This window comes from Flavobacterium sp. ABG, assembly GCF_001027725.1.
GTDB lineage: Bacteria > Bacteroidota > Bacteroidia > Flavobacteriales > Flavobacteriaceae > Flavobacterium > Flavobacterium cupriresistens.
Window position 1 is genome coordinate 57,672 of record NZ_LEKS01000010.1, and the last position, 57,671, is coordinate 115,342.

The following is a 57,671-nucleotide window of genomic DNA, read 5'->3' on the forward strand; positions in this document are numbered from 1 at the left end:
AGAAACGCCTTGGTATTTTTTGTAATTTACTAAATCCTTTTCGGACAGCTTTTTAAGCATATCTGTAACCGATGAAGCTTTGGTCTCCATCATTTCGGCAATAGCATTTGTGCTCACTTCTGTTTCTAAAGAAGCAGTAAGGTGGTATATCGCTTTTAAGTAGTTTTCTTCTGAGAAAGTCATTCTTTTTTAAGGTTCTAAGCGGCTGAGATGCTGAGGTTCTGAGTGTAAAGATTCAAAATCTTAGCCACTTAGTAACTCAGGATCTTAGCCACTATTTTTTAACAATCAACAAAGGTATTGAAATTTTATGACGCAGTTTGTCTACTGTTGTGCCAAAAAGAAGATCCTTTAGCCCCGTATGGCCATGGGTTCCCATTACCAAAATATCAAAATCACCTTCATTTATAATTTTTGCGATAATCGTATTGGGTTTTCCAAAGCCGAGCTCGGTTTTGATTTTAAATCCTTTTTTGGAAAGCATTTCTTTGTATTCCAATAATAATTTTTCATCAATAGTAGTCTCATGATCTTGTATTTCGACGCCGTACATTAAAGCACCAACCGTTTCTACTATGTGAATTAAGGTGTATTGCGTGTCAATGCCCCCCAATTCAAAGGCTTTGTTTAATGCGGGCTCGTCAGCATTTGAAAAATCGACCGAAATGGCTATGTTCTTAATCGTTTGGTTTTCTTTTGGCGAAAACTGTAATTTTAAATGATGAGGGGAGTGGTTCACAATCTTGTTTTTTACCTTAGCGATAAAAGGTCCAACCACGATATAAAGCAGTAAAGCAAGGAATGCGAAAGCCAATGGAACAACGGTAAGCCACAGCACTATTGGATTGCTGGAGCTCTCAAGCCAGGAAGTGATTTCATCGTAGACTAATTTTGCATTCAATGAAACTATAATTGCCGCAATAATCCACGAAACTACCTGTGTCGTTTTGGAAATATGAAAACCGTTCATTTTTGATTTATCGCTCACAAAATGAATCAACGGAATAATCGCAAAGCCCAATTGCAAACTTAGAATGACCTGACTTAGAATCAATAGTTTTCCGGTGACGCTTTCACCATAAATTAAAATAACGATAACGGCAGGAATAATGGCAATTAAACGCGTAAGAATACGACGAACCCAAGGCTGAATACGCAAATGGAGATAGCCTTCCATTACAATCTGTCCGGCCAGCGTTCCGGTAACCGTAGAACTTTGTCCTGCTGCAATCAATGCAACAGCAAATAAAATGGGAGCCCACTTGGTTCCCAACAGCGGTTCCAGAAATTGATGCGCATCCTGAATTTCGGCTACTTCAAACATACCGTTTTTATGAAAAGTCGCCGCCGCAAGAATCAAAATGGCCGCATTTACAAAAAAGGCCAGATTTAAAGCGATGGTCGAATCGATGAAATTGTATTTCAAAGCTTGTTTGATACCCGCCGGTGTTCGGTCAAATTTTCTGGTTTGCACCAAAGACGAGTGTAGGTATAAATTGTGAGGCATCACAGTTGCCCCAATAATTCCGATGGCAATATACAAAGCAGCAGAATTTGGAATAGAAGGGATGAGGCCTTCTAGCACCTTATGCATTTCCGGTTCTGCAAAAATCATTTCAAAAATAAAAGAGAAGCCGATAATGGCAACCAAAGCAATAATGAAGGCTTCCATCTTGCGAATTCCTTTATTGATCAGGAAAAGCAGTAAAAAGGTATCTAAAACGGTAATTAAAACCGCTTCGAGAAGTGGAATGCCAAATAACAGATTAATTCCGATCGCCATTCCGAGAACTTCTGCCAGATCACAAGCTGCAATAGCAATTTCTGCCAGAAAGTATAAAATGTAATTGATATATTTAGAGTACGTTTCTCTCGAAGCTTGCGCCAGATCGCGCTGTGTCACAATTCCAAGTCGGGCACTTAGGCTTTGAAGTAGTAAAGCCATCAAATTACTCATAAGCAAAACCCAAACCAAGGTGTAGCCAAACTGACTCCCTCCCGCAATATCGGTAGCCCAGTTTCCGGGGTCCATATAACCTACACTTACTAAGTATGCCGGACCGAAGAAGGCTAATATTTTTCTGAATCCTGTTTTTTTATTCTCGGTGGGAACCGATTGGTTTACTTCTTCTAAAGATTTGGTCATTGTCAAAATATTGATTTTCCAAATATATAGAAAAATTGTATTCGCTCAACAATATTTTTAGACAAGTCTAAAAGTTAAATGTTAGAATTTAAACAATTGGGACACAAACCTGATAACGTAAAGTTAATATCATTTACTTTATAGTTGTGCGGAATGATGTAACTTGGTTTTACATTTTCAAGGCAAGTTATTTCGTGGCAATTTTCGCAGCTGAAATGAGCGTGATTATGAATGTGTACAGGATGTGCATGATGGCATTTGGCATATTTTACCGTACCGTCAAGATCTACAATTTTATGAACGATATCGTCATTTACAAGACGATCCAATATTCTGTAAATAGTAACACGATCACACAAATCTGCTGTTAATTTGTGAATTTCTGTATGTGACAATGCCGTTTTCGATTCGGTGAGAATCTGTGTAACGGCCGTCTTTGCGGTGGTATTTCGAGTGTTTTTCATTCTAAATCAATTAAATATATTAACGCAACAATGTTGCGATTGAAATAATTTTATATATTTGCAACAGAATTGCATTAAGCAAAAGTACGAGAAATGAAGAAAACGACCATGGCCCTTTACGATATTTTAGGAATTTCGAGCGCTACCATTTGTTTGGTGCATTGCTTGCTCTTTCCGTTGTTAACCATTCTGCCATTAGGATTAACTCACAATCCTTTTATCGATTTAGTTTTTGCTTCAATTGGACTTTTTGCGATTTTAAAAATAATTAAAAAATCGAACCTTTTGGTCTCCAGCATTTTTATTATTTCTATGGCCATGATTTGGATCAGTGTTTTGGTCGATATTTTTTTGGAAATTCATCTTGATTGGATCTTTTTTGGAGGAATAGGGATGATTGTGGGACATTTTTTGAATTATAAATCACATAAAAGATAACAATTATGGCACAGCAAAATCATTTTGAAGTTATTGTTGTAGGAGGAAGTTACAGCGGACTAGCTGCCGCCATGAGTCTGGGGCGCTCTTTGCGTGAGGTTTTGGTGATAGATAGTGGCCTGCCATGCAACAGACAAACACCCTATTCGCATAATTTTATTACACAGGATGGAGAGAAGCCGGCAACTATTTCGAAGAAAGCCAAAGAAGAGATTGGCTCTTATGATACGGTTCAATTTCATAACGAATTAGCGGTTAGCGCTGTTAGAATAGAAAATGGTTTTGAACTAAAAACAGAATCAGGAAAAACGTTTACGACGAAGAAAATTCTTTTCGCAACCGGAATAAAAGATTTGATTCCGAATATTAATGGCTTTGGTACCTGTTGGGGAATCTCCGTTTTGCATTGCCCGTATTGTCATGGTTATGAAGTGAAAGGTGAGAAAACGGCGGTTATTGCCAACGGTGATCTGGGTTTTGAATATGTGAAGATGATTTCAAACTGGACAAAAGAGCTTAGTTTGCTAACAAACGGAAAAGCAAATTTTAGTACAGCGCAAATGGAGTTGCTTCAAAAACATGAAATTAAGATCATTGAAGAGGAGATTGATTCATTTCTTCATGAAAACGGAAGCATTCGTGAGGTAGTTTTCAAAAACAAATCAAAAATTAAAGTAAAGGCGGTTTATGCCAAAGTTCCTTTTGTACAGCACTGTCCTTTACCCGAAATTTTAGGATGTGAATTGACCGAGCAAGGTTTGCTAAAAGTAGATCTGTTGCAGCGGACCAATATCCCCGGAATTTATGCCAGTGGGGATAGTACCATTCAGGCACGATCTGTTGCAATGGCAGTTTCTTCAGGCTCTTTTGCAGGAGCTTCAATTAATAGAGAACTTATCGATGAAAGTTTCGTTTAAGGATCTCCTTATTCTTTTATAACACATGGAATCATAATTTCCTTTACTTAATTAAAAGGGGTTTTGTTTTTTAAAGGTTACAGAGTTAAATAGGTTTTTGGTTAGGTTTAGCTCGGTTTTTCTTATGATTCTGTGTGTCTTTTCTTTTATCCAAACCCACTAAATGATTTCATTTTTAAGTTTTTAGCCTTGTAAACATTATTTGTCAAATTTAATTTTTAGATTTGCCTAAAAATTAATTTATACAAAATGAAATATTTATTTTTAGCCTTGTTTTTATTTTCTGCGAAAATGGTTCATTCGCAAACTATTTCGGGAAAGGTAAACAGGGATAATGACGCTCAATTGATTAAAATTACATTGTTAAATACCGTATTTAAAACAGAAGCAGATAGTTTAGGGTATTATAAATTAGAGGGCATTCCACAGGGAGAATATAAAATTCAGGTTACCTCTATGGGATTTAAACCCGTAACTCAAAGGATTTTGGTTGCAGAGAACGAAAAACTGAATCTTGATTTTGAATTAAAAGACAACGATAACGAACTGAATGAAGTGGTGGTTTCCGGAACTCTAAAAGCCGTAAAGCGATTAGAAAGTGCCGTTCCGGTTGAGGTTTATTCTACGGTTTTCTTCAAGAAAAACCCAACGCCCAGTATTTATGAGGCACTTCAGAATATAAACGGTGTTCGGCCTCAGTTGAATTGTGGGGTTTGCAATACGGGAGACATTCATATTAATGGTCTTGAAGGACCATATACTTTGATTTTGATTGATGGGATGCCAATTGTGAGTAGTCTATCAACGGTTTATGGACTATCCGGAATTCCAAATTCGCTTGTAGAGCGCATTGAAATCGTAAAAGGTCCGGCTTCCTCCTTGTACGGAAGTGAGGCTGTGGGAGGCTTGATCAATATCATCACCAAAAATCCGATTAATGCGCCGTTGTTTTCTGCGGATGTTTTTACGACTTCTTATTTAGAAACCAATGTCGATTTAGGAATGAAATTCAATCCGTCAAAAAAAGCAACAACGCTTTTAGGGGTTAATTACTTCAATTACAACCAGATTATCGATAAGGATCGTGATAATTTTACCGATGTAACATTGTCAGAACGAATTTCAGTTTTTAATAAGTGGAGTTTTTTGAGAGACAATAACCGTTTGTTTACCATTGCTGCAAGAGGAATGTATGAAGATCGCTGGGGTGGAGATGTACGTTGGGAGAAGAAATTTCGCGGTGGGGATGAAATTTATGGAGAAAGCATTTACACCAAAAGAGGAGAATTAATAGGAAGTTATCAATTGCCTTTTGAAGAAAAACTGATGGTGTCTTTCTCCGGAAATGTACATTATCAGGACAGTCGCTACGGAACGACCTCTTATATCGCCAATCAGAAAATTGGATTTTTGCAATTGACCTGGGATAAAAAAATGGGTCGAAACGATTTTCTGGCCGGAATTGCCAATCGTTATTCCTACTATGATGACAATACGACGGCAACTAAAGAAGCCGAAAGTACCTGGTTACCCGGAATTTTTGTTCAGGATGAAATTACGATTTCTCCAAAAAGTCAGGTTTTATTAGGAATGCGATACGATTACAATTCGATTCACGGTTCTATTTATACTCCCAGAGTGGCCTATCGATGGAAGAAAAATCCAAACACTATTTTCAGATTGAACGCGGGAACCGGATTTCGGGTAGTGAATCTATTTACCGAAGACCACGCAGCACTTACAGGTTCCAGAGATGTGGTGATCAAAAGTGATTTAAAACCGGAGCAATCCGTCAATGTGAATCTGAATTACATACAGAAAATCAATTTTGGAAACGGAACTTTTATGGGGATCGAAACAACGGCTTTTTATACCCGATTCAGCAATAAAATTATTTCAGATTACGAAACCGATCCGAATAAAATCATTTACGATAATATCAATGGTTATGCCTTAAGTCAGGGAATCAGTACGAATGTGGATCTTAATTTTCCGTCAGGACTAAAGTTTATTGTTGGTGCAACGCTACTGGATAATAAAAATGTGGAAAATGGAGTTTCGGCAACACCTTTTTTAACCGAGAAATTCACAGCAACCTGGAGTGTTTCATATAAAATAGATTCACTAAATTTATTGTTGGATTATACGGGGAATGTGTACAGCCCGATGAAGTTACCTTTGTTAAGTGATTTAGACCCGAGAAGTCCGAAATCGCCGTGGTATAGTATTCAGAACATTCAGTTTACGTATTTCGGATGGAAGAATTTTGAAGTGTACGGGGGAATTAAAAACCTGTTGAATTTTACACCAAAACGCAATAATCCCTTTTTGATTTCAAGAACAAATGATCCTTTCGATAAAAATGTGCAAACATCAGATGGAACAAATGTTGGCTTAAATGGACAAGTAGTTCCAAAAGGGCAAATTGTGACTACTTCAGATAATCCGTACGGTTTGACTTTTGACACAACTTATGTTTATGGACAAAACCAAACCATTAGAGGTTTCTTTGGTTTGAGATATAATTTAAAGTAGGGATTTAAGTTGCCATTTAAAAATAATTTTGAACACGAATTACACGAATTACACGAATTGTTTTTTTATGCAGTAGGATGAGATTAGTGTAAATTAGTGTAATTCGTGGCAACCTTTAAACGATGTATTGAAAAGAACGGGAAAATCAAAACATTCGGGGGTTTTAGGATTGCGATATACTTTGAGATAGAAATTAGTTATGCCACAGATTTGAGGGATTAAAAATGATTTTGAACACGAATTACACGAATTTTCACGAATTGTTTTTTTATTCATCATGCTGAGATTAGTGTAAATTAGTGTAATTCGTGGCAACCTTTAAACGATGTATTGAAAAGAACATGAAAATCAAAACATTCGCGGTTTCTTTGGTTTGAGATATAATTTAAACTAAGGATTTAAGTTGCCATAGATTTGAAAGATTAAAAATGATTTTGAACACGAATTACACGAATTCTCACGAATTATTTTTATTTATTATGCTTTGAGATAAGAATAAGTTACACCACAGACCTCACAGATTTAGAAAAGAATATTCAGAACAAGTTTAATCCTTTTAATCTGTGAAATCAGTGGCAAAAAAACAACACCAAAATGGGAAAGCTAACCCTTATTATCTTCTTCCTCGGGATTACTTCCACAGGATTCTGCCAGCTCAAAAGCACTCCGTTTGAGGCGATTGACAGCTTGCAGCAAATTCAAAAGAAAAATGTGATTGTTTTTATCCATACCGATTGGTGTCAGTTTTGTCAGCGAATGAAAAGTACGACCTTCAACAATCACGAAATCATTGATAAGTTGAATTCAGATTTTTATTTTATTGATTTGAATGCAGAAGAAAAAAGAGATATTTCGTTTAATAATCAGATTTTCAAATACCGGCCTTCGGGTAATAATGTGGGTATAAATGAGCTGGCCGTTCAGTTAGGAACGATTAATAAACAAATTGCGTATCCGGTTTTATGTGTTTTGAATGCGAATAGTGAAATCATTCTCCAGTATAACAGCTACTTAAATGAGGCGGATTTTAAACTGTTTTTAGAAATAGCAAAAGAATAAAATTTCTTATTTTTGAACATGCATTCCTCACAAATCAAACATTTCGACTACATTTTCACCGGAACAGGTCTCTCGGCTTTAATGACGGTTTATAAAATGGTTTTGTCCGATAAATTCAGCACCAAATCGATTTTGTTGTTAGATGCAAGTTCAAAACAATCCAATGACAGAACCTGGTGTTTTTGGTCGGAGAAGGAAACGATTTGGGATTCGGTTATTTCAAAAAAGTGGGATGCTGCTTTGTTTGCCAATCAGGATTTTAAACGCGATTTAGACCTTCGTCCTTATCAGTACAATCAGATTAGAGGATTGGATTTTTATAGCTTTGTTTTGAAAGCTCTTTTAAAAGAATCAAACATTACTTTTTTAACAGATAAAGTAACCGATATCAACGAACTCGATACCCATGTTTATGTTGGTACAGAGGATAAAAGCTACACTTGCAGTCACTTATTCAATAGCATTTACACTAAAGCTTTTGCTGAAAACCAATCCCAATATCCCGTTTTGCAACAGCATTTTATAGGTTGGTTGGTTAAGAGTGAATCGGAGATCTTCAATCCGGAGCAAGTTACTTTTATGGATTTCTCGGTAGAACAAAAAGAGAATACCCGTTTTATGTATCTTTTGCCAATATCAAAAACAGAGGCTTTGGTTGAGTATACACTATTTTCGGAGAAATTACTTCCGGAAGAAGAGTATGAAAAGGAGATTCAAAACTATTTAAAGAATTTAGGTGCAACTGCGTATGAAATTCTGGAAAAGGAGCAGGGAAGTATTCCAATGACCTGTTTTCCTTTTTGGGAGCGAAATACCAAACGGGTGCTTAATATTGGTACTGCCGGCGGATGGACAAAGGCGAGTACAGGTTATACATTTAAAAATTCGGATAAAAAATCAACAGAGCTGGTGGCGTTTTTGTTAGATAATCCTTCGACGTCACTGAAAATGAAAGATTTTCATAAAAAGAGCCGATTTTGGTTTTACGATCTATTGTTACTGGATATTCTCTATCGCCATAATGAATTAGGGAATCGTATTTTTTCAGCCTTATTCAAAAAAGGAAATCCGGTTTTTATTTTTAAATTTTTGGATGAAGAAACGACATTAATTCAAGATGTTAAAGTTATTTTAAAGTGCCCGAAAACACCATTTATTAAAGCGTTATTTGGGTTGATTTTTCTTTCAAATAAATACAACCAAAACCAATAAACTTTGAAAAATACCTTTTTAGGATTAAGTTTCCTTGTTACCCTTTTCTCTTTTGGACAAGTTTCTGTAAACAAAGCACATGATGCTATTATAGAAGAATTTTTGACGAATGGAGCCGAAAAACACAACTACATTTTTGAAATGACCGAATGGCAAAATTGCCTCGATGAAGGTCTGAAAAAAGACAGCACAGTTGCTCAATTATGGCAGCAAAAGGCGATGCCCTATTTTAAATGCAGAAAGTATGAAGTAGGAATGGCATTTTTAGACAAGGCCGTTTTGTATGATAAACAAGAGTGGTTGCCCTATCGTGGTTTTATGAAATGCATCTTTTCAAAGAATTACAAAGAAGCAATCGCCGATTTTGAGGAATGTATCAAACTGTATGGTAACGGGTACAGAATGGACCATTCGTATCGTTTTTATATTGGACTTTGTTACTTGCAGTTGAATGAATATGAAAAAGCCGAAAAAATTATAGGTGACTATGTAGATGATATTTATACTAACAGGCTGCAATTAGAACATCCGACAGCCTATTTTTACCAAGGAATTGCCAAATATGAATTGAAGAAGTGGGACGAAGCAATTGCCGTTTTTGATAAAGCGCTGAAGATTTACCCTGAATTTTCGGATGTAAAGTATTATAAAGCCATTTGTTGGCTGAAACAGGGGAAATCCAGAGCAGAGGTCGTGGCATTAATTGATAGCGCAAAAGAAGATGCTGCTAAAGGATTTACGATAAATGAAGACAATACCGTTTATGAAACCTATCCGTACCAAGTGAAGTTTAGGAAATAACAATCGAACTATAACAAAACTTTATACCTCAAATTAAGTAGTTGCCGCTAAACTTTGTAACTTTGCAGTTCAAAAGTAAAATTTAAAAAAATAAAAATATGTATCCAGAAGAAATGGTAAAACCAATGCAGGCTGAACTTACTGCTGCAGGTTTTCAAGATTTACATAGTGCTGACGCTGTTGATAATGCTATTAAAGCTGAAGGTACCACTTTGGTTGTTGTAAACTCTGTTTGTGGTTGTGCTGCAAGAAATGCACGTCCGGGAGCAAAAATGAGTTTAGAGGGAGCTAAAAAACCGGATCATTTGATCACCGTTTTTGCTGGTGTTGACAAAGAAGCAGTTGATGCTGCAAGACAACATATGTTTCCTTTTCCTCCATCATCGCCAAGTATGGCTTTGTTCAAAAACGGAGAATTGGTTCACATGTTAGAGCGTCACCATATTGAAGGTCGTCCAGCTGAATTAATTGCGGAAAACTTACAAGATGCTTTTAATGAGTATTGCTAAAATAAATTGGTTACAACATTATTTTAAATCCTGCAAAATGCAGGATTTTTTTGTTTATAGAATAAGTGTTTTCTGTAAAATTTACTTCTTAAAACTAAAGTCAACAGAAATCGATTGTTGCTAATTCCCGTTTTTTGACGGAATTTCTTGTGAGAATATCGCTCGAGTTCGAAAATTTAACATAAAAAAATTAATGTGCTGGTATTTAGTTGTTTATAATGCTGTATTTCGTTAAAATCTGATTATCTTTAAGAAAGAATAGTACTGGTCGTTAGGTTTTTAGTGAAGTTAGGTCTAAATTGCATTTTTAATAATTCGGTAACGTAAATTGTTTCTACTTATGAAAATCATAAAATTTATTGCTCAAAAAAGAATAATAACGGCTTTGTTTTTTGCTGCTTTTTTGTTTTTGCCTCAGCATATTCTGGCAGCAGAAGAAAACGGAAGTTTTGAAGATTCTATGGCCGATGTGGTGAGTTGGATTGCCTTAATCTTAGCTCCTCTTATTGGAATTGGAGTTTTTTTGATGGTTCATATTTTGCCTGAGAAAATTGCAGAGAAAAAAAATCATCCCCAAGCGCAGGCGATAAAGATGCTTTGTTTGCTTTCTCTTTTTTTTGGTGGATTATTGTGGCCGCTTGCCTGGCTTTGGGCATACAGCAAACCGGTTTTTTACAAAATGGCGTATGGCACCGATCAAGGTGACTATCACGAGGAATCGATAAAGGAGTTCAATGAAAAAAAGAGAAACAAAGAAGAGGAAGAGTTAGATTCTGATTCAAACGCTATCTTATAACACTTAATTTAGAGATATTTATGGAAATTCTTTTACTGGCAATCTATGGTTTTATTGTATGGCTCGTTTTCTTTAAGTTTAAATGGCTGCCATGGAATACCGTTACACAGGTGGTAACGTTTACCATTCCGGTTGTATTAATTACATTATTGATTTTGTTTCTTAACATTTATGCTCCTTCCTCTCACGACGTAAGGGTGATCAACTATACCGTTGAGGTAGTTCCCGCTGTAAGTGGTCAGGTGACGGAGGTCCCGGTTCAGCCAAACGCACATGTAAAAAAAGGAGATGTTTTATTCCGAATCGATCCCACTCCATTTGAAAATGAACTTAAAAATCTGGAAGCGAACCTTCCTAATCTCGAAGCAAAAATTACGAGTGCCCAAGCTTATAACAGGGAACTGGATTCGCAATTAAAATCAGCTGCAGATCAGATAAATGTGGTAAATGCAAAATACGAATTGGCAAAAAAGAGGTATGCACAAACCAAAGCACTTGCCGAATCAGGAGCAGGAACTAAATTTGATTTCGAACAAGCTAGCGCCAATCTTAAAGATTTAGAGTCACAATTAGGCGTTTCCCGGGCGCAGAAAGAACAGATTGTCGAACGTATGTCGGCAAAATCTAAAACAGGTGAACTTTCCGAAGTCGCACAAGCCCGCGCAAATTTGGCACAAGCAAAAGCTCAGATCGAACAAGCAAAATGGAGACTTAAACAAACTGTTTATCGTGCTCCGGCAGATGGGCGAGTTATAAATTTACAATTAAGAGAAGGTGCTATGGCCGTGCAATTGCCATTAAAACCCGTGATGAGTTTTGTAGAAGATGAACAATACATTGTGGCTTTGTACGAACAAAACGAATTGCGAATGGTAGAAAAAGGAAATGAAGCTGAGATCGCATTACGCACACATCCCAATCAGATTATAAAATGTGAAGTCGAAAAAATTGTTTGGGCAACAGCTGAAGGGCAATTGAGAATAAGTGGTGTATTACCCGAAACAGGTGATCATCCGTCTGGCGCTGAAAGTCGTTTTGCCGTAAGACTAAAAGTTTCTGACAAAGACAAAGAGATGTTTTTAGCTCCGGGTGCCGTAGGAATTGGAGCAATCTACACAGAGCATGGAAAAATTATACATTTAGTTCGTAAAGTGATCTTACGGGTTTCTACAAAAATGGACTGGCTTATACTTAAATTACATTAATGGTTATACTAAAAGAAAATACATTTGTTGAATTCGGAAAGAAAATAGTTTCTGTTTCGTCAGTAGTACTGTTTTTTTCGGTTCTGGGTTGTAAAGTAAAAACGCCACCTGCCAATGAGGATCTCCAAAAGGAAGCCTTTACGCACTTTGTTTTGCCATCTGAATGGAAAGGTGCAAAAGGAGACGGATCGGTAGATACCAGTCAGATTGCTCAGAATTGGGTAGGGAATTTTAATGATCCGGTTCTGGATTCTTTGGTTTCCGAAGGACTTCGATACAATTCAGATTTACTCGTTAGCAGTACACGCATCGAGCAGGCGGCAGGTTATGTAAACATGTCTAAAGCAGCACTGCGACCGACCCTAAATGTGCTGGGAAGAGGCGGAACCAAAATGGGAGAAGATTTTAGTCTTGGGCTTAGCGGAGGTTTAATTAGTGCTTCGTGGGAAATTGACCTGTGGGGAAAACTAAGAAATGCCAGAAGTGCCAGTATTGCAGGATATCAAGCGGTACAGGAGGATTATAAAGCAGCGCAATTTTCAATTGCAGGATCAATAGTCCGAAGTTGGTACGATGCTACTGAAATTTATCTCGAAGAGCAATTGGTTAAAGAAATGATTGCTACCAATACCAAACTGGCCAATTTAGCGAAGAAAAGATTTGATATAGGTATTGGTAATCAAATTGATTATGAATTAGCCATCGCGAATCTGAATAGTACAAACGATGCACAGAAAAAATTACAACAGGCTTACAACAATCAGTTAAGAGCATTAGAAGTATTAGTAGGACGCTATCCTTCGGCCGAGATAGAGGTGAACAAAACTCTTGTTTCGATAAACGGGAAAGTCCCTGCCGGAATCCCAATGCAAATTCTGGAGAGAAGGCCGGATTTAAGAGCAGCCGAGAAAAGATTTGCAGTTGCCTTCCATGGAGTCGAAGCGGCAAAAGCTTCTCGTTTACCGAATGTCAAGCTAACAGGTAGTTTTGGGGTTATTACCAGTACCGTTCTGCAACTTAGACCTGATTTTCAGAACCCAACCGGAGGGGTGTCGGCTGTAGGTGCTATGCCAATATATCAGGGAGGAGCAATTAAGGCCTCAATAGAGATTAAGACAGCTGAACAAAAGCAAGCAGTCGCTGAATACGGGAGAGCTGTTCTGAATGCTATTTCAGACGTAGAAAATTCTTTAGAAGCCATACAAACGCTGGATGACAGGGAGAACTATTTAAATTTAGCAGTAAAAAGTAATGAAAAAGCATTCGTCTTAGAACAGCAATTGTATGATGTAGGTAAAACAGATATGCGATCGGTTTCACAGCAGCAATTAGGATTGTATGCCAGTAAGATCACTTTACTGCGATTGCAAAGTGAAAAAATCAGTCAGCGTGTTAGTTTGTATCTTGCATTGGGAGGTACTTTGTAAGTTTGATATTTAGTGTTAATAATGAAGGTTTTGGTTTGATTGGATGGCATTTTTTGTTTAATTCCTAAAAAACATGTACTTTTGCACTCGGATTTCTTCAAAAAACAAAGAATCCACCAACATATATAATTCTCAACTTAAATCTGTTTATAGCATGCAACTGTATAACACTTTGAGCGCAGAAGAAAGAGCCATCATGATTGATGATGCAGGTAAACAACGTCTTACTCTGTCTTTCTATGCTTATGCGCAAATTTCAAATCCAACTCAATTTCGTAATGATTTATTTTTAGCTTGGAATCCGCTTGGGGTTTTGGGTCGAATTTATGTAGCTAATGAAGGAATTAATGCCCAATTGTCTCTTCCGGCGGATCATTTCTATGAATTTAAAGATACCATAGAGCAATATGACTTTATGAAAGGGATTCGTTTGAATATTGCGGTAGAGCATGATGATCATTCCTTTTTGAAATTGACGATAAAAGTGCGTGATAAAATTGTTGCCGATGGTTTGGAAGATGAAAGTTTTGATGCCACAAACATCGGAATTCACCTGAAAGCCAAAGAATTCAACGATTTATTAGAAGATCCAAATGTAATTGTGGTCGATATGCGTAATCATTACGAAAGCGAAATCGGTCATTTTACTCAAGCAATACGACCAGATGTAGATACTTTTAGAGAAAGTCTGCCTATTATCGAAGAGCAACTAGCAGAACATAAACAAGATAAAAAATTGTTGATGTATTGCACAGGGGGAATTCGTTGTGAAAAAGCGAGTGCTTACTTTAAACACAAAGGTTTTGAAAATGTGTACCAGCTTGAAGGAGGGATTATAGAATATACCCGTCAGGTAAAAGCAGAAGGATTAGAAAGTAAATTCATAGGTAAAAACTTTGTATTTGATCATCGCTTAGGCGAAAGAATTACTGACGATATCGTTTCGCAATGCCATCAATGTGGGAAACCTTGTGATGTACATACGAATTGTGTGAATGAAGGTTGTCATTTGCTTTTTATTCAATGTGAAGAATGTGCACAGGCAATGGAAGGCTGTTGTTCTACCGACTGTATTTCTGTAATTCACTTACCGGAAGAAGAGCAAAAAGCAATCCGAAGAGGGATTAAAAACGGAAATATGATTTTCAAAAAAGGAAAATCAGATGTTTTGACTTTCAAAAACAATTTAGACCCATTAGCAGCTGTTCCGACTCTTTCTGATTTAGTGAAAACGAAAGCGGTTGCTAAAAAACAGCCAAAAATAAAAAAACAATACATCGGAAAAGGAACCCACTTTTTTCCGAAACCTTCTATTGGTCAGTTTTTAATTGAAGAAAACGAAATCAAAATTGGGGACACTGTTTTAATCAAAGGATCAACAACCGGAGAGCAAAAATTGATAATTGAAAAGATGTTTGTCAATGATATTGAATCAGAAACAGCCGTTTCCGGTGATACCTGTACATTTCAATTACCATTCAGAATACGATTATCGGATAAAATCTATAAAGTTCTAGACTAGGAAATTCTAGCAAAAAAATAAAATAAACAACTCATGGCTCTCGTTGGGAGCTATGAGTTTTTTTTATGCATTGTAGTGGTTGTAAAATCCTGTCCGGTTAAAATTAGAACCTATTTTTTTTGCGGTTTTTTGAACTGTACAACTCTTGTCAGTACTGCTGCTTATCTTTAGCGATATAAAGTAAAATGTCCAATAAAATCGCTGTCGTGCTTAGGTTCATTGAGGTTCAATGTATACCAATAATCACCCGTAGGCAATTCTTTTCCTTTATATTTCCCGTCCCATCTTTTGTTGTAGCTACAATTTGCTAGTGGTCGGCCGTAGCGGTCAAAAATTGTAAAGGTTAAATTTTTGTAGTTTAATTCACATTCTGGACCCCATTCATCATTTTGTCCATCTCCATTAGGTGTGAAATAGTTGGGAATGCACAAATCAATTTTAGTGTATTCGAAATATTTTGAAACCGATGCAGTACATCCATTTTCATCAGTAGTGTTAACCGTATACGTACCTGATTCATAAACGGCGAATTTGTTAGTCTGGCTGCCAGGCCCGTCGTTTATGGAATACTGATATCCTGGTTTTCCGCCACTTGCAGTTGCTACAATCTCATTTTGTCCATCGTCTGTTAAAGTTAAAGTAAGCGGACTAGCTAGATTATTTATTTTGATCTCGACATCCAGAAAGTTGCTTTCACAATTTGAACTGTTTATTTGCTTAACCTTGTAAGTGGTGTCAGATGAAAGGATAGGAGTTGTAAATGTGGCACCTTGATAAAGTAAGTTTGTTCCTCTTGTATCGTACCAGTAAAAAGAGGCACCGGGAACTCCGGTGGCTGTAAGTGTGGCAGGTGAGTTATAACAGATTGTTTTATCGGTTACCACAGGGAGACCAAGATGGGCTGCGCTGATTATAACATCCAGAAAGTTACTTTCGCAATTCGAACTGTTTATTTGTTTAACCTTGTAAGTGGTGTCAGATGTGAGAACTGGAGTTGTAAACGTAGCACCTTGATAAAGTAAGTTTGTCCCTGTTGCATCGTACCAATAAAAAGAGGCATTAGGGACTCCGGTGGCTGTAAGCGTAGCGGATGAATTACTACAGATTATTTTGTGGGCTACCATAGGGAGACTAATATTAGCTGTGCTGACTTTAACATCCAGAAAACTACTTTCACAATTCGAACTGTTTATTTGTTTAACCTTATATCTAGTATCAGATGATAGAATAGGAGTTGTAAATGTGGCACCTTGATAAAGTAAGTTGGTTCCTGTTGCATCATACCAATAAAAAGAGGCACCAGTAATTCCGGTGGCTGTAAGTGTGGTAGATGAGTTAGAGCAGATTGTTTTGTCGGCTGCCAAAGGGGGATCAATATTAGCTGCGCTGACTTTAACATCGAGAAAGTTACTTTCACAATTCGAGCTGTTTATTTGTTTGACCTTGTAAGTGGTGTCAGATGTGAGAACAGGAGTTGTAAATGTGGCACCTTGATGAAGTAAGTTGGTTCCTGTTGCATCGTACCAGTAAAAAGAGGCGTTAGGGACTCCGGTGGCTGTAAGCGTGGTAGATGAGTTATAACAGATTGTTTTGTCAGCTACCACAGGAGAGTTAATAGAGGCTGTAAAACTTATGGCGTCCAGAAAATTACCTGCAGTTGGGTTTCCCGTTGCAGTTGCAGAAGATTCAAAGATAAATCGTGTTCTGGTTTGACCTGCCGGGACAGTGTAAGTTCCGGAGTATACTTTCCATTCTTTGGCTGTTGCGGCAGTTTTAATAGTGGTGTAAGGGCCTCCCGGGGGACCCACTTTTAATATCATGGTATCAACTCCAAATCTTCCCATGTGACTAAACGAATAATTGAAATGAGGCGTCGTAGAAGTGTCGTAATCCTGAAATAGACCTGAAGATTGATAGGCATTAAGTTCGATAAATTGATTTCCGGAATAGGCATTTCGACCATCGTAACCATTACTCCAAAACTCCATTATGTTATCTGTAGCAGTCGTTCTCCAGCCAAGTAAAGCTGCAGGATGCTGAGTTTGATTTATAAAAGCAATACTACCAGAAGCTATAACTGGGTATTCAAAATCTGAATTTGTAGTTTGAATCGTACACTGACTATGTGTTAAAGAAGAGAAAAGAAAAAGAGAGAGAATTCCGGCTGATTTGATAGCGCTCATTATTGCCGAAATATTTTTTTTTCTCTTAAATAAGCGTTGGATTAAAGAAGATTTGTAAATTGACAGACTGTGATAGGTCAGTAGGTGAAGTTTTTTGAAGATCATATGGGAATACTTTGCAAATGGAACCTGATCTTAAAATTGAATTATTATAAAAACAGATTTGTATGGAATATTTTCTTGCAAAGAAAAATCCGATGACAATATTAAATCGTCCTTTTAAGCCAAAAAACTGGTGTAATACGGTAAAACATAAAGTTTTAACAATTAACAAGCCATTAGATTTAATCTATAAAAAGACAACTAAAAAAAATACTATCTTTACCGATCGAATGTTTATGAACTTAAGTTGCTTTTATGCAACACTACATATATAATTATGGCATGTACAAGTTGTTCAACCTCAGATGGCGGTGCGCCAAAAGGTTGTAAAAATAATGGGACTTGCGGCACCGATAGCTGCAATAAATTGACGGTTTTTGATTGGCTCGCGAATATGAGTCCGTCTAATGGAGAAGCAATTTTTGATTGTGTTGAGGTTCGTTTTAAAAACGGACGTAAGGAATTTTTTAGAAATTCGGAGAAATTAACATTAAGCATGGGCGATATTGTAGCAACTGTTGCATCGCCGGGACACGATATTGGAATTGTTACTTTGACAGGAGAATTGGTAAAAATTCAAATGAAGAAAAAAGGAGTTAATCCCGAGAGTAACGAAGTACCGAAAATCTATAGAAAAGCATCTCAAAAAGATATTGATATTTGGTCTGTAGTACGTGAACGTGAGGAGCCTATGAAGGTTCGTGCACGTGAATTGGCAATTCAGCATAAATTAGAGATGAAAATTTCTGATATTGAATTTCAAGGTGACGGATCAAAAGCTACTTTTTACTACACCGCAAACGACAGAGTCGATTTTAGACTTTTGATCAAGGATTTTGCAAAAGAATTCAGTACAAGAGTAGAGATGAAACAAGTTGGTTTTCGTCAGGAAGCAGCTCGTTTGGGCGGTATCGGTTCTTGCGGAAGAGAGCTTTGCTGTTCAACCTGGTTAACAGATTTCAGAAGTGTCAATACATCAGCAGCCAGATACCAGCAACTTTCGCTAAATCCTCAAAAATTAGCGGGACAATGTGGTAAATTAAAATGCTGTTTGAACTATGAGTTAGATACTTACATGGATGCCTTGAAAGATTTTCCGGATTACGACACTAAATTAGTGACCGAAAAAGGAGATGCAATCTGTCAGAAACAAGACATTTTCAAAGGGTTAATGTGGTTTGCCTACACGAATAATTTTGCAAACTGGCATGTTTTGAAAATTGATCAGGTAAAAGAAATTATTGCCGAAAACAAACAGAAAAATAAAGTGTCTTCACTTGAAGATTTTGCAATTGAGGTGACGGAAGAGCCTGAAAAAGATTTCAATAATGCAATGGGTCAGGAGAGTTTAACACGTTTTGATCAGCCAAAAAGAAAGAAAAAGCCAGCTCGAAAACGTAAACCCAATGCTGAGAATGCTGTTGTTGCAGCTCCCGAGAAACCAAAACAAGGGAATAACAACAATAATAGCAATAACAATAATAACGCGAAGCCGGCCGGTGGAAACCAAAATAAAGGGAATAAGCCAAATAATAACAACAATAGGTCAAATCAATCGAATAAGCCCAAATCGAATGATGGTAAACCAGCCGAGCCAAGAAAACCTATAATTATTACTAAAAATGAGAATAAAAAATAGCGGTATTCTACTTTTGGTTGCCATTCTTCTTTTTTCCTGTGATAAAAAAAGAGTATTTGATGAGTACAAATCTGTTGGCAGTGCCTGGCATAAAGACAGTGTGGTTACCTTCAATTTGCCAGTTTTAGATTCTACCAAAAAGTACAATTTGTTTGTGAATTTGAGAGACAATAACAATTATCCTTTCAATAATTTGTTTTTAATTGTTGCTATTGAAACCCCAAGCGGATTCACGAAAGTGGATACCTTAGAGTACCAAATGGCAAATCCGGATGGGACATTATTAGGAAACGGTTTTACAGACATTAAAGAAAGTAAACTGTTTTACAAAGAAGATGTAAAGTTTAGAGGAAAATACAAAGTACATATCAAACAAGCGGTTAGAGAATCAGGTAAAATTCCTGGTGTTCAGACTTTAGAAGGTATTACAGACGTAGGTTTTAGAATAGAACAAAAAGATTAGACGAATATATTTATGGCTACTAAAAAAAACAATGCAACCAACAACACTAAAGATATTAATTACTACAAAAAGAAATTCTGGAGAATTTTTGCTTATAGTTTATTAGGTGTTCTGGCCTTTTTCTTATTTGCTTCATGGGGATTATTTGGGTCAATGCCTTCTTTTGAAGATTTAGAAAACCCGGATTCTAATTTGGCGACAGAAATCATTTCGTCTGACGGAGTGGTGATTGGAAAGTATTTTAAAACCAACAGATCACAACTTAAATATTCTGATTTGCCAAAAAGTTTGGTAGAAGCTTTGGTGGCTACCGAAGATGCCCGTTTTTATGATCACTCCGGAATTGATGGACGTGGAACATTAAGAGCTGTTTTTACTTTAGGGACAAACGGTGGAGCGAGTACATTAACACAACAATTAGCGAAACAATTGTTTCATGGTGAAGGGTCTAAGTTTTTGCCTTTCAGGATTGTACAAAAAATAAAAGAGTGGATTATTGCCATTCGCTTGGAAAGACAATATACCAAAAATGAAATTTTGGCGATGTATTGTAACGTTTACGACTTCGGAAATTACTCTGTTGGAGTGAGTTCTGCTGCGCAAACGTACTTTTCTAAAGATCCCAAAGATTTAACGATGGACGAATCGGCTATCTTAGTTGGAATGTTCAAAAATTCAGGGCTTTACAATCCGGTTAGAAATCCGGAAGGGGTAAAAAACCGTCGTAATGTGGTGCTTTCTCAAATGGAAAAAGCAAAGATGATTTCTTCTGCTGAGAAGGTAAGATTACAAGCTTTGCCAATTGCATTGAAATTTAAACTGGAGAGCCACCGTGAAGGAACGGCCACTTACTTTAGAGAATATCTTCGTGATTATATGAAGAAATGGGTTGCTGAGAATAAAAAACCGGACGGATCTGATTACGATATCTACAAAGATGGTTTGAAAATCTACACAACAATCGATTCCAGAATGCAGCAATATGCAGAAGAAGCAGTTTCGGCTCACATGAAAAACCTTCAGGAGCAGTTTTTTATTGAGATGAAAAACAACAAAAACGCGCCTTTTTTAAATATTACACAGGCTGAAACCGATCGAATTATGATGCAGGCCATGAAGAACTCAACCCGTTGGGCGATCATGAAAGACCTGGATAAAAGTGAGGAGGATATTATCAGCTCATTCAAAGTTAAAACAAAAATGCGCATATTTACCTGGAAAGGAGAGCGCGATACGATCATGACTCCAATGGATTCTATTCGTTATTACAAGCATTTTTTACAAGCTGGTGTAATGGCGATGGAGCCTCAAACCGGAAATATTAAAGCGTGGGTTGGTGGAATTAATTATAAATATTTCCAATACGATCACGTAGGGCAGGGAGCCAGACAAGTTGGGTCTACTTTTAAACCTTTTGTTTATGCTACTGCTATCGAACAATTAAATATGTCTCCTTGTGATTCTATACTGGATGGACCATTCATGATTCACAAAGGGCGTCACCACGTAACGGCAGATTGGGAACCAAGAAACTCAGACAACAGATACCGCGGAATGGTTACTTTAAAACAAGGACTGGCAAATTCTATCAATACGGTTTCTGCGAAATTAATTGACAGAACCGGACCTGAGGCGGTGGTAGAATTAACGAAAAAATTAGGTGTAAAAACAGAGATTCCTGTACAACCTTCCATCGCATTAGGAGCGGTAGATATTACAGTTGAAGATATGGTTGCTGCTTACAGTACTTTTGCCAATCAAGGAGTTTATGTAAAACCACAGTTTTTAAGTCGTATTGAAAATAAAAGCGGAGAGGTTATTTATGAACCAATTCCGGAATCACACGACGTTTTAAATAAAGATATTGCTTTTGCGGTAATCAAATTACTGCAAGGAGTTACGGAAACCGGTTCAGGGGCGCGTTTGCGTACAGAAGGCGGTGGAAGTGGTGATAATCGTTGGACAGGTTACCCTTATATGTTCAGAAACCCGATTGCGGGTAAAACAGGAACAACACAAAACCAGTCTGATGGTTGGTTTATGGGAATGGTTCCGAATTTAGTAACGGGAGTTTGGGTTGGTTGTGAAGACCGTTCAGCACGTTTCAAAAGTTTGACTTACGGACAAGGCGCAACAGCAGCATTACCGGTTTGGGGTTATTTCATGAAACTTTGTTATGCCGATCCGACACTTCAGGTTTCTAAATCTGATTTTGAACGTCCGGCTAATCTTTCTATAAAAGTAGATTGTTATAGCAGGCCTGCTGTAGTAAAAGATACAACACAAACAGATCAAAACACGGACGAATTCGAATTGTAATCCGGTTTTTTCTTAGAATAAAAAAATCCTTTTGTGCTTTCCAAACCGGAAAGAGTACAAAAGGATTTTTTTTGTTCGATGGTTTTATTTTTTTACGAAATCGATATAATATGATAAGAATATAGTATTTTTATCAAAATTATTTGTCAATAAAAGACTAATTATTATGATTACAAAAAAAGTAAATAATGTTCAGGAAGCAATAAAAGGAATCGAAAGCAGCATGACAATTATGTTTGGTGGTTTCGGTCTTTGCGGTATCCCTGAAAATACAATCGCCGCTTTGGTTGCGACCACAATTTCTGATTTAACTTGTATTTCAAACAATGCAGGAGTTGATGATTTTGGACTTGGATTGCTTTTACAAAAAAAGCAAATCAAAAAGATGATCTCTTCTTATGTGGGTGAAAATGCAGAGTTCGAACGTCAGATGCTTTCCGGAGAATTAGATGTAGAGCTTATTCCACAAGGAACTCTTGCAGAACGTTCCCGTGCAGCACAAGCCGGAATTCCTGCTTTTTTTACACCTGCCGGTTATGGAACTGAAGTAGCAGAAGGAAAAGAAGTTCGCGAATTCAATGGTAAAATGCATATTATGGAAGAAGCTTTCAAAGCAGATTTCGCCATTGTAAAAGCATGGAAAGGCGACGAAGCCGGAAACCTGATCTTCAAAGGAACTGCCAGAAATTTTAATGCATGCATGGCCGGTGCCGGAAAAATTACTATCGCGGAAGTAGAGGAATTGGTTCCCGTTGGAACATTAGACCCTAATCAGATTCATATTCCGGGAATTATGGTGCAACGTATTTTTCAAGGAGAGAAATTTGAGAAACGTATAGAGCAACGTACTGTTAGACAGAGATAATTAGATAATTAGAAAATGTGATAATTTGTCCATGAGATAATTGAGAAATGTAATCGTTGTTTAGACGGCACAAGTAAATCATTATCTAATTATATCATGGACAAATTATCTAATTACTAAATTGATACATTTAAGACATATGTTAACAAAAGAAGATATAGCAAAACGAATTGCTAAAGAAGTAAAAGACAGGTATTTTGTCAATCTTGGTATCGGTATTCCAACTTTGGTTGCCAATTACGTTAGAGAAGATATTGCGGTGGAGTTTCAAAGTGAAAACGGAGTTCTGGGTATGGGACCTTTTCCTTTTGCAGGAGAAGAAGATGCCGATATCATTAACGCGGGAAAACAAACCATTACAACACTTCCGGGAGCGAGTTTCTTTGATTCCGCTTTTAGTTTTGGAATGATTCGCAGTCAGAAAGTAGATTTAACTATTTTGGGTGCGATGGAGGTTTCTGAAAATGGAGATATCGCCAATTGGAAGATTCCGGGCAAGATGGTAAAAGGGATGGGAGGCGCTATGGATTTAGTAGCTTCTGCCGAAAACATCATCGTAGCCATGATGCATGTGAATAAAGCTGGCGAATCTAAAATCTTAAAAAAATGTACTTTGCCATTAACGGGTGTAGGATGCGTTAAAAAGGTTGTTACGGAGCTTGCAGTTCTCGAAGTGACTCCAAAAGGTTTTAAGCTCTTAGAACGAGCGCCAGGCGTTTCTGTGGAACATATCATTGCGTCAACCGAAGCTGATTTGATTATTGAGGGAGATATTCCTGAAATGGCGATTTAAAGGCTAAGTTCGCAAGGTGCAGAGGTACAGAGAAAATCTTAGAAAATAGTTTATACTAAAAAACCGTCCATTTGGACGGTTTTTTTAGTTGTAACAATCTTAGAGCCTTAGCAGCTTAGTACCTCAGCACCTTTGTTCCAAGAACCTTAACAAAACTATAGATTAAAAGAAGCTCCTAAGCTAAATGTAGTCTGATTGTTTAAGTTGTAAAAAGGATCATTATTATTACCGTATTTCGCTATAGGAAATCCAACTTCTGTAAATACTCCAAATCCGTCTGTGAAGAAATAACGTCCTCCTACATGACCTCCAAAATTATGTAAACCTAAACTTAGTCCAGGATAAACGTCTAATTCTTTAATACCGATTACGCTTGATAAGTTAGCGTTGATTCTTGCTTTAGCATCAAAACGATCACCGAAATCTGCTTTTGAATCATTGTATAACGTTACATCATTGTGGTAAAACCCTGAAAAGTTGTCTACTCCTAATAAATAATTAGCAACAAAACCAAACGAGAAATTCTCTCCCAATCCAAAATCTACAGAACCCTGAATACCAGAACCACCATTTTGTAAATTAGCACCAACATTAACTTTCACATCACCTTTTCCTTTAAATGCTTCTTGTGCCTGTGTGATTCCAACTGTTACCAGAAACAAAAGTGTAATTACCTTTTTCATAAATTTATATATTAATTATTTTAAAGCGCAAAAATAGCCATTTACAGATTTAATTCCTACCCTTTTCGTTAGAATACAGTTCGTTTAACGGATCGCTTTGCCAGAATTCCTTGGTATCAATATCCATTATCGTCAGCGAACCTTTGAAGGCGGCGCCTGTATCAAGGTTCCATACGCAGGCTCTTTGTACGGGAACGGTTTCTCCAATTCGCGTCACCGGTGTATGACCGATGTATACTTCTTTGTAAACGGTTAATCGTTTTGGATAGTATAAATCGTCGGGTTTCAAATTCGGATCTAAAGAAAGTGCGGTTTCCCAGAGGGTTCGGTCCCAATAGAATAATTTGGAGAAAAATTCATAGGTTACGCCACTTAGATTGGTATATCCGGCGTGTATGAATAAGCGGTTTTCAGTATCCAGATAAAAATCCTGAAGTGATGCCAAAAAAGCGATATGTTCCTCTTTTCGTTCTTCAGAAAGAACAGCATATCCTTCAACAGTAGCTTTTCCGCCATGTTTATACCACATTTCCTCATCAAATTCCTCATGTCTGTTTTCTAGCCAGTCTAAAGCCAACTGATCATGATTGCCTCTGATGCAAATGCATTTTTGTTTCTTTTTAAGGTCAATTAAAAAATCGATTACCTGAGTTGAATGACTCCATCCATCGACATAATCGCCTAAAAATATAAGAGTATCATTTTGAGTAACCTTAGCTTTACTCAACACCTGTTCAAGTGCAAGTAAACCTCCGTGTATGTCACCAATAACAAATGTTCGCATTTTATTTTCTTTCGTGTAGAAGAACAAAAATAAAGAAGATAAATTGATAATCATCAGTGGGGAGAAGAATTTTCTAAAAAACATATTTTAAAAATAGTGGAGAGAAAACGTTCTGCTGTATGTTAACTAAAAAGAATGAAATCAGTAGTGGGTTTGCGTTGTAATAGATTGACAAATTGATATTGATCTTCTCAAAAAGCAAGATCATTAATAAATGCCAATCCAGTTAATTTAAAGGTTTATTCTAAGATTTATTTTGAAAAATTGAAAGACGGAGTCAAATTCTGTTTTTTTTAAATCATAAAATCAATTCAAAACACTTTGTTTTAATATTCTTACATTTTTAAAAATGAAAAACGCATGTCACTTTTTATAAATTGTTAGTTGTCAATTAAGTAATGAATTATTTTGTAAGGTATTATTTACACTAAGTTTCTTTCCTTTTTTTAGAGATTTAAAGGTGTGATTTGTTTAAAAGTATAAATATTAATTATTTTACGTACGAAAATAGTTACTTTTATAAAGCAAATCTTACAAAGTGATTTGTGAATTTTTAACCAATTAAAAAATATTGCTTATGAAACGTATTTTATCAAAAATTGTTACAATGACAGTTGTTGCATTTTCATTATCCGGAGTAGCTCAGGAGAAAGATAAAAGAATCAGTCAGAAAAGTTTATCTGAGAACGGAGTACCAAGTTTAATTACTTTCAGTAAAATGTCGACTTATAAAAGTGCTGACGCTGAAAAAGTATTTAAAGAACAACTAGCTTTAAGGGACAACCAATCCTTCGCAAAAGTTAAAAGCGAATCGGATCGTGAAGGTTTTACGCATGATAAATTTCAGTTGTACGAACAAGGAATTAAAGTAGAATTTGCGAATTATTCTTTACACTCAAAAAAGGGAAGACTGGAATCCATGAATGGTGAATTTTATAAGATTGTAAATGCAAGAATTAAACCGACGCTTTCTGCGCAAGAAGCTTTTAACAGAGCGGTTGCACATACCGGAGCAAAGACGTATTTGTGGGATTCTCCGAAGGATGCTGCCGCAATGAATTATGAGAAACCAAAAGGAGAGTTGGTTTTCTTGCCGGATATGGAAAACCAAGGAAAAGAAAGAACTACAGATAAAGTTCGTTTGGCGTACAAATTTGACATCTATGCAACAAACCCGTTAAGTCGTGGTGATTTGTATATCGACGCCGCAACAGGACAGGCTTTGTTTTATAACGCTACAATAAAACATCTTGGTGAGTATAGCAATGGAAAATCGAAAGCTGCTGTTAAAGATTATAGTTCAAATTCAAAAATGCCAGTGGTTTCCGGTAATGCAGCAACACGTTATAACGCGGCACAAGCTATTGAGACAACCTTAAGCGGGGCTTCTTATATTTTACTTGACGGAACACGTGGAAACGGAATTCAGACGTACAACTCTTCAAGAACGGCAACGTACCCAGAAACTGATTTTACAGATGCAGATAATAACTGGACAGCGGTTGAGTACGCTAATGCAAACAAAGATGATGGTGCATTAGATGCACATTGGGGAGCCGAAAAGACGTATGATTACTGGTCCGCCGTACACGGAAGAAATAGTTATGATAATGCAGGAGCAAAAATTAAAAGTTATGTGCATTATGACTTAATTGCAGCGGGTTATGCGGACAATAATAATGCATACTGGAACGGAACTGTTATGACTTATGGGGACGGTTCCGGGGCTGGAGGATTCGATATTCTGACTTCATTGGATGTTGCGGGGCATGAAATTGGTCATGCAGTTTGTGAGCATACGGCTAATTTGGCCTACCAGAAAGAATCAGGTGCGATGAACGAAGGTTTCTCTGATATTTGGGGGGCTTGTATTGAGTATCATACAACTCCAGTAAAATCGACTTGGTTGATTGGAGAAGATATAGAAAAAAGAGACGGTCATTTGGCTTTACGTTCTATGAGTGATCCAAAATCTGAAAGACAACCGGATACTTACAGAGGAACCAATTGGGTATCAGTAAATTGTTTCAGCCCGCAAAGGAGTAATGATTACTGCGGTGTGCATACCAATTCTGGAGTATTAAATCACTGGTTTTATATTCTTTCTATTGGTAAATCGGGGACAAATGATATTGGAAGTGCTTACGATGTTGTCGGTATAACAATAGAGAAGGCTGAAAGAATTGCATACCGTTTAGAAAGTGTTTATTTAACAGCGAATGCTACTTTTGCAAATGCAAGAACTTTCGGAATTCAATCGGCTATTGATTTGTACGGAGCAAATTCTGCAGAGGTTATTGCAACAACAAATGCATTTTATGCAGTTGGGGTTGGAGAAGCTTATGTAGAACCGGCAGATATAGTGCCTCCTGCAGCACCAACTTCTTTGATAGCTTCAGGAACAACAGCAACAACAACAAATTTAACTTGGACCGCTTCTGCAGATAATGTTGCTGTTACAGGATATGATGTTTATGAGGGCAGTACGCTAAAAGGAACTGCCACTACAACAAACTATACCGTAACCAGACTTACGGCTAAGACTGCTTATCACTTTTCTGTAAAAGCCAGAGATGCGGCAGGAAATGTTTCTGTGGCTAGTAATGCGGTAGATGTTTTCACATCCGCAATTCCAATAGTGTACTGTGATTCTAAAGCGTTCAGTGCAGCAAGCGAAAGAATTGGTAGAGTAGTATTTGGAACAATTGATAATCCTTCTACAGGAACAGCCGGTTATGAAGACTTAACTACGATTTCTACCAACTTAACTCAGGGATCAGCTAATACGATTACAATCACACCATTTTGGGCTTACAGGGCTAGTAATGAAGGTTATGCTGTGTTTATTGATTACAATCAGGATGGTGATTTCTCTGATGCAGGAGAAACGGTATGGACAAAAGCTACTTCTAAAACAACTCCGGTTACAGGATCAATTACAATTCCGGCAACGGCTACTTTGGGAAAAACACGATTGAGAGTTGCTATGAAAAGTTTTGGGACTCCAACAGCCTGTGAATCTTTTTTTAGCGGACAAGTGGAAGATTATTCCATAAACATTACAGCTGCAGGATCTGTTGCTATTAATGAATTGGTTGGAGAAGTAAATGCACCAGGTTCCGAATTTGATTTATATCCGAATCCTACTGATAAGGAACTAAATGTTTCTTCAATAGCGAAAAGCGGAGTTACTTTTAAAATTACGAACGCTTTAGGGCAACAGATTGGCTCAGGTCAATTGTCTAATAATCCTATTGATGTAAGTAAATTAAATGCCGGGATTTATACTATCGAATTCAACAGCGGTCAAAAAAGAGTTACTAAAAAATTCATCAAGAAATAAGTTCTGTTTTTTTAAGTGGATTTAAACCCATCTGGTAATGAATTGCCCTCAAGAAGTTAAACGCTATTTTGGGGGCATTTCTTATGAAAAAAAACCGATTGAATCTATTTAATTATTTGTAAAACCTTTGGAATTCATGAAGATTGGAAGCGTTATGTTAGATTGCCTCTTGCTTTATATCAATACCATTAAGATAAGCATTGTCAAAAAAAGTCTCACGCAGATTTTAGCAGATTGAAATAAAAAAAATCCGCAGAATCTGCTGAATCTGCGTGTAAGAACATCATTAAGTTAAGCATTGTCAAAGAAAATCTCACGCAGGTTTTAGCGGAACGAAAGAAAAAAATCCGCTGAATCTGCAGAATCTGCGTGAAAAAATATCATTTAAGTTAAGCATTGTCAAAAAAAAGTCTCACGCAGATTTTAGCAGATTGAAATAAAAAAAATCAGCAGCATCTGCAGAATCTGCGTGAAAGAATGTCATTGAGTTAAGCATTGTCAAAAAAAGTCTCACGCAGATTTTAGCAGATTGAAATAGAAAAAATCCGCAGAATCTGCAGAATCTGCGTGAAAAAATATCATTTAAGTTAAGCATTGTCAAAAAAAGTCTCACGCAGATTTTAGCAGATTGAGATAAAAAAAATCCGCAGCATCCGCAGAATCTGCGTGAAAGTATATCTTAACTTAAATGATATTGAGCTAAAGCAGGAGTCTATTCATAATAATACTTTTACAAATCTTTTAATTTTTAGGGATTGAAGGACAAGCAACTTCAATTAAGTATTATAAACCTCCTCTCAAAATAATAAGATCAACCAGTCTAAGTCAGATTAGTTTCAGTGCAAAGTTTTAGGATTTATTTTACAAAATAAGAAGTCGGGGTCAAATCCCGGCTTTTTCATTTCAAAAAATCATTCGAAAAAGGTTTCTTTTGGCATTCTTACATTGAAACAGCTAAAAAAGCATACTATTTTTTATAAATTGTTAGTTTTCAATTGAATATGTCGTTATTCTGTAAGGTGTTGTTAATACTGGGATTCTTTGTTAATTTTAGGTGTTTTTACTTAGGAAAATGTTGCATTTTATCGATAAAAGGTAAAATTTGGCGTTTAATTAACAAAATTTATATATTTTTATCAAATAAATAAAGTATTTACTTACATGTTTTATTTATGAATATTTAACCAAATTTAACTAACCAAAATTAAAATTTGCTTATGAAAAGTATTTTACCCAAAATTGTGGCAACAACCGTTGTTGCGTTTTCATTTTCATTCTCTGCAGTAGCTCAGGAGACAGATAAAAGAATCAGTCAGAAAAGTTTATCTGAAAACGGAGAGCCCAGCTTAATTACTTTCAACGAGAAATCAACCTATAAAGGTTCTGATTATGAGAAAGTGTTTAAAGAACAATTGGCATTAAAAGACAATCAGTCTTTTGCAAAAGTTAAAAGCGAATCGGATCGCGAAGGTTTCACACATGAAAAATTTCAGTTGTACGAACAAGGAATTAAAGTAGAATTTGCGAATTATACTTTACACTCTAAAAATGGAAAACTGGAGTCTATGAATGGTGAGTTTTACAAAATTGTAAATGCGAAAATTAAACCATCACTTTCTGCACAAGAGGCTTTTAACAGAGCGGTTGCGCATACCGGAGCAAAAAAGTATTTATGGGATTCTCCACAAGATGCTGCTGCAATGGATTATAAAAAACCAAAAGGAGAATTGGTTTTCTTGCCGGATATGGAAAATCAGGGCGTAGAAAGAATTACAGATAAAGTTCGTCTGGCTTATAAATTCGACATCTATGCTACAAACCCGCTAAGTCGTGGTGATTTGTATATCGATGCTGTAACAGGACAGGCTTTGTTTTATAATGCTACCATAAAACACCTTGGTGAGAATAGCCACGGAAAATCAAAAGCTGCTGTTAAAGACAATAGTTCAAATTCAAAAATGGCGATTGTTTCTGCTAATGCAGCAACACGTTATAGCGGAACACAGACTATTGAGACAACATTAAGCGGATCTTCTTACATCTTGCTTGACGGAACACGCGGAGGTGGAATTCAGACGTACAACTCTTCAAGAACGGCAACGTATCCTACAACCAATTTTACTGATGCGGATAATAATTGGACAGCTGCCGAATACAATAATACAAACAAAGACAATGGAGCATTAGATGCGCATTGGGGAGCAGAAATGACTTATGATTACTGGTCTACTGTTCACGGAAGAAATAGTTTTGATAATGCCGGAGCAAAAATTAAAAGTTATGTGCATTATAACTTAATTGCAGCGGGCTATCCGGACAATAATAATGCATTCTGGAACGGAAGTGTTATGACCTATGGTGATGGTTCCGGAACAGGAGGATTTGATATTTTGACTGCCATGGATGTTGCAGGTCACGAAATTGGTCATGCCGTTTGTACTTACACAGCTAATTTGGCTTACCAAAAAGAATCCGGAGCGATGAACGAAGGGTTTTCTGATATCTGGGGAGCTTGTATCGAGTATCGTGCAGCACCAACAAAAGGAACTTGGTTGGTTGGAGAAGATATCGAAAGAAGATCAGGACATGCGGCTTTACGTTCTATGAGTGATCCAAATTCAGAAGGACAACCGGACACTTATGGAGGAACCTATTGGAAAAACGTAAATTGTACGCCAACAAACAGTAATGATTATTGTGGTGTTCATACCAATTCAGGAGTATTAAACCACTGGTTTTATATTCTTTCTGTAGGTAAATCAGGAACAAATGATATCGGAAGTGTTTATAACGTTACCGGAATAACAATTGATAAGGCGGCAAAAATTGCGTACCGTTTAGAAAGTGTTTATTTAACATCCAATTCTACTTTTGCAAATGCAAGAACTTCCGGAATTCAATCGGCTATTGATTTATACGGAGCAGGTTCTGCAGAGGTTATTGCAACAACAAATGCGTTTTATGCAGTTGGGGTTGGAGCAGCTTATGTAGGATCAGGAGATACAACGCCTCCTTCAGCACCAGCTTCTTTGGCAGCTTCAGGAACAACAGGAACAACAACAAATTTAACCTGGACAGCTTCTACAGATAATGTTGCCGTAACAGGATACGATGTTTATCAAGGCACTACGCTAAAAGGAACTGCTACTACAACAAATTATACCGTAACCGGACTTACAGCGCTAACAGCTTATACCTTTTCTGTAAAAGCTAAAGATGCTGCAGGAAATGTTTCTGCGGCCAGTAATACGGTAAATGTTACTACATTGGCTGCCGGTGTAACGTATTGTGCTTCTAAAGGAAACAGTACTGCAGACGAAAAAATTGGTAAAGTAGTATTTGGAACCATTAATAATACTTCTACAGGAACAGCAGGTTACGAAAACTTTACTGCGATTTCTTCTAACGCAGCTCAGGGAACTGCTTATACGATCACAATCACACCATCATGGACTGCTACGGTTTATACCGAAGGTTATGCGGTATTTATTGATTACAATCAGGATGGTGATTTCTCTGATGCAGGAGAAACGGTATGGACAAAAGCGACTTCTAAAACAACTCCGGTTACAGGAACAATTACAATTCCTGCAACAGCAACTTTAGGAACAACAAGACTGAGAGTTTCTATGAAATACAACGGAATTCCAACTTCTTGTGAGGCTTTTTCTTATGGACAAGTAGAAGATTATTCGGTAAACATTACAGCTTCAGGGCCGGTTGCTATTACTGAATTGGTTGCAGATGCAAGTGCCGTAAGTTCTGAATTTGCTATCTATCCAAATCCTGCTGATAAGGAACTAAATGTTTCTTCTTTAGGGAAAAGCGGATCTACTTTTAAAATTATAAATACTTTAGGACAACAAGTTGGCTCAGGTCAATTATCCGATAATCCGATTGATGTAAGTAAATTAAATGCCGGCATCTATGTTATCGAATTGAACAGCGGTCAAAAAAGAGTTACTAAAAAATTCATCAAGAAATAATTTCTGTTTTTTAAGGTGATTAAAAGCTTCGCAATTGCGAAGCTTTTTTTGTGTTTGAAAGCGATAAAACTGCTTAAATTTGTAGCATGTCTGAAACGCCAGTATATCGAAAAATTATCCATATTGATATGGATGCTTTTTATGCATCGGTAGAGCAAATGGATAACCCTGCTTTGCGCGGGAAACCCGTTGCTGTTGGCGGATCAGAGAATAGAGGAGTAGTCTCGGCGGCAAGTTATGAAGCCCGAAAGTTTGGTGTTCGAAGTGCCATAAGTGGTGTTCTGGCCAAAAAATATTGTCCCGATATTATTTTTGTCCGACCCCGTTTTGACCGTTACAAAGAGATTTCGAATAAAATTCATGAGATTTTTCATGAATATACCGATTTGGTTGAACCGCTTTCGCTTGATGAAGCCTATCTTGATGTAACCCAAAATAAAAAAGGAAATCCAAGTGCCGGTTTACTGGCTCAGGAAATCAGATTAAGAATTTTTAATGAAGTGGGTATTACAGCTTCTGCAGGGATTTCAGTCAATAAGTTTGTGGCTAAAATTGCCAGCGATTATAATAAACCAAACGGACAGAAAACCGTAAATCCCGATGAGATCCTCACTTTTTTGGAAGTATTACCGATTCGTAAGTTTTATGGAGTTGGAAAAGTAACTACAGAAAAAATGTACCAATTGGGTATTTTTACCGGAATGGAGCTCAAGAGTAAATCATTGGAGTTTTTGGAAAAACATTTCGGAAAATCCGGTGCCTTCTATTATAAAGTTGTCCGTGGCATTCACAATAGTGAAGTAAAACCGCATCGTGTGACAAAATCGGTAGCAGCGGAACACACTTTTGATGTGAATTTATCTTCGGAAATTTTTATGTTGGAACAGCTTGACCGAATTGCTACTTCCTTAGAAAGACGCTTAAAGAAATACAATATTTCGGGTAAAACCGTGACGCTCAAAATCAAATACAGTGATTTTACCCAACAGACCAGAAGTAAAACGCTACCCTATTTTATTGCCGATAAAAGCCTGATTTTAGAAACTGTCGAAGAGTTATTGTATCAGGAAAAGATGAAGGATTCCGTTAGATTACTCGGAATTTCTTTGAATAATCTCAATACAGAAGAGAAGAAAGCAGTTGTAGTTCAATTGAAATTCGCATTTTGATTGTTTAAAGTAATATTAAATAACCAGCATGTTTGTTTTATGATGAATTTTCTCGTTATCTTTATAAAGAAATAGTTTGTTCTTAAATTATTTACAATGAAAAAAGCCAAGTTAGAAGAAATTTCCAATCATAATTCAGTCCCTATTTTAGCATGGGATTTTCACTACGAGTATTTAAATGAGCTTAAGGTTGCTTTTGCTGATTTGAAGAAAGTAAAGGAGATCTCCGTTCAATTTGGGTGGAATGAAGAAAAGCTGAACATAACGGAGCGTATAAAGGAAGAAGTAGTTCTCATAACCGATCCGGATCTAAAAATCATCTTCGCATCAAGTGGAATAAAAAGAATGACAGGATACACAGAAAGTGAGGTTCTCGGCAATACGCCCAAGATGTTTCAGGGGGCAGCAACTTCTAAAACAGATTTGAAAGAAATAAAAAAAGCAATCGAATTGCAAATCCCGTTTGAGAAAACCATCAAAAACTATAAAAAAGATGGCAGAACCTATAAATGTAAAATATCGGCCTCTCCCGTTTTCAACCTAAAAGGAAAACTATCGCATTTTATAGCTTTTGAGAAAGAAGATGTAATGCCTAATCGGACTTAACTTTTCTTTCCATAAAAGTGTCGTCCATTAACGTCTAGCTTTTTTAGCAGTTCCTTTAGAATTATTTTGCAGTTTTAAAGAATGAATTTAAAAAACAAAAGGCACAGTTTTAAGCTGTACCTTTTAATGTATTTGTAATAAAATCCCTTGCGAACCTTGCGCAAAAACCTAGCGTTCCTTGCGGTTAAGCAGTTAGAGTTAGGTATTATAGATTCTCAAAGAAATCATTCCCCTTATCATCTGTAATAATAAAAGCAGGGAAATCTTTAACCGTAATTTTACGAACCGCTTCCATTCCTAATTCTTCAAAATCCACAACTTCTACTTTAAGAATATTATCCTGTGCTAAAATTGCTGCAGGACCACCGATAGAACCTAAATAGAATCCGCCATATTTATTACAAGCCGTTGTAACTTGTTTAGATCGGTTTCCTTTTGCCAGCATAATCATGCTTCCGCCATGTTTTTGAAATTCATCTACATAAACATCCATACGACCCGCTGTAGTTGGTCCAAAACTTCCTGAAGCCATTCCTTCCGGAGTTTTTGCAGGACCGGCATAATAAACCGGATGATTTTTGAAATATTCCGGCATTGGTTTTCCGGCTTCCAATAACTCCATAATTTTAGCATGTGCGATGTCACGGGCAACAATTACAGTTCCGTTCAGTTTTAAACGGGTTTTAATTGGATACTGTGTTAGCTTTGCTAAAATATCGGCCATTGGCATATCCAGATCAATTTCAACCGGAGCTTCTAAATGTGGAGCTGTTTCTGGTAAAAATTGCTTTGGATTTACTTCTAATTGCTCAACGTAGATTCCGTCTTTAGTAATTTTTCCTTTGATATTTCTGTCAGCAGAACAAGAAACACCTAATCCAACCGGACAAGAAGCGGCGTGACGTGGCAAACGAATTACACGAACATCGTGTGTGAAATACTTACCTCCAAACTGAGCACCAATTGCACTTTCCTGGCAAATTTTCTGTACACGTTCTTCCCATTCTAAATCACGGAAAGCCTGACCGGCCATGTTTCCGGAAGTCGGCAAGTGATCGTAGTACCCTGCAGATGCCTTTTTAACGGCACCTAAGTTCGCTTCTGCCGAAGTTCCACCAATTACCAAAGCTAAATGGTACGGAGGACAAGCCGAAGTTCCTAAATCCTTTATTTTTTCACGGATGAATTCATCCATTGCTTTATCATTTAAAAGCGATTTTGTTTTTTGGTACAAAAAGGTTTTGTTGGCAGATCCGCCTCCTTTTGCCATAAACAAAAACTCGTAAGAAGCGCCTTTTTTAGAATAGATATCAATTTGTGCCGGAAGATTTGATCCTGAGTTCTTTTCTTCAAACATCGAAATCGGAACAATCTGCGAATAACGCAAGTTGCGTTTTTGGTAAGTGTTGAAAATTCCTCTGCTCAACCATTCTGCATCATCCACTCCGGTGAAAATATTTTCTCCTTTTTTGGCCATTACAATCGCTGTTCCTGTATCTTGGCAACTAGGTAACTGACCTTCGGCTGCAACAGAAGCATTTTGTAATAAGTTGTAAGCCACAAAACGATCATTGTCTGTAGCCTCGGGATCGTCTAAGATGTTGCGAAGTTTTTGTAAGTGCGTCGTTCTTAGCATAAACGAAACATCTGTTAAGGCTTCTTCAGCTAATAATTCTAATCCTTTTGGATCAACAGTCAGGATTTCACGTTCCCCAAATTGTTCCACTTTTACAAAATCGGAAGTGATTTTGCGGTATTGCGTCTCATCCTTCAAAATAGGATAAGGGTCTTGGTATATAAAATCAATCATTGCTTTGTTTTTTTACAAAGTTAGAAATTATTTACCTTAGAAAGATTTTGAATAAGGGCTCTGAAAGAGTTTATTGTTGTTTGTGGAATTCGTCAAAAGACCTCTTTTTTTCAAAGTAAGGCTTGTCTTCAACAGAAAGCATTTTTTTGGTCCAGAGCTTATTTTTTAACTGAAAAACGATTGAATCATAATGTTTTTCATAGCCCATTTCCTCGTTTTCATCATCCGGTTCAAATGCAACTCTTTTGCAATAAAAGAAATCGGGGTTTGATTTCCCACTCGGATTTGTGAATTCAACCGAACTTCCCCAACCGCTATCAGACATTGTTATCCATTCGTGTAGAAGTTCTAAGTTATTGTTGTTTAGCTGGTAAAGATAGTTGTCATGGGCATATCCGCAGGCTGGATATCCATAGCTAATTTGTATAAAAGAACTGTTTTTGGCATCAGAAGCAGACAATCCATAAGAAGCACTCCATTCAGATCCTTCCGTAGTCCCTTTAATCGTTAATTTTGAAGAGGCAGTTTTGATTTTGTTTCGATAAAAATCAAGTTGATAGTTTCCTGTTACAACACTGTCCTTGTCTATTTTTTGGTTTAAAAGGTGTGCCAGAATATAACTGTTTTTTGTTGTTCCCGCAGTTTCATAAAATGAAATAGTATCTGTTTTTAGGAAGTTTTCTTTTGCAATTGTGACTTCTTCAGTTTTGTTTTCCTGATTAGCAATAGTTGGGATATCTGCTATGTTTTTTTCTTTTTGACAGCTTATAAAAAAAGCTAATATAAATAAGTATTGAACTTTCATGATCTTATTTTAGTCCTTCAAAGATATATTTTTCGTCGTATTGAATCTTAAATTTATTCAAATATGCTAAGTATTCTTTGTTGAAAGTTTGTTTTTTATGATGTTCTTTTTGATTTTGGACATATTTGTAAACAGAATCAATTTGGGATTGGCTATAGGAAAATGCGCCATATCCTCTTTGCCATTCAAATCTTGACTTTGTCAGTTTATGATCATTGATATATTTTGAAGATTTTGCTTTTACAACTTTCATCAGTTCAGAAATAGAAGTAGTTGGGTTTAATCCAAAGAAGCAGTGAATGTGATCTTCAACACCATTAATTATAATTGTTTTACATCCGGATTCATTTATAAGATTCCCAATTACACTGAATAGTTTTGGTCTCCATCCTTCTTCCATTACAGCTCTTCTGTATTTTACTGCGAAGACTACCTGTATATAGATTTGATGATAAGTATTTGCCATTTGAAGCGATATTATATGAGTCGTTCCTACGGAACTTTATGATAGGTTACATTTGACAAGGGATTAAAATCCCTTGTTACAAAATAAATCATTCCTGCGGAATTTATGGATATTTAAAAGTTAATTTTGTAAATTTTAACGTGTTAAATTTTTTGTTACGTCGAAATCCAGATAGAATAAATAGAGACCATTCTGCTCTCTTTGTATGTAGATTGATGTTTTAACGAGGAAAAAAAACGCACAGTAAATTAAAGAGCCATCGGCTCGTCTTGTTTTGTAGATCGATATTTTAATACGGTTTTAAGAGAATGAATAACCAATTCAAGAGCCATTTGGCTCGGCCCATATTGTTTATCCGTATTTCGATTTGGTTAAAAAAGCGTATCACAAATCAAGAGCCATCGGCTCGACTTGTTTTGTAGATAGATGTTTTAATGTGATTTAAAAAAATGCATAACCAATTCAAGAGCCATTCGGCTCGGCCCATATTGTTTATCCGTATTTCGATTTGGTTAAAAAAGCGTATCACAAATCAAGAGCCATCGGCTCGCCTTGTCTTGTAGATCAATATTTTAATGTGGTTTCAAAAGAATGCATAACCAATTCAAGAGCCATTCGGCTCGTCACATTTGGTACAATCGCATTTTAATCCGGTTAATTTATAATGATTTATATTGATTTTAGAAAAACCAGCTCGCCACAAAAATAGCGGTAATCACACAGATTACGTCCACCAAAAGCATAGTGCCCAGAGCATAACGGGTATTTTTAATATTTACAGAACCAAAGTAAACGGCTATTACATAAAAAGTGCTTTCTGCGCTGCATTGAAAAATACTGCTTAGTCTTCCTGTTAACGAATCTGCACCAAACGTATTCATCGAGTCAATTAAGAAACCTCTTGATCCTGCAGAACTAAAAGGACGTAACATGGCTACCGGTAATGCATCTGTAATTTGTTTGTTTACGCCCATATTCGAAAAGATAAAAGCAATACTATCACTGATGATTTCAAATAAACCACTGTTTCTGAATAAAGAAATGGCAACCAACATCCCTAAAACATAAGGAAAAATAGTTACTCCGGTTTTAACACCATTATTGGCTCCAACTACAAAAGCATCAAAAACAGTCGTACTGGCTTCTGTGAATTTTTTCTCATGAAGGAATGAAAAAATCAAAGTAAAAGCTATAATTCCAACCAATATTAATCCCGAAAGATTAGAGGTAAAGTAGTTTTTTCCAATTAAATCCAAGTGATTTACATACATCAATAAACCAACAATGGCCGCAATTAGTACCATTAAACCAATAAGTAGGGAAGCGCTTTTGAAATTGATTTTTTGTTTGATTCCAACGATTAGAAAAGCAGCTATAGTACCAATAAACGAAGTAATGATGCACGGCAGCATTACATCGGCAGGGTTGCTGGCGTTGGCAGCCGCGCGATAACCAATAATCGAAGTTGCGATTAAAGTAAGACCCGAAGCATGCAGACACATAAACATAATCTGAGCATCACTGGCTTTGTCTTTGTCGGGGTTAATTTCCTGTAAACTTTCCATGGCTTTTAAACCAAACGGAGTGGCCGCAGAATCTAATCCTAAAAAGTTAGCAGCAAAGTTTAAGGTCATATAAGAGATAGAAGGGTGATTTTTAGGAATACTCGGGAATACTTTTACGAAAACCGGACTCAAGGCTTTCGCCAGTTTTCCGGATGCTCCCGAAATAATTAAAAGTTCCATCAACCCGCAGAAGAAGGCTAAATAAGCCATAAGCGGTAAAACCAAATCAAGTAGTGTACTTTTGCAGGTAGGCAATAAACCATCTGATTTTTGGACACCACTGAAAATTTTTACGGTTTTGTTTTTATAAACATAAGTGGTATCGGCATTAAGCGTATCACGATTGATGATTAGCGTTTGATCCGGCGCTTTTTTGATGCTGTCTTTGATAAAAGCAGGAAGTTGCTCAATGTATTTTTCTGAAATCAGGATCGGATCGTCTTTTTTTCCATTCAAAACATAATCAATAGTATACGTATTGGCAGTAAACAAGCTGATTACAATAAAGACAATTGAAGAAATAAAAATAGCCAACCAAAATCTACTTAATACCATAATTTTGTTTTTTTTGTAAATGTAATTATTTAGCCATAATAAGCGCAAAGATTTTGCTTGTGAAAACAGAAGTATTTAAAGAAAACCGAATGACTTTGCTGCAATTTTAGCTTATTCAATGCTGATTTTCGATTCTAAATAGTTTTCAAAGGGTATAATAGCTTCGAAAACAAGGTTTTTTTTATCAGGAGCGATTGCCTCAAAAAAGCTGGTTTCTATTTTTGTATGTTCCTTTTTGGCCGTGCGTTTCCAGGTTCCGATTACTTTTTCATTCTCAATAATTATCGGCCAGAAGATACCATTGTTGGTGAAAGCGTTTGGCTGATGCTCTTTGGCAATTGTAATTTCTCTGGTTTTATACGAGATTAGAATTTCGTCAAAAGAAGGGAGGAAATGAATTTTTTTAGGAATCGAAGCTTCCGTAGACAGGCCTTTCTTAAACCAGTATTTTGTACCTTCAACCTCGATTGTGTCAAGTTCTGACTCAACTGAAAGAACTGCAAGTTTGGCTACAGTAGCGGGAAAGCCCGACCACCAGATAAAATCGGGTAATGTTGCGGGGCCATGACTTTCAAAATAGCGTTTGGCAAGTCGGGCTAAGCCTTCTTCTTTTGTCAGTTTGGTTTTTGTTTTTGGAACTTTTTCTTCCAGTAAAGAATAGGTTATTTGTCTGCCTTTCATGTTTCCGTTGCAGACAACACCGTCTAACTCGGCATAGCCCATGATCAGTGTACTTGAGAAATTTTGATCGGTTTCTTTTTTAAAACCCAGCTCTCGTATGATTTCTTCACGCGTGAGACTTTTATGGTTCAATAAAATCTTTTCGATTGAGTTATTGATTTTTTTAAGCTTCTTCTCGTCCAAATCATATTTTTTAGCGGCCGAAAGAATAATTTTTTTCACCTGAGGCCCGGAAATGTCAAGCATCCAATGAATGTCAGTTGCCGAAACAAAATGCCAAGTAGGGCGTAAAATATGGGTGCGGATGATTTGACCTGAATTAATAGCCTCTTCGATCATTTTCTCTGAAGCGTCACATCGGGAACCAATTGCCCATTTGGCCATGGTATAATCCTGTGCCTGCATGGCACCTAAATGCTGTACAATTTCCTGAGGTTCATGAAAGGTGGTTTTCAGGATTTTCTGAGAAGCCATTCTTAAAAGTGCTATTTCCGGATGTGTCATATTTTAAACCATTTAGTGCTGTTTTGGTAAATCATTTACTGCTGTCTGGGGAACCATATAAGTGATGTAAGTTCATTTAAAATCTGTGTGAAAATATAGCTGTGAGAATATATCTCGCAAAGTCGCAGAGGCGCTAAGTTTTTAGTTTTGTCACTCTGAATCTTTGCAACTTAATAATAAAACTTAAAAGTGTTATTTTCCCATGTGCCCTATTTAAACCATATAAGTGACGTAAGTTCATTTAAAATCTGTGTGAAAATATAGCTGTGAGAATTTATCTCGCAAAGTCGCAGAGGCGCTAAGTTTTTAGTTTTGTTACTCTGAATCTTTGCAACTTAATAATAAAACTTAAAAGTGTTATTTCCCATGTGCCCTATTTAAACCATGTAAGCGATGTAAGTTCATTTAAATCTGCTTAATCTGCCAAATCTGCGTGAAATCTAATTGTGTGGGTTTATCTCGCGAAGTCGCAAAGTCACACAGTTTTTATTGCTAATCTTTAATCTTTGTAACTTTGTATTTCAGCAACTTGGCCTCTTCAAAAAATCTATACATGAATAATCTCATCCTCAATCAGTAGATCTTCCCGACGCAAACGCAGAAAAATCTGTGCAACGGCTATTGTGTCTTTTTCGCAATAAGTTACAATCCGGTCAATATCTTTCTCTACATAAAAAACATGAGCAACCTGACTTCCGTCGATATCGCCTTTTGGTGATGGAATGCCAAGAATTTTGGTTAGTAATTTTAGAGACGTAAAATGTTTATAATCGCCAAACTTCCATAACTCCAAGGTATCGAGATGGGCAATTTCCCAAGGTTTTTTTCCGAATAAGTTAAGTTTGTTTGGAATTGCAATCTGATTGATAATCATACGTCGTGCAATAAACGGAATATCAAACTCTTTGGCGTTATGTCCGCACAAAATATGCTGCGGTCCATTGAAATGATTATTCAGCAGATTATTGAAGTCGTGGAGTATCTTCTTTTCTTCTCCAAAAAAGGAAGTCACTCTAAAATTTCGAATGTCGCCTTTGATGATAAAATACCCCACCGAAATACAAACGATTTTACCAAACTCTGCCCAAATACCGGCACGATCGTAAAATTCTTCAGGAGAGAAATCGTCTTTTCGCTGATACTGGGTTTTGTGATCCCACAAAGATTGCATCTCAGCATCCAGAGAAGTAAAGTGCTCCTCTTCCGGAACGGTTTCTATATCCAGAAACAAAATGTTGTTAAGGTTTATTTTTTCAATCATTTCTTTTGAGACTTCTTAGAGCATTAGACTTTTGCAAGTCGATTTAGCTTACAAATATGCGTAAAATTCTTACTATTTAGACAAAGAATTAGAATAAACTTTGCTGTTTAACAGGATTCTCATGTTCTAAAAGCCACTTTTTGCGCCAGATTTCTCCGGCGTAACCGGTAAGAGATCCATCTGTACCGATAACACGGTGACAGGGTACTACAATCCAAAGTGGGTTTTTACCATTTGCCGATGCAACAGCGCGAATTGCTTTTACATCGCCCAGTTTTTTGGTCTGGTCCATATAACTTACTGTTTTTCCATAGGGAATCTCGAGCAGAGATTTCCAGACTTTTTGCTGAAATTCAGTTCCCTTTGGGTTTAGTTTTAAAGTGAAATCAATTCTTTTACCTTCAAAATATTCCTGTAATTGCACAACAGCCTCTTGCAGTACTTCGGGTATTTCAACAGAAACCTGTCCCTCCTTTGTTACCGAAATAACCGAGATACCCTCTTCATCACCAACAATTGTTGTGATCCCGAGAGGAGATTGTATGTATGCTGTTTGTTCCATGTTTCTTTTGGCTGGTCTTTCACAAAGTTCGCAAAGTTTTTTTATTAAACATAACTATTTAAACCATATAAGTGATGTAAGTCCATTTAAGCTTTGCGCTTAATTTTTTGTAGGCAACAGTATTATATGAACTTACATCACTTATATGGTTTAAAAAAAACGCCGCTAATAATTTTCCAGCTTAAAGCTATAATTTAATAAAGTTTCAATTTTTTTACTTGAAATGGTTTTCTGGCTATTTGATTTTTCGGAGCTGAATTTTGGTAAAGCTAAGTTTAAATCAATCGCTTTTTGTGTGTAATATTCCTCACGGGTAGGATGGAAGGGAGCAGCAGCATTGAAAACTTCGTTCCATTTAGCGAGGGTAATTATTTCTTCAATGACTCCAATACAATCCTTTTGATGAATCAGATTGACCGGTGCATCCGGATTTGGCAGGTTTTCTTTTCCTGCAAGAAACTTTACAGGCTGGCGATCTTCGCCAATTAGTCCTCCAAAACGCAGAATCGTAGTTTCAAAATTGGGATTATTTTGTAAAACTGCTTCTGCTAAAAGCAATTGTTTCCCGCTTTCGGTATCGGGGTTTGGATTTGTTTCTTCAGTAATAGTGCTGTTTTCATTTCCGTAAACAGAAGTTGAGCTCACAAAAAGTACTTTTTTTACGCCTGCTTTTTCAATAAACGGAATCAGGTTTTTTATTTTTTCTACAAAAACTTTCTTTTCAGAATCCTGATTTTCTGCTCGTAGTTTAGGTGGGATGTCAATAATCAGAACATCACTTTTATCCAAAAATGGAACTATAGTTTCTGAAATTTGATCCTCTTCAATCGAAACTAAAAACGCATTTATTCCGGTATTTTGCAGAATTGAGAGTTTGCTGTCAGTAGTCGTCGATCCGTTTATCCGATTTCCTTTTGCGATTAATTGTTTCGCCAAAGGCAAACCCAGCCAACCGCAGCCTAAAATACTAATTTGTGTCATTTGTAATTTTTATTCGACTATAAAGGTAATGTAAAACGGACTTTGTCTTTTCCTTTTGCGCCAATTCTGTTGTAGAATTTGATTGCTCTTTCGTTAAATTGTGGTGTTTGCCATTGTATATTGGCGCATTCTTTTTCAACGGCAATTTGGTTAAGTCTGTCGATCAAGAGTTCCCCAATTCCAAAACTTCGCACTTCTTCTTCCAGAAACAAACAGTCCATGTACATAAAATCGGCAGCATCCCAGGTCGAATAGTCAAAGGTATAGGAAGCGTAACCCACGATGGTGTCAGTAGTTGCTACTACTAAACAGTTTAGTTTCTGTTTTTCGTTAAATAATGCTTTTTTTAAGGCTTCTTCTTTTCCGGCAATTGAAAAATCAGCTTTCTCGAAGGCGGCATGTTTTTGGCATAAAAGGACTAATTTAGGTAAGTCTGCAAGTTCGCAGTTTCTTATTGAATATTCCATTGAAGATTGATTTCGGTTTGTAAAAAGGTAATAAAATGATGAAAATAGTCCGGATACAATTCCTTTTCGCGGATCGCGATAAAGTGTTTTCTTTTTAAACCGTTTTTGCCAATTTTAACGGCCTTGATCGGACTCGTTTTTAAATGCGGCAATAACGCCCATTTTGCCATAGACATAACCCCCATATCGGCTTTGACCATTTCTAACGAAGCTTCCGTCAGAGGTAAAGGAGTGATTTTTTTTGGGATCACCTTGGCGGGACCCAGAATAAATTGATGAATGGTAACCGTTTCCATCGGAAGGGAATGAATCAGCAAATGTTCGTTTACAAAATCTTCTGCAACAACATATTTTTTGTTGGCCCAGGCATGGTTTTCAGAAACTGCCATGACAACTTCGTCCTGAAAAAGTTCCATGTATCTAATGTTATTGTCTTTTATCTGATCGCTTACTATGGCAATATCAATGGTGTTTTCTAATAACTTTTGTAATGGTATGTGAGTTGCTTCTGTGACAATTTTTAGCTCAACGTTCGGATATAAAAGATGAAATTGTTTTAGTACGGAAGGCAACCAGTGGTAACTCGAAAAACATTCGGTGCTAATGCGGATTTCACCGTGTTCACCAAAAACCATTTGTTTGATTTGAGTCTCTGTTTGCGAAAGCTTGTCGAGAATTTCATTGGCAATCTGATACACTTTTTCACCGGCCTTGGTCAGAACCAGTTTTTTATTGATTCTCGAAAAGAGAGGAGTGCCCAATTGATACTCGGCTTCTTTAAGTTGATGGCTCAGAGCTGATTGTGTCAGATGAAGTTTGTCGATTGCTTTGGTAATGCTTCCTTCTTCAACGATCGCTTTTATCAGTCTTAAATGACGTGTTTCCATTTTTAGAGAATTTATAGGTAAAGGAACAAAATTTTACGATGCATTTTTCATGAAAAATAGTAATCAAGTAGATGAATTCTTTTCGTTTTTATAGTGTTTGATGTTCGAGTACTTTTGGAAAAATAATCACTAAAACTATAGTTAAAATGGAAGCACAAATTAAACATTATGAAGACAAACTGGCTTACGAAATGGATCCGTCTGATTTATTTGAAGCTTTGAATAGCGGCGAAAAAGTAGTTGTAATTGATGCCAGAAAAACATTTGGTTTTGAAGCAGAACATATTCCCACAGCGATTAATATTCCGCATCGTGAAATGACAATCGAAAGCACTAAAGAGCTGGATAAAAAAGTGCTGTATGTAACCTATTGTGACGGTATTGGTTGTAATGCATCGACTAAAGGAGCTTTAAATATGGCAAAATTAGGGTTTAAGGTAAAAGAGCTAATTGGCGGTATCGAATGGTGGAAATTTGACGGATATGCCACCGAAGGCAGCAATGGAGTAAAAGCAGGATTGAAAATAGAATGTGCCTGCTAAAGAAAAAGGGCAGATTTTCGAATTGAAATCTGCCCTTTTGCATTTGTAAAATATCGTTTATGATTCGACTACTGCTTTTAGACTTTGCAGAATTGGACTTTCTTCGCCTTGAGGCTCTTCCTGAACGGCTCCCTCTCGCTTATCTTCCTGAATAATTTCGAGTTTTACCTTCTGATCTTCTTGAGTTAAAAGATAGGTCATAAGGAAATAGTTTTCAGGTTTATCTTCTAATCCAGGTCTAGGAAAAAACAGGGAATACTTGATTTTTTTATAGTGAACTAGTTCCAGAATAGTTCCCCATTGCTGAAAAACGTGTCCGTCCCATTCATTTCTAAATCGAATTTCGCTGCCTATTTTCCAGTCTGTGATTAAATCACTTTCGTATTGCCATTGTTTTACGAGAACAGGCTGTGTTAAAGCAGCCCAAACTTTTTCTATTGGAGCGTTAAAGACTATTGTTGAAATGTTTGTCGCCATAAAACTTCGTGTTTATTTTGGTTGAACAATAGATTTTAAACTGTCTTTTGAAACACTTGTACTGTCTTTTATTGGAGTTGTGGCAACAGGAACATTTAGAGGAGCTGTTTCTCTTTTTATTTTCTGTTGCACCAAAACGGCATCATTCAGAACAAAAGGGGTTGGCATCATCCAGTCACTTCTTGGTTTGATGTTTAATAACGGGTTGGTCATTAAATCAAATGAACTTTCAATCAAATCCATATCAAAAACAGTTAATTTGTTGATGTAGAATTCCAAAATAAGAGGTTCATTGCCTACAACATAATAACACAATACCTTAACATCATCGCGTTCTAAACGATTTCCTTTTTGTCCGGAAGTCGAAACGCCATTTGCTTTAAAGTTAAAAAACGTCATTTTGGTATTGGCATAAATATCGTAACGATTTACTTTTCTATTGGGTGTAATTTTTATTTTTAAGTACCTGTTGTTTCCAACAACACTGTCTTTTAAGAATGCAATAGTTGGTTTTGGAACCGTAACAATCGGTGCAATCGCGCTATAAGTAAAACCTGAACCATATTTGCTGGTAATAGGTAGTGTATTTAAGCCTACTGCTTTATGATCGGTTTGTCCCAGATACGTTTTGGTCCAATCGTCTAAGTTGGTGTCGTAAGTAGTCCAAAGGGCTGAGTTGGTGTTGGCATTATAAACATACAATAAACTATTTGATTTTGCTTTTCCGTGTTCATAACCCGAATTGATACCAGCGTAAGTGAAAAAGCCGATCGACAGGACAAAAAATAATATCGTCCAAACTCCTTTTTTGAAAAACGCACCAAATAGCGGTAGCAAAAGTCCGAATAACAATACGGTCAGTATGGCGCTTACAAAAAGTATTTTTAATCCAAGACCAACAGGGAACATTATTATAAAAGGAGCAATAATGGCTAATGCCGGGATACTGAATAATAAATTTATACCTAAACTATAATGTTGTGTGATTACAAAAATTCCAAATAAAAACACTCCAAAGTAGACCGGAATAATTAGAAAACCGGCTCCTGTCAGACTATTGGCCAGAAGAGCATTGATGATTATCCAAAGTAAGAGTGGTGCTACAAAATGGTTCATTGTAGTTTTTGCCTCCGAAAAATGGTGGTAGAAAGCAAAACAAATGGCGATACTTAATGTTACAAAAGCGCCGATATAGGCATGTCCATTATAGGTAAATCCATTTAATAGGTCATTGTATTGCGGGTAGATTTGCAAAAGTATTTTCCAGCCTAAAAAAGTAACCAATCCGGAGATTATTATAGAACCAAATAACGGAACAAATCCTCTGAAGATTTCTCTAAAGGTGATGACACGTTTTGCTTTTCCAATAAAAATAAAAAGAATTAATAAACCTAAAGCGATGAAAGTCATTGGACCAACCCATGAAAATGGATAGCTAATAAAAAAGCCAAAAGGAACCGTAAAATAAACATTGTCTTCCGTTGCAGTTGTTGCATTGAGATCAATATTTGAAAAATAGTCTAACAAGGGCATTAAATACGTTCCCTGATGCGCCAGCGTATTTTTGCTTAAATGTTGAATGTCATCCTGCTGAGTGTGGTAGTTAAAATGACCATCAATAAAAGCAAAGTTAAATCCCTGTATGTTTCCTTGTTCTCTAAAAACGGTCAGATCGGTGTCGTTTGGAAGCATTTTGTAAATGCTGTACATAAGTGAATTAGAAACCGGGAATTTTGTTTTTGCATTTGAAAATTCTTTCACCAATGTTTCATTTCCTTTATTGGTCTCCATTAACATATAACTTGGGCCTGAAGAGCCTCTGGCTTCAAAATTTAAAACTAAGCCCACTTCTTTTGCCCAAGGATGTTGATTTACAAAAAGAGCGGCGCCATTTAGTCCTAATTCTTCGGCATCTGAAAAGAGAATGATAATATCGTTTTTGTGTGGTTTTTTAGCATATAAAAAGGCACGAACACCTTCAAGAATAGTGGCAACTCCCGAGGCATCATCGCTTGCTCCTTTAGAGAAAGAATGCGGTGCGCTGTCATAGTGAGAAAGCAATAAAAGTGCTTTTGAATTGTTTGTTCCTTTTATGCGGGCAAGAATATTCTTAGATTTTACGAGAAGACCTTTATCGTTAAGGGTGAATCCTTCCTGGACTGACGTTTCCAAACCGATTCGGTTGAGCTCAAGTTTAAGATAATTGGCTACTAATTCATGATTTGTCGAGCCTACATAATGGGGTTTTTGGGCTATGATTTTAACTTGATTTAGTGCGCGTTCGGTCGAGAATTCGGCAAGAGCTTCTTCATTTTTAGAAACCCATTGGGGCATCATTGTGGCGTATATAATGGCCAGAATGGCTATAACGCATAGAAAGGCTAGTATCGAAGTAGGATTTTTTTTCATGTTGAATATACTAAATTTCTTTTTTCACGAGCATATAATAATCATTGTCCAAAGAGCGATATCCCTGGTCGTATAGAAAATAATAAGTGTTCCCCGTTTTGGTCTGCAAAATATTAGTAAAAAAATCAAAATCAAAGCCTTTGTTCAACATTTTATCTTTTCTTGCTTTTGATTTTCCTTCTGTGTTTAACTCGGACAAAATACGGTAATTTTTGCGTAGCTTATTGTTTATATTTCGCATGAAATTAGTGGTGTCCTTATTGATCTTGTTGTTGTAGGCATTTCGGCAACTATCTGAACAAAATTTCTTGTCTTCACGGCCTACAATCTTTTCGGAGCATTCGAGGCATGTCTTCATGGATCCAACTTTTTAATTTCATATAAATCATTTCTTCGGTCTTTTAAGATTCGGACACTTCCGTGCTCATGGAGTTGTTTTAGTAAATTCAAATCAACATCTACAATTAAGGTCATCTCTGTATTTGGGGTTGCTTCTGCTTTTATTCCATTACTTGGAAAAGCAAAATCAGAGGGGGTAAATACAGAAGCTTGCGCATATTGAATATCCATATTGTTCACTTTTGGTAAGTTGCCTACACAACCTGCAATTGCAACATAACATTCGTTTTCTATAGCCCTTGCTTGCGAACAATGTTTTACACGGGTATAAGCATTTTGTGTGTCTGTGAGGAAGGGAACGAATAAGATATTCATTCCTTCATTGGCCATAATTCTTGAAAGTTCAGGGAACTCCACATCATAGCAGATCAGGATTCCAATTTTGCCACAGTCGGTATCAAAGGTTTTAAACTGAGATCCACCTTTCATTCCCCAATGTTGTACTTCGTTTGGAGTCACGTGAATTTTGGTATACATTTCCGATGTTCCATCTCGTTTGCATAAAAAACCAACATTGTATAAATTACCATTATCTAAATACGGCATGCTACCGGTAATGATATTGATATTGTATGAAATGGCAAATTCCTGAAAACGTTTCCGGATCGGGTCAGAGTAACGAGCCAATTCCCGAATCGCTTCCGCTTCTGATAAATGATTGTAATCGGCCATTAAAGGCGCTATAAAGAGCTCCGGGAATAACGCAAAATCACTTCCATAACCGGAAACAACATCAATAAAAAATTCGGCCTGCTCAAATAAAGCTTCCACATTGTTTAACTGACGCATTTGCCATTGAATTAATCCCAAACGAATAACGCTTTTTTCGAGATTGATAAGTTTCGGACTCTCATCGTAATAAACATTATTCCATTCTAAAAGCACAGCAAATTCTTTGGATTCTTCGTCGCCTTCTAAATAGTTTTTAATGATGCGCAAAACATGAAAATCATTACTGAGTTGAAAGGATAGCACCGGATCATGTAATTCTTTGTGTTTTACTTTGTCGATATAATTTTTTGGAGTGAGTTTTCTGGCATGTTGCGCATAATTCGGAATTCGTCCTGCAAAAACAATGGCTTTTAGATTCAGTTGCTCGCAAAGTTCTTTTCGGGCATCATACAAACGACGGCCTAAACGCAAACCGCGGTATTGCGGGTGGATGAAAACATCGATACCATATAGGATTTCACCATTTGGATTGTGAGTAGAAAACGTATAATTGCCGTGAATTTGGTTGTAGTTATGTCTTTTATCGACCAATGTCTCATCGACGATCAAGGACAAGGCAGATCCTACCACTACTCCGTCGGCCAGAATAACTAGTTGACCTTCAGGAAATATAGAGAGTAGTTTTTTAATATCGGCAGATCTCCAGTATGAATTGGCCATTTCGGGATACGATTCTACCATTGAGTTCTTCAATTGTTTGTAATCGTCAAATTCCAAATTTCGCAGTTCAACTTTATTGATTTGTGTTTGCATATCGTAGGGCTTTTCTCAAATATACAAAAATATTTCCATTTGCAAACGGTTACAAATAATTACAACCGAAAGTAAATGGTTGGTTACCGAATAGTTATTGAAAGCTGTAGCATCTTTGCCCTGTTGAATTTAATGTACGAATTCACTTATGATAACATTTAAATAGTATACGCCATGAAAAACAGAGTACAATTAATCGGGAACGTAGGAAACGATCCGGAAATTAAAACATTGGAAAACGGAAAAAAATTAGCGCATTTAAACATTGCAACAAACGAGAAGTACACCAATGAAAAGGGAGAAAAAGTAGAACAAACAGAATGGCATCGTGTGACTGCCTGGGGAAAAACGGCCGAAATTATCGAGAAATATGTCGTAAAAGGAAAAGAAGTTGCGGTAGAAGGAAAGCTGACACACAGAAGTTATGACGATAAAAACGGAGAGAAAAAATACGTCACAGAAGTAGTGGTCAACGAAATCCTGTTTTTAAGTAAATAATGTTTATCAACGTAATCAAACCCGACAGGTTTTTAAAAGCTGTCGGGTTTATTTTTTTATAAAATTGAAGCGCCATTTATGTCGGTCGTCAATATTTCACTCATATAATCAAAAAAGGGTCTCATGTTCTTGAAGGTGTCCAGTGCCTGCTCTAAAAAAAGCGGACTCAATACTTCCTGATCTGTAAATCGTTTAATAAGTAAAAACTGTTTGTAGCGAAGTAAGTCAATAGCTTCATGATCGATATCAAATCCTTTGGGCTTTGTCTTAAGCTGTTCGCCTTGTAAAGTTCCAAATGTGCGGATAAAAGATTCTGAGTGCAGTATTTTTTGCATAGGTTCAGGATCGTGGGCAAATTCACTTCTTACGCGTTTTAAGTCTGCCGCATTTGGTCCCCAAAAACCACCGGCAATAAAGCTATTTCCTTGTTCCAAATGATAATAATAACCACCTCGTCTTTCACTCGTGGCACGGGTATAACTACCACCCCAAAAGCTTTTAAAAGGCGTTTTGTCTTTAGAAAAACGAATATCGCGATAAATTCGGTATACACTTTTTTTTCCGGAAGCGGTTTCTAAAACATCGGTTTTGGAGAGCTCCTGCAGTAAAGCACCTGCAAAAGTTTCGATATGATTTAATTCGTTGAGGTAAGTCGTTTTATTTGCATCAAACCAAGGTTTGTTATTGTTTGCTTTAAGCTCTTGCAAAAAATCAAGACTGGATTTTGGGATAGTAATTTGGTTTTTCATAATGAAACAACGGACTCTTAAGATTTATTTAATCAGGTAACTAATTTACAACTGTTCTTTTATTTTTTCAACGAAAGTGGAAATTAGATGCGATTGAATGCGATTTCAACCGCTAAGTTCACAAAGATTTCGCTAGGTTCGCAAAGAAAAAGATTTCAAATGAGCTAATAGGACTTATATGGTGAAGTTAACCATGAAGTTCACAAAGATTCCGCGAGGAACACAAGAGAAAATCTAAAAGGAGCTACTATCACTTATATGGTGAAAAAAAATTGCTTTGGCTAACATGTTTTTTAAACGAATAAAGGACTTTGATTTAAACTAAAAACCCATCAGTAATCTGATGGGTTTTCATATATATTTTAAGCTGTCTTTTTTATTAAGTCAAACATAGGACAACGAGAGCAACGTTTCTTTTCACTCTTTTTAAATTTCTCGCAACAGCTGGATTTGCAGTTTTCGAGTTTTTTAATTTTGTCAAGGATTTCCTGATTTTTCTTCTTCTTTTTATCCTTTTTTTTGTCCTTGTCCTTAACCTTATCTTTCTTGCTCACAGTACCTCTCAATTATAAAATCGAGGCAAATATAAAAGAATAAAAGTTATTTTTATATGTTCTAAATAAACTTTAACTTTTTTATTTTGGGTTAATAGCTATTGAACTCGTAACGGTTAATTGCTGAATATCACGGTCAAACAAGTAAAGACCGCCTTTGTCGTCTCCAATTAAATTAATTTTATCTAAAATTGACTTAGCTGTAGCTTCTTCTTCGATTTGTTCCGATACGTACCATTGTAAGAAATTATGTGTAGCATAGTCTTTTTCTGAAAAGGTAATATGAACCAATTCATTAATAGATTCTGATACAAAAAGTTCATGGTTGTAAAGCGTTTCAAACATTTCCTTAAAAGTCGAATAACTTGTCTTTGGCTCTTTAAGATCTGTAATTTGTGCATGTCCGCCACGTTCGTTTACATACTTTATCAGTTTAAGCATGTGCGCGCGTTCCTCATCTGATTGTGTGTACATAAATTGAGCAATTCCTTCTAATCCGTGTACCTCTGCCCAACAAGCCATTGAAAGGTAAGTTTGTGAAGACTCGGCTTCAATTCTGATCTGCTTGTTCAGTGCTGCTTCTATATTTTTTGATAACATAATCTTGATTTTTTTGTAAAGTTATATAATTTTAGGCAATTAAGAACCTGATTGCCTTTTGTAGGAATTAATTCAGATTCAGACTAAATACAATGAAATCAGCCTCTTCTAATTTAAATGAAGCTTATTTGTTTTTAATTCCGGTGTAATCAGTTCCGTCTAAAGACTTCGTTTTGGTTTCAATTATAGCCGTCTGTAAATTTAAGCATTTTATATTCTTTGGTATCCGTATCATAATAACCCAGAATGAAATAATCTTTAAACTTTATGATACTTTGAAACGAAACTTCATCATGTTTGTCTACAAATAAATTGATTTTATCGGCTGCAAGAGGCTGCTGTTGCTCTGTGGTATACCCCAATTTTTTATCCCAGATACTTTCAAAGTATACAGTTTTGGTTTGAATATCCGGATAAGAAAACCCATCAAAACTCTGATAGCTTGGTTTATTGATCCCTCCGAAAGTGATAAACAGATTCGTTTTGTTTTTAAAAACAGATAACCCGATGTCTAAAGTAGCCAGGTGTTGTAGAAATTTAGCCGTGTTTTTTAATTCTTTCGGACTATAGATGTCTCTTTGAATTAACAAAGGAGAATTTTTGAAACGTATCGTGTCATTTTTCGAAACAACAATGCTCTTTAATACTTGTTCCGAGTCAAGATCTTTTATATCAAACAAAAATTCATCTTCTGTTGTGTTAATTTGGTATAGTTTGTTCTCGTGATAAAAAGAGTTAGAGGATCTGGCCCATTTTTTAGCAGGAGGCTGCAGGAAATTCTTCTCTTTTATGTCCAGACTAGTCAAATTAATGTTGAACAATTGTGTGTTGGTAACATTCTGGTCCAAAGTCAGGATGAGACGTTGCGGCAATAAATACAATTTGGTTTTACTAACGGTTTTAAACAAAGGATTGTATTCACCGGATTCCATTTTTTCAATAGGGTTTTCGGTAAGAATCTGATTGAACGTTCTGGATTGTGTTTTTCGGTCTTTGAAGGTAAAAGGAGAAAAATCAAGTTCCCTTTCTTCCACAGTTCCATTCTTGAAGACGTATAGAATTAGTTTTGGCTCTGTTTTATGTTGGGTTAACAGATTAAATGCATTGTCTTTTTGATATTGGGTAACAATGGGCTGAATCTTTGCAGGAAAATTAAACTTCAAAGCCTTAACTGTTTTGTCTTCAAAATAATATTTGACAATTATAATGTCTTTCAGTTCTTCTGAGTACCAATACAAACTTGGATTTCCGTCTTCACCAAAGCTGTAGCCAAGCAAAGACCTTTTTTCATAATAGGTCATTGCACCGGCAAATTGATCTCTTAGAAAAAGGGCGCTGTTGTATTTTAAAATCGTAAAATTTCCCTGTGATGCCACAAAGACAAATACTTCGTGTGTTACAGCGTTTTCAAAATTTAAGATCTGATCGTTTTCCCGTATCTTTTTTAATTCCAGCGAATAAGAAGCCAGTACAGTCTGGCTTAATACCATAGATTGGTACATTACGGCTAAAAACAGAATTATTTTTCTCATATTTTTTAGAATAGAATCAATTCAAAATCGCGGACTTTATTTTGTTTAGGAATTCATTAACTCCTGAAAATAGTCAACAAACTGCCCCAAGTGTAAACCATCCATTAGGCCATGATGCACATAAACAGCCATCGAAATGGTTCTTTTTCCTGTTTCTGCCGTCATCATTTTCCCAAAAGAAACTTTAGGGCAACTGTCGGGATAGGTGAAACTGCGGGCATGGGTAAGCGAAGTGAAATTTAACCACGGTATTGCCGAAAAATGAATGACATTATCGTCTTTAAATTCACGGGTATAAATTCCAGTTGTATTTTGAACGCGTTTGACTTCTGCTAAAGCATTTTGCTCAAAAATTTTGAAATCAGGATGATACTCCATTAAAGAAAACCCAAAAGTCCCATCTTCGCGACCAATTGTTGCCGAAGCATCAATACGATCGTAAATGTAGATTTTGTCTTCTGAGATTCGATATCTAAAATTCTCAATTGCATTTACAGCAACCAAAGTTTTATGTAAGTAAAAGATAAAAAAAGAAGTATTCAGGTCTTTAGCGGTTTGATAGGCTTTGGTACAGTCAATCTCAACAGTCGCGCCAAAGAAGGGTTCTTCCATTTGTTTAAAATGGGCAAAATGTTCTTTTCTGTTCCAATTTTCGAGGTCTAAAAGTGTTTTCATTACAATAAATTATTAAGCACTTCGGTTATTTTTTCGAAGGAGCTAAAATGTTGGTGTTCTACTTTATGATTGATTTTTTCGTGTTCCCAAGTGGTATGAAAAGGAATATGTACGGCATAACCGCCAATTTCCAGTACAGGCAATACATCTGATTTTAGAGAGTTTCCAATCATCAGAAATTCATGAGACTGAATGTCCAAACGACCTAATAATTTCTCGTAATCAATTTGTTGTTTGTCTGACATTACTTCGATATGGTGAAAATAATGACCTAATCCCGAGCGATGCAATTTGCTGTGTTGGTCTTTTAAATCTCCTTTTGTGGCTACTACCAATTTGTATTTGCCGTGCAATGCCTCTAGTGTTTCTTCGATTCCGTCCAGAAGTTCAATGGGTTTCTCGAGTAATTCTTTCCCATATTGAATAATTTTCTGAATTACCTCAACCGGAATGGTATTGTTTGAAATGATCATCGCCGCTTCAATCATCGAAAGAATATAACCTTTGATTCCGTAACCGTATAAAGGTAAGTTTTGAATTTCTATTTTAAACAATTCCTGCGAAATGCCTTGGTGTGAAAGATAATCTTCCATCAAAGCACAGAATTTATGTTCGGTTTCCTGAAAGTAAGGTTCATTAACAAACAAAGTATCATCGGCATCAAAGGCGATTACTTTTAAATTTGGAATTTTGTTTTTATGTAACATAAGGGAGGTGTTTTTTTTTGTTTCAGGTTTTTTTTGTTTCAGGTTTTGCCGCCGACTAAAATGATTTTGAATATATCTGCTCGGTTAGCTATATCTGCGTGTTTTTTTGTTTCAGGTTTTTTTTGTTTCAGGTTTTGCCGCCGATTAAAATGATTTTAAATACATCTGTTCGATCAGCTCGATCTGCGTGCTTTTTTTGCTACAGATTAAAATGATTCCAAAGATTTTCAAATAAATCTGCTAAATCTGCGTGCTATTTTTTTGCCACGAATTGACGAATTATTTGTTCAAATCTGTTTGATTCGTTTCATTTGTCAGCTAATTTTTTTGCCAAAGATTAAAATGATTCAAAAGATTTTCAAATAAATCTGCTTAATCGGCTAAATCTGCGTGCTATTTTTTTTGCCACTGATTAAAGTGATTTTTTACAATTCAAATTCAAAAAAATCAGTGTTAACCTGCTTAATCAGTAAAATCGGTGTGTGAATTTCCCACCCCAAGTTCGCAAATAGTTTCAATTCAAATAAAAAAAAGAATCCGCGTAAATCCGTTTAATCCGCAAAATCCGAGTGCAATTTTCAGACCGCAATTTCACAAATGTTACTTAGAAAAAACCTTTTTCAACGAAATGGTCTTATCATAAAACGTGATTCTGATTCCGAAAAGCAAAATGATTCCGCCAAAAACCATTTGTAAAGTTATTTGTTCTTCCAAAAACAACCAAGCTAATATCGAAGTAATTACAGCCTGACTCAATAAACTTAACGAAACCCTCGTTGCACGCATGTGTTGCGTAGCGTAACTTATCGAAAGCCAGGCACACAATTGACAAATTACAGCCTGAAGCACCAATACAAACCAACCCATATCAGAGAATCCTGTAAAAGGCTGATCCAGCGAATAACAAAGAATTCCCAAATAAATGCTGGAGGCCAACAAACTAATGGTCATAAAGGATAAAACATCAACATGAGAAAGTACATTTTTGCTGACTAACAGATAAATCGAATAAAGGATTCCGGATAGCACTGCAAACAGAAAAGCCTGATCGAAGTTTAATTCCATGAAAAAACCAAAACCAACCAAAGTTACCATTCCGAATAAGGAGACAGCTGTTCCGATCCAGAAGTTTGTGGCGGGTTTCGTATTCAAAAAGAAAAAAGAACCAATTCCAACCCAAAGCGGGGACAAGTTGGTTAGTAACGAAGCCTGTGTGGCACTTGAATCCTGAATGGCGATGTTCCAAACGGCAACATCCGAAGAGAATAAAACACCACAAAGTGCCGCCAAAAGAGTGAATCTTAAAGTTGGCATTTTAAAATTTTTACTCAAAAGCACATACGGTAAAAGCAAAATGACCGCAAAAAACATTCGGTAAAAAGCCGAAATTAATCCCGGTGCTAAACGTAATTTTACCAATATCGGGAAAATCGAAATACAAAGTATTCCGCCGATTAAAGCTAATCTTGGTTTTGTTATTTTCATTTTGATTCGGGCAACTTAATTTATTTAATTATTTTAGGATTAATTACTTCTTTGTTTATTGTGGAATATTGTAGAAGTTCTTTCATTAATAAATATACTTTAGTAGATTTTTCTTCAGGAAAATAATCGTCTGGGTTTAAATCTACTTTTTCTGCTCTTTCAATTGCTTTTAAAATGTACTCAGAAGATAAATAACCTTTAGGATAATTTTTTAGTTTAGATTCGGTATGCTTTTTTCCAAGTTCAGTTTTTGCTGTTTTACTGTTTTTGCACAATAAATTTTCTTGATCTTCCAAATGAAACAATAGCCAAATTTCAAAGCAATAGTTGCTGATAAATAAGTTGGCATCTAATAGACTACTACAGTATTCTTTTAATTCAGGAAATTCTTCTTTCGGATGTTGATCGACATCAAGTACAAATCTAAATTTATCCTCTGGAGAAGGAGTTACTGACAAGCTCTTAGGTGGATTCTCAATAAAAGATTTTGCTCTCTCTATTAATTTTTTAGGCTGCGATCCCTTAATTTTAGTATCTTTCTCAAAGACATGCAAAATGCTTGCTTTTTTAGGTTCAAGATGTATGTTATTAAACGTTCCGAAATATTTTGGTTCTTTGTCCTCCCCTTCATAAACAATGAAGAATCGGGTTGCATCTTTAAATGATTCTTTCTTATTGTAATCATCTAATGTATATCTCTTACGCTCCATCTAAACAAGATTTTCGTCAAAAGTTAAATTAGAGAAATTGCCTAAGAAAGGAATTCCACCATATCTTCCTTCCAAATAACCTCTTTCTAAAACCTTATCACCTCTTGGATTAAAGTTGCTTAAAGGATAGAATTCAGTACTTCCGTCGGATCTTTTCTCTGTAAACCATATTTCATCTCTGCGCAGTAAACTGTCATCTAATAAATGACTTTCATGAGTAGTGAAGATTAATTGACTGTTGGTTTTTGAGTTTAATGAATATGTTCTTAAGAGTTCTTTTGCTAATAGTGGATGCATACTTCTTTCTAATTCGTCGATAATATATACAAAATCATCTTC

General features: G+C 36.4%; 50 protein-coding genes and 1 pseudogene (2 of these 51 cut by a window edge). 23 read left to right on the forward strand and 28 right to left on the reverse strand.

All coding sequences use genetic code 11. From position 1 onward, the window contains the following. The 3 genes from AB674_RS12100 to AB674_RS12110 all read right to left on the reverse strand — a co-directional run. A protein-coding gene (locus AB674_RS12100) for a metal-dependent transcriptional regulator (protein ID WP_047776909.1) crosses the window boundary here: on the reverse strand, window positions 1–183 show its 5' end (the start). Its footprint begins 471 nt before the window's first position; only the first 183 of its 654 coding nucleotides appear in the window; its start codon is at window positions 181–183; its stop codon lies off the left edge, out of view. A 91-nt stretch (window positions 184–274) separates the two neighbouring features. Beyond that, on the reverse strand, window positions 275–2,146 hold the full coding sequence (locus AB674_RS12105; RefSeq protein WP_047776910.1) for an Nramp family divalent metal transporter: 1,872 nt from the start codon (window positions 2,144–2,146) through the stop codon (window positions 275–277). A gap of 74 nt (window positions 2,147–2,220) precedes the next feature. After that, complete coding sequence (locus tag AB674_RS12110; RefSeq protein WP_047776913.1) at window positions 2,221–2,610, reverse strand: Fur family transcriptional regulator; 390 nt, start codon at window positions 2,608–2,610, stop codon at window positions 2,221–2,223. Window positions 2,611–2,703: 93 nt separating this feature from the next. Here AB674_RS12110 and AB674_RS12115 point away from each other — a divergent pair, with 93 nt between their 5' ends. The 12 genes and pseudogenes from AB674_RS12115 (at window position 2,704) to AB674_RS12165 (ending at window position 15,031) form a co-directional block, all read left to right on the forward strand. Further along, window positions 2,704–3,048 carry a MerC domain-containing protein gene (locus AB674_RS12115; RefSeq protein WP_047776915.1) on the forward strand — a complete coding sequence of 115 codons (345 nt, stop codon included), beginning with the start codon at window positions 2,704–2,706 and terminating at the stop codon, window positions 3,046–3,048. Window positions 3,049–3,053: 5 nt separating this feature from the next. Next, entirely contained in the window at window positions 3,054–3,965 is a 912-nt protein-coding gene (locus tag AB674_RS12120; protein WP_047776916.1) for an NAD(P)/FAD-dependent oxidoreductase, read from the forward strand. Window positions 3,966–4,214: 249 nt separating this feature from the next. Continuing rightward, the gene (locus AB674_RS12125) at window positions 4,215–6,500 is read left to right on the forward strand and encodes a TonB-dependent receptor (RefSeq protein ID WP_047776918.1); all 2,286 of its coding nucleotides are present in this window, start codon (window positions 4,215–4,217) and stop codon (window positions 6,498–6,500) included. Window positions 6,501–7,094: 594 nt separating this feature from the next. Continuing rightward, a complete protein-coding gene (locus tag AB674_RS12130) occupies window positions 7,095–7,559 on the forward strand; it encodes a thioredoxin family protein (protein WP_053004252.1) in 465 nt (154 codons plus the stop codon). An 18-nt stretch (window positions 7,560–7,577) separates the two neighbouring features. Continuing rightward, complete coding sequence (locus tag AB674_RS12135) at window positions 7,578–8,771, forward strand: lycopene cyclase family protein (protein WP_047776920.1); 1,194 nt, start codon at window positions 7,578–7,580, stop codon at window positions 8,769–8,771. 3 nt (window positions 8,772–8,774) lie between these two features. After that, window positions 8,775–9,572 carry a tetratricopeptide repeat protein gene (locus AB674_RS12140; protein WP_047776921.1) on the forward strand — a complete coding sequence of 266 codons (798 nt, stop codon included), beginning with the start codon at window positions 8,775–8,777 and terminating at the stop codon, window positions 9,570–9,572. Window positions 9,573–9,670: 98 nt separating this feature from the next. Further along, window positions 9,671–10,081 carry a BrxA/BrxB family bacilliredoxin gene (locus AB674_RS12145; RefSeq protein ID WP_029271207.1) on the forward strand — a complete coding sequence of 137 codons (411 nt, stop codon included), beginning with the start codon at window positions 9,671–9,673 and terminating at the stop codon, window positions 10,079–10,081. A 340-nt stretch (window positions 10,082–10,421) separates the two neighbouring features. After that, the gene (locus tag AB674_RS12150; RefSeq protein WP_082210631.1) at window positions 10,422–10,877 is read left to right on the forward strand and encodes a DUF3302 domain-containing protein; all 456 of its coding nucleotides are present in this window, start codon (window positions 10,422–10,424) and stop codon (window positions 10,875–10,877) included. A gap of 20 nt (window positions 10,878–10,897) precedes the next feature. After that, a pseudogene (locus AB674_RS23220) lies at window positions 10,898–11,218 on the forward strand (biotin/lipoyl-binding protein); the annotation flags it as partial. A 77-nt stretch (window positions 11,219–11,295) separates the two neighbouring features. Further along, the gene (locus AB674_RS23225; protein ID WP_410471211.1) at window positions 11,296–11,397 is read left to right on the forward strand and encodes a hypothetical protein; all 102 of its coding nucleotides are present in this window, start codon (window positions 11,296–11,298) and stop codon (window positions 11,395–11,397) included. A 684-nt stretch (window positions 11,398–12,081) separates the two neighbouring features. Further along, window positions 12,082–13,509: an efflux transporter outer membrane subunit gene (locus AB674_RS12160; RefSeq protein ID WP_047776923.1), complete on the forward strand. Its 1,428-nt coding sequence runs from the start codon at window positions 12,082–12,084 to the stop codon at window positions 13,507–13,509. A gap of 154 nt (window positions 13,510–13,663) precedes the next feature. Further along, window positions 13,664–15,031 (forward strand): rhodanese-related sulfurtransferase, encoded by a 1,368-nt coding sequence (locus AB674_RS12165; protein ID WP_047776924.1) that lies wholly within the window; start codon window positions 13,664–13,666, stop codon window positions 15,029–15,031. A gap of 167 nt (window positions 15,032–15,198) precedes the next feature. Here the strand turns inward: AB674_RS12165 and AB674_RS12170 are convergent, their stop codons facing one another. Next, window positions 15,199–17,214: a T9SS type B sorting domain-containing protein gene (locus AB674_RS12170; protein WP_165579376.1), complete on the reverse strand. Its 2,016-nt coding sequence runs from the start codon at window positions 17,212–17,214 to the stop codon at window positions 15,199–15,201. A gap of 379 nt (window positions 17,215–17,593) precedes the next feature. On the opposite strand from AB674_RS12170, the gene AB674_RS12180 reads away from it, so the two are divergent. From AB674_RS12180 to AB674_RS12200, 5 genes are all read left to right on the forward strand, one after another. After that, on the forward strand, window positions 17,594–18,955 hold the full coding sequence (locus AB674_RS12180; RefSeq protein WP_047776930.1) for a stage 0 sporulation family protein: 1,362 nt from the start codon (window positions 17,594–17,596) through the stop codon (window positions 18,953–18,955). Next, window positions 18,939–19,418: a gliding motility lipoprotein GldH gene (locus AB674_RS12185; protein ID WP_047776931.1), complete on the forward strand. Its 480-nt coding sequence runs from the start codon at window positions 18,939–18,941 to the stop codon at window positions 19,416–19,418. The genes AB674_RS12180 and AB674_RS12185 overlap by 17 nt, the downstream gene beginning before the upstream one ends. A 12-nt stretch (window positions 19,419–19,430) precedes the next feature. Then, on the forward strand, window positions 19,431–21,737 hold the full coding sequence (locus AB674_RS12190) for a penicillin-binding protein 1A (RefSeq protein ID WP_047776933.1): 2,307 nt from the start codon (window positions 19,431–19,433) through the stop codon (window positions 21,735–21,737). A 166-nt stretch (window positions 21,738–21,903) separates the two neighbouring features. Next, window positions 21,904–22,602 carry a CoA transferase subunit A gene (locus AB674_RS12195; RefSeq protein ID WP_047776935.1) on the forward strand — a complete coding sequence of 233 codons (699 nt, stop codon included), beginning with the start codon at window positions 21,904–21,906 and terminating at the stop codon, window positions 22,600–22,602. Between the two features lie 139 nt (window positions 22,603–22,741). After that, window positions 22,742–23,395 carry a CoA transferase subunit B gene (locus AB674_RS12200; RefSeq protein WP_047776937.1) on the forward strand — a complete coding sequence of 218 codons (654 nt, stop codon included), beginning with the start codon at window positions 22,742–22,744 and terminating at the stop codon, window positions 23,393–23,395. Window positions 23,396–23,550: 155 nt separating this feature from the next. On the opposite strand, the gene AB674_RS12205 is transcribed toward AB674_RS12200, so the two are convergent. Beyond that, on the reverse strand, window positions 23,551–24,078 hold the full coding sequence (locus AB674_RS12205) for a DUF6646 family protein (RefSeq protein ID WP_047776939.1): 528 nt from the start codon (window positions 24,076–24,078) through the stop codon (window positions 23,551–23,553). Window positions 24,079–24,127: 49 nt separating this feature from the next. Next, window positions 24,128–24,862 (reverse strand): metallophosphoesterase family protein, encoded by a 735-nt coding sequence (locus AB674_RS12210; protein WP_047777100.1) that lies wholly within the window; start codon window positions 24,860–24,862, stop codon window positions 24,128–24,130. 577 nt (window positions 24,863–25,439) lie between these two features. Here AB674_RS12210 and AB674_RS12215 point away from each other — a divergent pair. The 4 genes from AB674_RS12215 (at window position 25,440) to AB674_RS12230 (ending at window position 33,966) form a co-directional block, all read left to right on the forward strand. Beyond that, window positions 25,440–28,205, forward strand: a complete 2,766-nt coding sequence (locus tag AB674_RS12215; protein WP_047776941.1) for a M4 family metallopeptidase — start codon at window positions 25,440–25,442, stop codon at window positions 28,203–28,205. Window positions 28,206–29,422: 1,217 nt separating this feature from the next. Beyond that, complete coding sequence (locus tag AB674_RS12220) at window positions 29,423–32,191, forward strand: M4 family metallopeptidase (protein WP_047776944.1); 2,769 nt, start codon at window positions 29,423–29,425, stop codon at window positions 32,189–32,191. A gap of 86 nt (window positions 32,192–32,277) precedes the next feature. Next, window positions 32,278–33,360 carry a DNA polymerase IV gene (gene dinB / locus AB674_RS12225; RefSeq protein WP_047776946.1) on the forward strand — a complete coding sequence of 361 codons (1,083 nt, stop codon included), beginning with the start codon at window positions 32,278–32,280 and terminating at the stop codon, window positions 33,358–33,360. Window positions 33,361–33,456: 96 nt separating this feature from the next. Continuing rightward, window positions 33,457–33,966, forward strand: coding sequence for a PAS domain-containing protein (locus tag AB674_RS12230; RefSeq protein ID WP_047776947.1), 510 nt, complete (start codon window positions 33,457–33,459; stop codon window positions 33,964–33,966). A gap of 205 nt (window positions 33,967–34,171) precedes the next feature. Here the strand turns inward: AB674_RS12230 and AB674_RS12235 are convergent, their stop codons facing one another. From AB674_RS12235 to AB674_RS12280, 10 genes are all read right to left on the reverse strand, one after another. Beyond that, the gene (locus AB674_RS12235; RefSeq protein WP_047776949.1) at window positions 34,172–35,776 is read right to left on the reverse strand and encodes a fumarate hydratase; all 1,605 of its coding nucleotides are present in this window, start codon (window positions 35,774–35,776) and stop codon (window positions 34,172–34,174) included. 70 nt (window positions 35,777–35,846) lie between these two features. After that, entirely contained in the window at window positions 35,847–36,581 is a 735-nt protein-coding gene (locus AB674_RS12240; RefSeq protein ID WP_047776951.1) for a hypothetical protein, read from the reverse strand. A 4-nt stretch (window positions 36,582–36,585) separates the two neighbouring features. After that, window positions 36,586–37,047, reverse strand: coding sequence for an IS200/IS605 family transposase (gene tnpA / locus AB674_RS12245; protein WP_047776954.1), 462 nt, complete (start codon window positions 37,045–37,047; stop codon window positions 36,586–36,588). 680 nt (window positions 37,048–37,727) lie between these two features. Next, window positions 37,728–39,167, reverse strand: a complete 1,440-nt coding sequence (locus tag AB674_RS12250; protein ID WP_047776957.1) for a nucleoside recognition domain-containing protein — start codon at window positions 39,165–39,167, stop codon at window positions 37,728–37,730. 111 nt (window positions 39,168–39,278) lie between these two features. Beyond that, window positions 39,279–40,352, reverse strand: coding sequence for a winged helix DNA-binding domain-containing protein (locus AB674_RS12255; protein WP_047776959.1), 1,074 nt, complete (start codon window positions 40,350–40,352; stop codon window positions 39,279–39,281). A 547-nt stretch (window positions 40,353–40,899) separates the two neighbouring features. After that, window positions 40,900–41,613 (reverse strand): 3'-5' exonuclease, encoded by a 714-nt coding sequence (locus tag AB674_RS12260; RefSeq protein ID WP_047776965.1) that lies wholly within the window; start codon window positions 41,611–41,613, stop codon window positions 40,900–40,902. A gap of 88 nt (window positions 41,614–41,701) precedes the next feature. Beyond that, window positions 41,702–42,175 carry a methylated-DNA--[protein]-cysteine S-methyltransferase gene (locus AB674_RS12265; protein ID WP_047776967.1) on the reverse strand — a complete coding sequence of 158 codons (474 nt, stop codon included), beginning with the start codon at window positions 42,173–42,175 and terminating at the stop codon, window positions 41,702–41,704. A gap of 165 nt (window positions 42,176–42,340) precedes the next feature. Continuing rightward, window positions 42,341–43,156: an SDR family oxidoreductase gene (locus AB674_RS12270; RefSeq protein WP_047776969.1), complete on the reverse strand. Its 816-nt coding sequence runs from the start codon at window positions 43,154–43,156 to the stop codon at window positions 42,341–42,343. A gap of 17 nt (window positions 43,157–43,173) precedes the next feature. After that, a complete protein-coding gene (locus AB674_RS12275; protein ID WP_047776971.1) occupies window positions 43,174–43,623 on the reverse strand; it encodes a GNAT family N-acetyltransferase in 450 nt (149 codons plus the stop codon). Beyond that, a complete protein-coding gene (locus AB674_RS12280) occupies window positions 43,608–44,510 on the reverse strand; it encodes a LysR family transcriptional regulator (protein ID WP_047776973.1) in 903 nt (300 codons plus the stop codon). Before AB674_RS12280 ends, AB674_RS12275 begins: the two co-directional genes overlap by 16 nt. 146 nt (window positions 44,511–44,656) lie before the next feature. Here AB674_RS12280 and AB674_RS12285 point away from each other — a divergent pair, with 146 nt between their 5' ends. Beyond that, entirely contained in the window at window positions 44,657–45,052 is a 396-nt protein-coding gene (locus tag AB674_RS12285) for a rhodanese-like domain-containing protein (RefSeq protein ID WP_047776975.1), read from the forward strand. 57 nt (window positions 45,053–45,109) lie between these two features. Here AB674_RS12285 and AB674_RS12290 read toward each other — a convergent pair whose 3' ends face one another. From AB674_RS12290 to AB674_RS12305, 4 genes are read right to left on the reverse strand one after another with little or no spacing between them, the layout of a single operon-like run. Further along, window positions 45,110–45,529 carry an SRPBCC family protein gene (locus tag AB674_RS12290; protein WP_047776977.1) on the reverse strand — a complete coding sequence of 140 codons (420 nt, stop codon included), beginning with the start codon at window positions 45,527–45,529 and terminating at the stop codon, window positions 45,110–45,112. 12 nt (window positions 45,530–45,541) lie between these two features. Beyond that, entirely contained in the window at window positions 45,542–47,938 is a 2,397-nt protein-coding gene (locus AB674_RS12295; RefSeq protein ID WP_047776979.1) for a M28 family peptidase, read from the reverse strand. 10 nt (window positions 47,939–47,948) lie between these two features. Continuing rightward, window positions 47,949–48,296, reverse strand: coding sequence for a hypothetical protein (locus AB674_RS12300; RefSeq protein WP_047776981.1), 348 nt, complete (start codon window positions 48,294–48,296; stop codon window positions 47,949–47,951). After that, on the reverse strand, window positions 48,293–49,822 hold the full coding sequence (locus tag AB674_RS12305; RefSeq protein WP_047776983.1) for a carbon-nitrogen hydrolase family protein: 1,530 nt from the start codon (window positions 49,820–49,822) through the stop codon (window positions 48,293–48,295). Before AB674_RS12305 ends, AB674_RS12300 begins: the two co-directional genes overlap by 4 nt. A 174-nt stretch (window positions 49,823–49,996) precedes the next feature. On the opposite strand from AB674_RS12305, the gene AB674_RS12310 reads away from it, so the two are divergent. Continuing rightward, entirely contained in the window at window positions 49,997–50,320 is a 324-nt protein-coding gene (locus AB674_RS12310; RefSeq protein ID WP_047776984.1) for a single-stranded DNA-binding protein, read from the forward strand. A 56-nt stretch (window positions 50,321–50,376) separates the two neighbouring features. Here AB674_RS12310 and AB674_RS12315 read toward each other — a convergent pair whose 3' ends face one another. From AB674_RS12315 to AB674_RS21880, 8 genes are all read right to left on the reverse strand, one after another. Further along, window positions 50,377–51,069, reverse strand: a complete 693-nt coding sequence (locus tag AB674_RS12315) for a DUF2461 domain-containing protein (RefSeq protein WP_047776986.1) — start codon at window positions 51,067–51,069, stop codon at window positions 50,377–50,379. 635 nt (window positions 51,070–51,704) lie between these two features. Beyond that, a complete protein-coding gene (locus AB674_RS12325; protein WP_047776987.1) occupies window positions 51,705–52,223 on the reverse strand; it encodes a ferritin in 519 nt (172 codons plus the stop codon). 179 nt (window positions 52,224–52,402) lie between these two features. Continuing rightward, complete coding sequence (locus tag AB674_RS12330) at window positions 52,403–53,755, reverse strand: hypothetical protein (RefSeq protein WP_047777103.1); 1,353 nt, start codon at window positions 53,753–53,755, stop codon at window positions 52,403–52,405. A 45-nt stretch (window positions 53,756–53,800) separates the two neighbouring features. Beyond that, entirely contained in the window at window positions 53,801–54,430 is a 630-nt protein-coding gene (locus AB674_RS12335; protein ID WP_047776989.1) for a chloramphenicol acetyltransferase, read from the reverse strand. Then, window positions 54,430–55,137, reverse strand: coding sequence for an HAD family hydrolase (locus AB674_RS12340; RefSeq protein WP_047776990.1), 708 nt, complete (start codon window positions 55,135–55,137; stop codon window positions 54,430–54,432). The genes AB674_RS12335 and AB674_RS12340 overlap by 1 nt, the downstream gene beginning before the upstream one ends. Window positions 55,138–55,737: 600 nt before the next feature. Then, on the reverse strand, window positions 55,738–56,622 hold the full coding sequence (locus tag AB674_RS12345) for a DMT family transporter (protein WP_047776992.1): 885 nt from the start codon (window positions 56,620–56,622) through the stop codon (window positions 55,738–55,740). A 20-nt stretch (window positions 56,623–56,642) separates the two neighbouring features. Then, a complete protein-coding gene (locus AB674_RS12350; protein ID WP_047776994.1) occupies window positions 56,643–57,332 on the reverse strand; it encodes an RloB family protein in 690 nt (229 codons plus the stop codon). Beyond that, window positions 57,333–57,671, reverse strand: the 3' end of a protein-coding gene (locus AB674_RS21880) for an AAA family ATPase (RefSeq protein ID WP_082210632.1). It continues 1,020 nt past the right edge of the window; only the last 339 of its 1,359 coding nucleotides appear in the window; its start codon lies beyond the right edge, outside the window — the gene reads right to left on this strand; it ends in the stop codon at window positions 57,333–57,335.

Excerpts from the sequence above, each read along its gene's own strand:
- AB674_RS12250 (WP_047776957.1), bottom strand. The coding sequence starts at position 39,167 with ATGGTATTAAGTAGATTTTGGTTGGCTATTTTTATTTCTTCAATTGTC.
- AB674_RS12350 (WP_047776994.1), bottom strand. The coding sequence starts at position 57,332 with ATGGAGCGTAAGAGATATACATTAGATGATTACAATAAGAAAGAATCA.
- AB674_RS12265 (WP_047776967.1), bottom strand. The coding sequence starts at position 42,175 with ATGGAACAAACAGCATACATACAATCTCCTCTCGGGATCACAACAATT.
- AB674_RS12305 (WP_047776983.1), bottom strand. The coding sequence starts at position 49,822 with ATGCAAACACAAATCAATAAAGTTGAACTGCGAAATTTGGAATTTGAC.
- AB674_RS12300 (WP_047776981.1), bottom strand. The coding sequence starts at position 48,296 with ATGAAGACATGCCTCGAATGCTCCGAAAAGATTGTAGGCCGTGAAGAC.
- AB674_RS12205 (WP_047776939.1), bottom strand. The coding sequence starts at position 24,078 with ATGAAAAAGGTAATTACACTTTTGTTTCTGGTAACAGTTGGAATCACA.
- AB674_RS12185 (WP_047776931.1), top strand. The coding sequence starts at position 18,939 with ATGAGAATAAAAAATAGCGGTATTCTACTTTTGGTTGCCATTCTTCTT.
- AB674_RS12195 (WP_047776935.1), top strand. The coding sequence starts at position 21,904 with ATGATTACAAAAAAAGTAAATAATGTTCAGGAAGCAATAAAAGGAATC.
- AB674_RS12110 (WP_047776913.1), bottom strand. The coding sequence starts at position 2,610 with ATGAAAAACACTCGAAATACCACCGCAAAGACGGCCGTTACACAGATT.
- AB674_RS12120 (WP_047776916.1), top strand. The coding sequence starts at position 3,054 with ATGGCACAGCAAAATCATTTTGAAGTTATTGTTGTAGGAGGAAGTTAC.
- AB674_RS12180 (WP_047776930.1), top strand. The coding sequence starts at position 17,594 with ATGGCATGTACAAGTTGTTCAACCTCAGATGGCGGTGCGCCAAAAGGT.
- AB674_RS12260 (WP_047776965.1), bottom strand. The coding sequence starts at position 41,613 with ATGATTGAAAAAATAAACCTTAACAACATTTTGTTTCTGGATATAGAA.
- AB674_RS12215 (WP_047776941.1), top strand. The coding sequence starts at position 25,440 with ATGAAACGTATTTTATCAAAAATTGTTACAATGACAGTTGTTGCATTT.
- AB674_RS12160 (WP_047776923.1), top strand. The coding sequence starts at position 12,082 with ATGGTTATACTAAAAGAAAATACATTTGTTGAATTCGGAAAGAAAATA.
- AB674_RS12270 (WP_047776969.1), bottom strand. The coding sequence starts at position 43,156 with ATGACACAAATTAGTATTTTAGGCTGCGGTTGGCTGGGTTTGCCTTTG.
- tnpA (WP_047776954.1), bottom strand. The coding sequence starts at position 37,047 with ATGGCAAATACTTATCATCAAATCTATATACAGGTAGTCTTCGCAGTA.
- AB674_RS12235 (WP_047776949.1), bottom strand. The coding sequence starts at position 35,776 with ATGATTGATTTTATATACCAAGACCCTTATCCTATTTTGAAGGATGAG.
- AB674_RS12315 (WP_047776986.1), bottom strand. The coding sequence starts at position 51,069 with ATGAAAAACCAAATTACTATCCCAAAATCCAGTCTTGATTTTTTGCAA.
- AB674_RS12335 (WP_047776989.1), bottom strand. The coding sequence starts at position 54,430 with ATGAAAACACTTTTAGACCTCGAAAATTGGAACAGAAAAGAACATTTT.
- AB674_RS12165 (WP_047776924.1), top strand. The coding sequence starts at position 13,664 with ATGCAACTGTATAACACTTTGAGCGCAGAAGAAAGAGCCATCATGATT.
- AB674_RS12105 (WP_047776910.1), bottom strand. The coding sequence starts at position 2,146 with ATGACCAAATCTTTAGAAGAAGTAAACCAATCGGTTCCCACCGAGAAT.
- AB674_RS12280 (WP_047776973.1), bottom strand. The coding sequence starts at position 44,510 with ATGGAAACACGTCATTTAAGACTGATAAAAGCGATCGTTGAAGAAGGA.
- AB674_RS12325 (WP_047776987.1), bottom strand. The coding sequence starts at position 52,223 with ATGTTATCAAAAAATATAGAAGCAGCACTGAACAAGCAGATCAGAATT.
- AB674_RS12170 (WP_165579376.1), bottom strand. The coding sequence starts at position 17,214 with ATGAGCGCTATCAAATCAGCCGGAATTCTCTCTCTTTTTCTTTTCTCT.
- AB674_RS12150 (WP_082210631.1), top strand. The coding sequence starts at position 10,422 with ATGAAAATCATAAAATTTATTGCTCAAAAAAGAATAATAACGGCTTTG.
- AB674_RS12230 (WP_047776947.1), top strand. The coding sequence starts at position 33,457 with ATGAAAAAAGCCAAGTTAGAAGAAATTTCCAATCATAATTCAGTCCCT.
- AB674_RS12340 (WP_047776990.1), bottom strand. The coding sequence starts at position 55,137 with ATGTTACATAAAAACAAAATTCCAAATTTAAAAGTAATCGCCTTTGAT.
- AB674_RS12295 (WP_047776979.1), bottom strand. The coding sequence starts at position 47,938 with ATGAAAAAAAATCCTACTTCGATACTAGCCTTTCTATGCGTTATAGCC.
- AB674_RS12200 (WP_047776937.1), top strand. The coding sequence starts at position 22,742 with ATGTTAACAAAAGAAGATATAGCAAAACGAATTGCTAAAGAAGTAAAA.
- AB674_RS12290 (WP_047776977.1), bottom strand. The coding sequence starts at position 45,529 with ATGGCGACAAACATTTCAACAATAGTCTTTAACGCTCCAATAGAAAAA.
- AB674_RS12135 (WP_047776920.1), top strand. The coding sequence starts at position 7,578 with ATGCATTCCTCACAAATCAAACATTTCGACTACATTTTCACCGGAACA.
- AB674_RS12275 (WP_047776971.1), bottom strand. The coding sequence starts at position 43,623 with ATGGAATATTCAATAAGAAACTGCGAACTTGCAGACTTACCTAAATTA.
- AB674_RS12190 (WP_047776933.1), top strand. The coding sequence starts at position 19,431 with ATGGCTACTAAAAAAAACAATGCAACCAACAACACTAAAGATATTAAT.
- AB674_RS12125 (WP_047776918.1), top strand. The coding sequence starts at position 4,215 with ATGAAATATTTATTTTTAGCCTTGTTTTTATTTTCTGCGAAAATGGTT.
- AB674_RS12285 (WP_047776975.1), top strand. The coding sequence starts at position 44,657 with ATGGAAGCACAAATTAAACATTATGAAGACAAACTGGCTTACGAAATG.
- AB674_RS12210 (WP_047777100.1), bottom strand. The coding sequence starts at position 24,862 with ATGCGAACATTTGTTATTGGTGACATACACGGAGGTTTACTTGCACTT.
- AB674_RS12345 (WP_047776992.1), bottom strand. The coding sequence starts at position 56,622 with ATGAAAATAACAAAACCAAGATTAGCTTTAATCGGCGGAATACTTTGT.
- AB674_RS12310 (WP_047776984.1), top strand. The coding sequence starts at position 49,997 with ATGAAAAACAGAGTACAATTAATCGGGAACGTAGGAAACGATCCGGAA.
- AB674_RS12115 (WP_047776915.1), top strand. The coding sequence starts at position 2,704 with ATGAAGAAAACGACCATGGCCCTTTACGATATTTTAGGAATTTCGAGC.
- AB674_RS12330 (WP_047777103.1), bottom strand. The coding sequence starts at position 53,755 with ATGAGAAAAATAATTCTGTTTTTAGCCGTAATGTACCAATCTATGGTA.
- AB674_RS12145 (WP_029271207.1), top strand. The coding sequence starts at position 9,671 with ATGTATCCAGAAGAAATGGTAAAACCAATGCAGGCTGAACTTACTGCT.
- AB674_RS12255 (WP_047776959.1), bottom strand. The coding sequence starts at position 40,352 with ATGACACATCCGGAAATAGCACTTTTAAGAATGGCTTCTCAGAAAATC.
- AB674_RS12240 (WP_047776951.1), bottom strand. The coding sequence starts at position 36,581 with ATGAAAGTTCAATACTTATTTATATTAGCTTTTTTTATAAGCTGTCAA.
- dinB (WP_047776946.1), top strand. The coding sequence starts at position 32,278 with ATGTCTGAAACGCCAGTATATCGAAAAATTATCCATATTGATATGGAT.
- AB674_RS12130 (WP_053004252.1), top strand. The coding sequence starts at position 7,095 with ATGGGAAAGCTAACCCTTATTATCTTCTTCCTCGGGATTACTTCCACA.
- AB674_RS12220 (WP_047776944.1), top strand. The coding sequence starts at position 29,423 with ATGAAAAGTATTTTACCCAAAATTGTGGCAACAACCGTTGTTGCGTTT.